This window comes from Nesterenkonia sp. K-15-9-6 (genome assembly GCF_052656005.1).
Genome location: NZ_JBQYEY010000027.1, coordinates 1 through 48,333, shown reverse-complemented (window position 1 = coordinate 48,333; position 48,333 = coordinate 1). Strand labels below are relative to the sequence as shown.

Annotated in this window: 45 protein-coding genes and 1 tRNA gene; 12 read left to right on the top strand and 34 right to left on the bottom strand. The window is 70.1% G+C overall.

Going from position 1 to position 48,333, the window contains the following annotated elements; genetic code table 11:
- Positions 1-168: 168 nt before the first annotated feature.
- Positions 169-723, bottom strand: coding sequence for a hypothetical protein (locus tag SD455_RS14110; protein WP_445508485.1), 555 nt, complete (start codon positions 721-723; stop codon positions 169-171).
- Positions 724-934: 211 nt separating this feature from the next.
- On the opposite strand from SD455_RS14110, the gene bcp reads away from it, so the two are divergent.
- Both bcp and SD455_RS14100 read left to right on the top strand, forming a co-directional pair.
- Positions 935-1,402, top strand: coding sequence for a thioredoxin-dependent thiol peroxidase (gene bcp, locus SD455_RS14105; RefSeq protein ID WP_445508484.1), 468 nt, complete (start codon positions 935-937; stop codon positions 1,400-1,402).
- Between the two features lie 106 nt (positions 1,403-1,508).
- Positions 1,509-1,589 (top strand) — tRNA-Leu (locus tag SD455_RS14100).
- Position 1,590: 1 nt separating this feature from the next.
- Here SD455_RS14100 and SD455_RS14095 read toward each other — a convergent pair.
- Entirely contained in the window at positions 1,591-2,469 is an 879-nt protein-coding gene (locus SD455_RS14095; RefSeq protein WP_445508483.1) for an EamA family transporter, read from the bottom strand.
- A gap of 71 nt (positions 2,470-2,540) precedes the next feature.
- On the opposite strand from SD455_RS14095, the gene SD455_RS14090 reads away from it, so the two are divergent.
- From SD455_RS14090 to SD455_RS14075, 4 genes are all read left to right on the top strand, one after another.
- The gene (locus SD455_RS14090; RefSeq protein ID WP_311024841.1) at positions 2,541-3,437 is read left to right on the top strand and encodes a LysR family transcriptional regulator; all 897 of its coding nucleotides are present in this window, start codon (positions 2,541-2,543) and stop codon (positions 3,435-3,437) included.
- Positions 3,438-3,593: 156 nt separating this feature from the next.
- The gene (locus SD455_RS14085) at positions 3,594-5,282 is read left to right on the top strand and encodes an ABC transporter substrate-binding protein (RefSeq protein ID WP_070160490.1); all 1,689 of its coding nucleotides are present in this window, start codon (positions 3,594-3,596) and stop codon (positions 5,280-5,282) included.
- A 171-nt stretch (positions 5,283-5,453) separates the two neighbouring features.
- The gene (locus SD455_RS14080; RefSeq protein ID WP_311024842.1) at positions 5,454-6,950 is read left to right on the top strand and encodes a malate:quinone oxidoreductase; all 1,497 of its coding nucleotides are present in this window, start codon (positions 5,454-5,456) and stop codon (positions 6,948-6,950) included.
- A gap of 60 nt (positions 6,951-7,010) precedes the next feature.
- Positions 7,011-7,808 (top strand): alpha/beta fold hydrolase, encoded by a 798-nt coding sequence (locus SD455_RS14075; RefSeq protein WP_344681803.1) that lies wholly within the window; start codon positions 7,011-7,013, stop codon positions 7,806-7,808.
- Here SD455_RS14075 and SD455_RS14070 read toward each other — a convergent pair.
- The 3 genes from SD455_RS14070 to SD455_RS14060 are packed head-to-tail and all read right to left on the bottom strand — an operon-like array spanning position 7,775 to position 13,828.
- Positions 7,775-9,256 carry a hypothetical protein gene (locus SD455_RS14070; protein ID WP_445508482.1) on the bottom strand — a complete coding sequence of 494 codons (1,482 nt, stop codon included), beginning with the start codon at positions 9,254-9,256 and terminating at the stop codon, positions 7,775-7,777. The two genes, SD455_RS14075 and SD455_RS14070, sit on opposite strands and share 34 nt — an antisense overlap.
- Entirely contained in the window at positions 9,249-12,590 is a 3,342-nt protein-coding gene (locus SD455_RS14065; RefSeq protein WP_445508481.1) for an AAA family ATPase, read from the bottom strand. Before SD455_RS14065 ends, SD455_RS14070 begins: the two co-directional genes overlap by 8 nt.
- Entirely contained in the window at positions 12,587-13,828 is a 1,242-nt protein-coding gene (locus SD455_RS14060) for an exonuclease SbcCD subunit D (RefSeq protein ID WP_070162077.1), read from the bottom strand. The genes SD455_RS14065 and SD455_RS14060 overlap by 4 nt, the downstream gene beginning before the upstream one ends.
- A gap of 139 nt (positions 13,829-13,967) precedes the next feature.
- Between SD455_RS14060 and SD455_RS14055 the strand changes: the two genes are divergently transcribed.
- Positions 13,968-14,939, top strand: a complete 972-nt coding sequence (locus SD455_RS14055) for an ADP-ribosylglycohydrolase family protein (RefSeq protein ID WP_445508480.1) — start codon at positions 13,968-13,970, stop codon at positions 14,937-14,939.
- Here the strand turns inward: SD455_RS14055 and SD455_RS14050 are convergent.
- Genes SD455_RS14050 through clpS form a run of 7 tightly spaced genes read right to left on the bottom strand, consistent with a single transcriptional unit; the run spans position 14,923 to position 20,232 of the window.
- Complete coding sequence (locus tag SD455_RS14050) at positions 14,923-15,996, bottom strand: exonuclease domain-containing protein (protein WP_311024847.1); 1,074 nt, start codon at positions 15,994-15,996, stop codon at positions 14,923-14,925. The genes SD455_RS14055 and SD455_RS14050 overlap by 17 nt on opposite strands.
- Entirely contained in the window at positions 15,993-16,649 is a 657-nt protein-coding gene (gene rdgB, locus SD455_RS14045; protein WP_445508479.1) for an RdgB/HAM1 family non-canonical purine NTP pyrophosphatase, read from the bottom strand. The genes SD455_RS14050 and rdgB overlap by 4 nt, the downstream gene beginning before the upstream one ends.
- Positions 16,646-17,386 carry a ribonuclease PH gene (rph, locus tag SD455_RS14040; protein WP_085437183.1) on the bottom strand — a complete coding sequence of 247 codons (741 nt, stop codon included), beginning with the start codon at positions 17,384-17,386 and terminating at the stop codon, positions 16,646-16,648. Before rph ends, rdgB begins: the two co-directional genes overlap by 4 nt.
- Entirely contained in the window at positions 17,383-18,234 is an 852-nt protein-coding gene (locus tag SD455_RS14035) for an MBL fold metallo-hydrolase (RefSeq protein ID WP_445508478.1), read from the bottom strand. The genes rph and SD455_RS14035 overlap by 4 nt, the downstream gene beginning before the upstream one ends.
- Before the next feature lie 16 nt (positions 18,235-18,250).
- Positions 18,251-19,198, bottom strand: a complete 948-nt coding sequence (gene murI / locus SD455_RS14030) for a glutamate racemase (RefSeq protein ID WP_070162086.1) — start codon at positions 19,196-19,198, stop codon at positions 18,251-18,253.
- Entirely contained in the window at positions 19,195-19,920 is a 726-nt protein-coding gene (locus SD455_RS14025) for a DUF2017 domain-containing protein (RefSeq protein ID WP_445508477.1), read from the bottom strand. The genes murI and SD455_RS14025 overlap by 4 nt, the downstream gene beginning before the upstream one ends.
- A 3-nt stretch (positions 19,921-19,923) precedes the next feature.
- Positions 19,924-20,232, bottom strand: coding sequence for an ATP-dependent Clp protease adapter ClpS (gene clpS, locus SD455_RS14020; RefSeq protein WP_070162090.1), 309 nt, complete (start codon positions 20,230-20,232; stop codon positions 19,924-19,926).
- Positions 20,233-20,346: 114 nt separating this feature from the next.
- Here clpS and SD455_RS14015 point away from each other — a divergent pair, with 114 nt between their 5' ends.
- Positions 20,347-21,606 carry a nicotinate phosphoribosyltransferase gene (locus tag SD455_RS14015; protein ID WP_445508487.1) on the top strand — a complete coding sequence of 420 codons (1,260 nt, stop codon included), beginning with the start codon at positions 20,347-20,349 and terminating at the stop codon, positions 21,604-21,606.
- Between the two features lie 57 nt (positions 21,607-21,663).
- Here the strand turns inward: SD455_RS14015 and SD455_RS14010 are convergent, their stop codons facing one another.
- Positions 21,664-22,224, bottom strand: a complete 561-nt coding sequence (locus SD455_RS14010; RefSeq protein ID WP_070162092.1) for a helix-turn-helix domain-containing protein — start codon at positions 22,222-22,224, stop codon at positions 21,664-21,666.
- A 109-nt stretch (positions 22,225-22,333) separates the two neighbouring features.
- Between SD455_RS14010 and SD455_RS14005 the strand changes: the two genes are divergently transcribed.
- Together SD455_RS14005 and SD455_RS14000 are read left to right on the top strand one after the other, a co-directional pair.
- Entirely contained in the window at positions 22,334-23,386 is a 1,053-nt protein-coding gene (locus tag SD455_RS14005; RefSeq protein WP_445508476.1) for an NAD(P)/FAD-dependent oxidoreductase, read from the top strand.
- Between the two features lie 73 nt (positions 23,387-23,459).
- The gene (locus tag SD455_RS14000) at positions 23,460-24,104 is read left to right on the top strand and encodes an isochorismatase family protein (protein ID WP_445508475.1); all 645 of its coding nucleotides are present in this window, start codon (positions 23,460-23,462) and stop codon (positions 24,102-24,104) included.
- A gap of 55 nt (positions 24,105-24,159) precedes the next feature.
- Here the strand turns inward: SD455_RS14000 and SD455_RS13995 are convergent, their stop codons facing one another.
- The 7 genes from SD455_RS13995 to SD455_RS13965 all read right to left on the bottom strand — a co-directional run bounded on the left by SD455_RS13995 (position 24,160) and on the right by SD455_RS13965 (position 33,279).
- Positions 24,160-25,896 (bottom strand): DEAD/DEAH box helicase, encoded by a 1,737-nt coding sequence (locus SD455_RS13995; RefSeq protein ID WP_070162150.1) that lies wholly within the window; start codon positions 25,894-25,896, stop codon positions 24,160-24,162.
- Positions 25,897-26,181: 285 nt separating this feature from the next.
- Entirely contained in the window at positions 26,182-26,589 is a 408-nt protein-coding gene (locus SD455_RS13990) for a DUF3039 domain-containing protein (protein ID WP_396954347.1), read from the bottom strand.
- Positions 26,590-26,645: 56 nt separating this feature from the next.
- Complete coding sequence (locus SD455_RS13985) at positions 26,646-27,434, bottom strand: tyrosine-protein phosphatase (protein ID WP_445508474.1); 789 nt, start codon at positions 27,432-27,434, stop codon at positions 26,646-26,648.
- Entirely contained in the window at positions 27,427-29,016 is a 1,590-nt protein-coding gene (locus tag SD455_RS13980; protein WP_445508473.1) for a transporter, read from the bottom strand. Before SD455_RS13980 ends, SD455_RS13985 begins: the two co-directional genes overlap by 8 nt.
- Positions 29,001-29,813 (bottom strand): ABC transporter ATP-binding protein, encoded by an 813-nt coding sequence (locus SD455_RS13975; RefSeq protein WP_070162096.1) that lies wholly within the window; start codon positions 29,811-29,813, stop codon positions 29,001-29,003. Before SD455_RS13975 ends, SD455_RS13980 begins: the two co-directional genes overlap by 16 nt.
- Positions 29,814-29,896: 83 nt before the next feature.
- Entirely contained in the window at positions 29,897-30,883 is a 987-nt protein-coding gene (locus tag SD455_RS13970) for a tetratricopeptide repeat protein (protein WP_445508472.1), read from the bottom strand.
- Positions 30,884-30,936: 53 nt separating this feature from the next.
- Entirely contained in the window at positions 30,937-33,279 is a 2,343-nt protein-coding gene (locus SD455_RS13965) for a hypothetical protein (protein WP_445508471.1), read from the bottom strand.
- 256 nt (positions 33,280-33,535) lie between these two features.
- Between SD455_RS13965 and SD455_RS13960 the strand changes: the two genes are divergently transcribed.
- Positions 33,536-34,990: an AI-2E family transporter gene (locus SD455_RS13960; RefSeq protein WP_445508470.1), complete on the top strand. Its 1,455-nt coding sequence runs from the start codon at positions 33,536-33,538 to the stop codon at positions 34,988-34,990.
- A 28-nt stretch (positions 34,991-35,018) separates the two neighbouring features.
- Here SD455_RS13960 and SD455_RS13955 read toward each other — a convergent pair whose 3' ends face one another.
- The gene (locus SD455_RS13955; RefSeq protein WP_070162106.1) at positions 35,019-35,342 is read right to left on the bottom strand and encodes a hypothetical protein; all 324 of its coding nucleotides are present in this window, start codon (positions 35,340-35,342) and stop codon (positions 35,019-35,021) included.
- 155 nt (positions 35,343-35,497) lie between these two features.
- On the opposite strand from SD455_RS13955, the gene nucS reads away from it, so the two are divergent.
- On the top strand, positions 35,498-36,190 hold the full coding sequence (nucS, locus tag SD455_RS13950) for an endonuclease NucS (protein ID WP_070162158.1): 693 nt from the start codon (positions 35,498-35,500) through the stop codon (positions 36,188-36,190).
- Positions 36,191-36,313: 123 nt separating this feature from the next.
- Here the strand turns inward: nucS and SD455_RS13945 are convergent, their stop codons facing one another.
- From SD455_RS13945 to prfA, 13 genes are all read right to left on the bottom strand, one after another.
- On the bottom strand, positions 36,314-36,580 hold the full coding sequence (locus tag SD455_RS13945) for a F0F1 ATP synthase subunit epsilon (RefSeq protein ID WP_070162108.1): 267 nt from the start codon (positions 36,578-36,580) through the stop codon (positions 36,314-36,316).
- Positions 36,581-36,612: 32 nt separating this feature from the next.
- Positions 36,613-38,070, bottom strand: a complete 1,458-nt coding sequence (atpD, locus tag SD455_RS13940) for a F0F1 ATP synthase subunit beta (RefSeq protein WP_070162110.1) — start codon at positions 38,068-38,070, stop codon at positions 36,613-36,615.
- A 75-nt stretch (positions 38,071-38,145) separates the two neighbouring features.
- On the bottom strand, positions 38,146-39,039 hold the full coding sequence (locus tag SD455_RS13935; RefSeq protein ID WP_311024858.1) for a F0F1 ATP synthase subunit gamma: 894 nt from the start codon (positions 39,037-39,039) through the stop codon (positions 38,146-38,148).
- Between the two features lie 112 nt (positions 39,040-39,151).
- Positions 39,152-40,783, bottom strand: a complete 1,632-nt coding sequence (atpA, locus tag SD455_RS13930; protein WP_070162112.1) for a F0F1 ATP synthase subunit alpha — start codon at positions 40,781-40,783, stop codon at positions 39,152-39,154.
- A gap of 134 nt (positions 40,784-40,917) precedes the next feature.
- Positions 40,918-41,727: a F0F1 ATP synthase subunit delta gene (locus SD455_RS13925; RefSeq protein WP_070162115.1), complete on the bottom strand. Its 810-nt coding sequence runs from the start codon at positions 41,725-41,727 to the stop codon at positions 40,918-40,920.
- Positions 41,727-42,287, bottom strand: a complete 561-nt coding sequence (locus tag SD455_RS13920) for a F0F1 ATP synthase subunit B (protein ID WP_085437205.1) — start codon at positions 42,285-42,287, stop codon at positions 41,727-41,729. Before SD455_RS13920 ends, SD455_RS13925 begins: the two co-directional genes overlap by 1 nt.
- 84 nt (positions 42,288-42,371) lie before the next feature.
- Positions 42,372-42,581 carry a F0F1 ATP synthase subunit C gene (locus tag SD455_RS13915; protein ID WP_445508486.1) on the bottom strand — a complete coding sequence of 70 codons (210 nt, stop codon included), beginning with the start codon at positions 42,579-42,581 and terminating at the stop codon, positions 42,372-42,374.
- 185 nt (positions 42,582-42,766) lie between these two features.
- Complete coding sequence (gene atpB, locus SD455_RS13910; RefSeq protein ID WP_170922575.1) at positions 42,767-43,576, bottom strand: F0F1 ATP synthase subunit A; 810 nt, start codon at positions 43,574-43,576, stop codon at positions 42,767-42,769.
- Positions 43,577-43,890: 314 nt separating this feature from the next.
- Positions 43,891-44,325 (bottom strand): hypothetical protein, encoded by a 435-nt coding sequence (locus SD455_RS13905; protein WP_311024859.1) that lies wholly within the window; start codon positions 44,323-44,325, stop codon positions 43,891-43,893.
- Positions 44,322-45,476, bottom strand: coding sequence for an MraY family glycosyltransferase (locus tag SD455_RS13900; protein ID WP_311024860.1), 1,155 nt, complete (start codon positions 45,474-45,476; stop codon positions 44,322-44,324). The genes SD455_RS13905 and SD455_RS13900 overlap by 4 nt, the downstream gene beginning before the upstream one ends.
- A 19-nt stretch (positions 45,477-45,495) precedes the next feature.
- A complete protein-coding gene (locus SD455_RS13895) occupies positions 45,496-46,188 on the bottom strand; it encodes an L-threonylcarbamoyladenylate synthase (RefSeq protein ID WP_070162119.1) in 693 nt (230 codons plus the stop codon).
- The gene (gene prmC / locus SD455_RS13890) at positions 46,185-47,114 is read right to left on the bottom strand and encodes a peptide chain release factor N(5)-glutamine methyltransferase (protein ID WP_070162121.1); all 930 of its coding nucleotides are present in this window, start codon (positions 47,112-47,114) and stop codon (positions 46,185-46,187) included. Before prmC ends, SD455_RS13895 begins: the two co-directional genes overlap by 4 nt.
- Positions 47,111-48,196, bottom strand: coding sequence for a peptide chain release factor 1 (gene prfA, locus SD455_RS13885; protein WP_070162123.1), 1,086 nt, complete (start codon positions 48,194-48,196; stop codon positions 47,111-47,113). The genes prmC and prfA overlap by 4 nt, the downstream gene beginning before the upstream one ends.
- Positions 48,197-48,333: the final 137 nt, after the last annotated feature.

Sequence of the window (48,333 nt, the reverse complement as noted above, 5' to 3'; positions counted from 1 at the left end):
CCAAAGCGACAAATCTGCAGGTTCCGGGTTCGAGTCCCGGGGGGCCCACTCTGACGAGTGCAGGTCGTCGCCTCCGCGGGAAGCCCCGTCTCCAGCTGGAGACGGGGCTTCCTGCGTCTGCGCCGGGGCCATGTCGACTCGGGCCGTCGCCGTGCGCAGGGCCCGGGCTCACACGGGATTCATGTCCTCGAGCCGGTCCAGGAAGAAGTCCACGAACTCCGTGAAGTCCCGGACGTCCCGCCGCTGGTCCAGCGTGACCTCGGGCAGCTCGTCGAAGCTCACGCGACCCCGGACGTCCAGGACCACGCGGTGACCGGTGGACAGGGCGATGGTCACAGACGCCCGCTCGGCGTCGCCCTCAGCGGCCATGCCCGCCAGGTTCGTCATGTTCACCGGCAGGGGCACCGTCGGCGTCGCGTCGTCCGCCGGATCCGCGGCCGCCCCGGTGATCCGTGGCATCGCTTCGGCGAGATCCACCGGGCACAGCACGATCTCAGTGGGCTGGCGCCGGTAGCCGACCAACAGGTGCTCGGCCATGCTCACGGCGTCCTGGACCGAGTCGGCGCTCTCCCCGGGAAGGACGGCACGAGCATCATTCGCCTCGAGATTGGCGGCGTAGAGGATGTTGTAGGAGCCGAAGTTCATCACCGAGACGTCGAAGGTACCGCGCAGGGCCGCGACCAGGCGCTGCTCCTGCTCTCCGCGGTTCGGCTGCTCCACCATGGCGGCCAGTCTACGGACCACGGCGGACCGCGCCCAGGACCCTACACACCGTTTCCCCCACCGCCGCGTCCCGCAGGCCGACGATCGACAGGCCGACGATCGATAGGCTGGGAGGTGCTCCACGGCGACCCGAGGACATCTCGAGCCCGTCCGAGGAGACGCCCGTACTGCGCCGCCGCCGGCGGCACCCCCACGTCGAAAGGTTCCCTGCATGGCACAGCGACTAGCACCTGGTGACGCAGCACCCAAGTTCACCCTGCCCGCGGTCGGCGGAGGCACCGTCAGCCTCGGCGACCTCCGCGGACAGAAGGTCATCGTCTACTTCTACCCGAAGGCCTCCACCCCGGGCTGCACCAAGGAGGCCTGCGACTTCCGTGACTCGCTGGCGTCGCTGCAGTCCTCCGGATATGCCGTGCTCGGCCTCTCCCCCGACCCGGTCTCCGCACTGGAGAAGTTCACCGCGAACGAGTCGCTGAACTTCCCGCTGCTCAGCGATGAGGACCACCAGGTCGCGGAGGCCTACGGCGCCTGGGGCGAGAAGAAGAACTACGGCCGCGTGACCGAAGGGCTGATCCGCTCGACGATCGTCGTCGACGAGGACGGCGCGGTGGAGCTCGCCCAGTACAACGTGAAGGCCACCGGCCACGTGGCACGGCTGCGCGACAAGCTCGGGGCCTGAGACGCCGCACCGCGCTGGCGTGAGCCGCCCCGCCGGCCCGGCGGGGCGGCTCTTGTAGACTGATGGGCCGCGGCCGCCACAGTCTCGACGGCGCGCCGCGGCATCGGCGGGCGTGGCGGAATTGGTAGACGCGCTGGATTTAGGTTCCAGTGTCTTTGACGTGGGGGTTCAAGTCCCCCCGCCCGCACTCACTCGGTCCGGGGGCGCCGTCGTCCGCCGACGAGCACCCCGGCCACCACCAGCACGGCCCCGACCAGCTCCAGCCCTGCCGGTCGCTCCCCCAGCAGCGCCCAGGCGGCGACGAGGCCCACCACCGGCACCAGCATCGAGTAGGGCGCCACCGTCCCGGCCGGATGCCGCCTCAGCAGCCAGACCCACACCACCGGCGCCAGCAGCGAACCGACCAGCACCGTATAGGTCAGTCCCGCCCACGCGGGGGCCGCCTGCCAGGAGATCGAAGCGGCCAGGGCGTCTCGGATCTCCTCAGGCCCTTCGACCACGAGGGACAGTCCCAGCAATGGGACAGGGGGCACCACGGCCATCCATAGCACCAGGGCCAGGGGATCCTCGGCCTGAGCCCGCCGGGAGGCCAGGGTGCCCGCAGCCCAGCCCACCGCACCGAGCAGGACGAGAAGGAACGGTGCCCACTCTCCGCCGCCACCGCCGCGCGCCCAACCGGCCAGCGCCAGGCCCCCCAGCGCCAGACCGGCACCGGCGGCGGCGCTGCCGCTCATCGGCTCGCGCAGCAGGATCACCCCGAGCACCAGGGTCAACGGGGCCGCGCAGGTGAGCACCAGCGAGGCGACGCCCGCGGGGAGTCCCGCCGCCATGCCGAGATACAGTCCCACGAACTGCACAGTGCCGGTGCCCAGCCCGAAGCCCAGCAGGTGCCGGAGCCGAACCCCCGGCCACGGGACGAAGATCACCGCGGGAAGCGCCAGCAGCAGGAAGCGCGCTCCGGCGAGGAACAACGGCGGGAAGTGCTCCAGGGAGATGTGGATGGCGATGACGTTCAGTCCCCAGCACAGCGAGGCCAGGACAGCGAGAGCACGGTGGGTCAGGGTCACGGCTCCATCCTCGAAGCCTCGACCCCTCAGGTCTACCTAATACTTCTTACGCAATCATTTAGGCTGACTGAATGGAGATCCGTCACCTGGAACTGCTGCGCGAGCTCTCCGCACGGGGCAGCCTCGCAGCCGTCGCACGCGCCACCCACCGCACCCCCGCCGCACTGTCCCAACAGCTGCGCACGGCCGAGCGAGACCTGGGGGTGAAGCTGGTCGAACCGGTCTCCCGAGGGATCCGCCTCACCTCTGCCGGTCAGCTCCTCGCCGACGGCGCCGGCGACATCCTGCACCGCCTAGCGGCCCTGCGGGCTCAGCTCGACGCCGCCACCGGGGAGCCCCGCGGCACCGTCGCCGTGCAGGCTCTCCCCAGTGCCGGCGCCGCGCTGCTTCCGGACCTCGTGCAGAGGTTCTCCGAGACCGCCATCACCGTCGAGCTCAGTGACTTCCTGTCCATGGACCGCTTCGCAGACTTCGCTCGGGACGCGGACGTCGTGGTCGGTCACCGGACTGTGCCGCAGCAGGACGACGCCTCCGACCTCATCACGACCGTGCTGGCTCGGGAGCCTCTGGACATCGCACTGCCGAGCGACCACCCCCTGGCAGCCGAGGAGCATCTGCATCCCCGCCAGCTCGTGGACCTTCCGTGGATCGGGGTGCCCACCGGCTACCCCTTCGATGCCGTCCCTGCGGCAGTCGAGCAGGCCACGGGGCGGGCGGTCCACCGAGCAGTGCGCCTGCGGGACAACCACCTCGTGGAGGCTCTGGTGGCCCGTGGAGCGGGAGTGGGCGTCCTGCCGCGGTTCTCCTCCCGCATCGGCCCGGGAGTGACTCTCCGGCCCCTGCGCGGTGTCCCGGCCGAACGGACCATCATCGCCCTGAGCCGACCGGAGAGGCATGCCCGCCAGGCGGTGCGCACCGTGCTGGCGGAGCTCGAGAGGATCGGACGACGGCTGACTCCCCCGCGCTGACTCCCCCCGCACCGACCGGCCCCTCCCGGGCGCTTCAGGCTGTGCATTTCAGGCCGTGCGCGCGGAGATGCGGCGCCTGCATCGTGCCGGCGTCCGACCGCACAGGCGGTAGCATTGTCAGGTCCGTCCGCGACTGTCACGAGGAGACCTGCCCGCATGGCCGAAGAGCTGAACCGCCGGCAGATGCTGGGAGCATCGACGGCGGCGGCCGCCGCCGGGCTGTTCCTCGGGCCGACCGCCGCCTCACCCGCGGCCTCAGCATCGTCGACGGCGCCCTCCCACGACGACGCCTCCCGGGATGAGCGTCGTGACCGCACCGCCGTCATCGCAGGGGTGTCGGCCGTCACCTCCCTGGATCCGTCGCTCGCCGTCGACACGGAGACCGAACGGGTCTGCCGGCAGGTGTACGAGGGCCTGCTGGGCGTGGACCAGGAGACCGGCGCCACCGAGCCGCTGCTGGCCCGTGACGTGGATGTCGACGAGGCCGGGCTCGTCCACCGTTTCACCCTGCGTGAGGGAGTCCTCTTCCACGACGATACGGCCCTTGACGCCGACGCCGTGGTCGCCAACGTGGAGCGGTGGGGGCGGCTTCCCGAGCTGCATGGCTCCGGCAATCTCCGCCGCACCGCAACCCTGCCGTTCGAGGCCATCTTCGGCGGCTACCTGGGAGACGAGGACTGCGTCCTGGAATCGGTCGAGGCCGAGGATCCGTCCACGGTGGTCCTCACGTTGAGCGAGCCGATCGTGTTCCTCCACCAGGCACTGACCCTGCCCGCCTTCGGGATCGTCTCTCCTGCAGTCCTCTCCGACGATGACCCGGGCCTGGTGGCCCGGTCCCCGGTGGGGACCGGAGCCTACCGCGTGATGGAGACCCATGAGGGGGACGTCACCTTGGAGGCCTTCCCCGACTACTGGAACGGCCCGGTCACGGCCTCCGCCGAGGAGACTCCGGACGGTCCGGCCCCCGAGCGCGTAGAGATCCGCGCCATCCCTCGGTCCTTCGATCGGCTGCGGGATCTGCAGCGGGGCCAGGTCGACGTCTATGACTACATCACCGCGGACAATCTGCGCCCGCTGGTGCAGTCCGGGCGCCTGATCCTGCAGCGTGATCCGTTCTCCGTGCTCTATCTGGGGTTCAACCTGGCCCATCCCGTGATGGAGGACCATCGGGTCCGCGAGGCCGCTGCGCGGGCGATCAACCGCTCCGACCTGGTGAGCGAGCACTTCCTGGAGGGGACGCGCCCGGCGCACCAGTTCACCCCGGCTGCCCTGGGCGTGCATTCCGAGACCGCGGAACGGTACGGCCGTGACCTCCAGGAGGCCCAGGATCTCCTGGACGACGCCGGCTATGACGGGGAGCCGCTGCGCTTCTACTATCCGATGACCGCGACCCGCAGCTACCTTCCCCGCCCCGAGGCCGTCTACGCCTCGCTGGCCCGCGATCTCACCCAGGCCGGCTTCGTGATCGAGCCCCGCCCCGTCCCCTGGGACGCCGGCTACCTGGAGGAGCTCCTCGAGGACGACGACCGAGCGATGCACCTGCTGGGGCGCAACGGAGGCTACCGGTCCCCGCACTCCTTCTTCGGTCCGCTGTTCCAACGCTCCTCCCGAGAGTTCGGCTATGACTCCGACGACGTCCAGGACCTGCTGCACCAGGCGCGTTCCGAGACGGACGATGAGCAGCGCGCGACGCTCTACCGCGAGGTGGCCGACGTCGTGGCCGAGGACCTTCCCGCGCTCCCGCTGGTGCATCCGATCTCCGGTCTCGCCCTGGGACGACGCGTGGCCGACTACCCCATGTCTCCGGTGCTGTTCGAGCCTTTCCGGCAGATCCGCATGAGCTGAGCTGATCCGTCCGTCACACTGCCCGCCCAGATTTCATGGCTCGAGTTCCCCGGCGGTAAAGTCTCCTCGGAGCCCGTCCGAGTTCAGCCGCCCCCGGTGCACCGGCTGACCTGCGTGGCCAGCACCCGGCTGGCCCACCCCCACCCGCCGGACAACCTCAAGGAGAGTTCTGTGGCCACGTCAACGTCGACCAGCGCGGACAAACGGTTCGATGTCATTCTCATCGGAGGTGGCATCATGTCCACCACCCTGGGGAGCATCCTCCAGGAGCTCGAGCCGAACTGGTCGATCGCCCTGTACGAGACTCTCGACCAGTCGGGTCAGGAGTCTTCGGACCCCTGGAACAACGCCGGCACCGGCCACGCCGCACTGTGCGAGCTGAACTACACCCCGCGCGACGCCGACGGCAGCATCTCCCTGACCAAGGCCCGCGGCATCAACGAGCAGTACCAGGTCTCCCGGCAGCTGTGGTCCCACTGGGTGGAGTCCGGCACGCTGGGCTCGCCACGGACCTTCATCAATGCCCTGCCGCACATCAGCTTCGTCTGGGGCGAGGACAACGCCCGCTACCTCAAGGACCGCTACGAGGCCATGAAGGCCGAGCCGCTGTTCTCAGACATCGAGCACACCGAGGACCTCGACGAGATCGCCTCCTGGGCCCCGCTGCTCGCCGAGGGCCGCGATCCCCAACAGCGCGTGGCGGCGTCGAAGATCGACTCCGGCACCGACGTCGACTTCGGCTCGCTCACCCGGCAGCTGGCCAACCACCTCAACGAGGCCGGTGCGGAGGTCCGCTACGGCCACGAGGTCACCTCCATCTCCCGCGGCTCCGACGGCCGGTGGCAGCTGAAGGTGCGCAACTCGGCCTCCGGAGAGAAGTTCACCGCCACGGCGCGGTTCGTGTTCGTGGGCGCAGGCGGCGGGGCGCTGAGCCTGCTGCAGTCCTCCGGCATCCCAGAGATCAAGGGCTTCGGCGGCTTCCCCGTCTCGGGCAAGTTCCTGCGCAGCACAGACTCCGCCGTCGCCGACCGGCACCACGCCAAGGTCTACGGGCTGGCCTCGGTGGGCGCCCCGCCGATGTCGGTGCCGCACCTGGACACCCGGTTCGTGGAGGGACGCCGCACGCTGATGTTCGGCCCCTACGCCGGGTTCTCCACCAACTTCCTGAAGAACGGCTCCATCACCGACCTTCCGTTCTCGGTGCGTCCGCACAACCTGCTGCCCATGATGCAGGTGGGCGCGGCCAACACCGATCTGGTGACCTACCTGGTGAAGGAGGTCTCCAAGTCCGCGAAGAAGAAGATCGAGACCCTGCGGGACTTCTACCCTGAGGCCGAGACGGACTCTTGGGAGCTGATCACCGCCGGCCAGCGTGTCCAGGTGATGAAGAAGAACGGTCAGGGCAAGGGTGTGCTGCAGTTCGGCACGGAGCTGGTGGCCGGCGCCGACGGCACGATCGCCGGCCTGCTGGGCGCCTCTCCAGGCGCCTCCACCGCGCCCTCCATCATGCTCAAGCTGCTCGAGCGCTGCTTCCCCGCCCAGGTGGAGTCCTGGAAGCCGCGGCTGCAGGACATGGTCCCCTCCTACGGGCGTCTCCTCAGCGAGGACCCCGCCCTGCTCTCCGAGGTCACCGCCGCGACGAACCGTTCGCTGCAGCTGGAGAACTGAGCTCGCCCGCGCGCCATCGGAGGCCGCCATGGACCGGTGTCCTGTCTGAGAGAGGCTGACGTGTCCCGACTCCTGCATCCCGCACCCGAGACCTGGCGCACCCCGTCGGGTCTCACGGCGCACCTGTGGCGTCGGCCCTTCGCCGACAGGGCACCGGTGCTTCTGGTGCACGGCTATGCGTCGAACGTGCTCTACAACTGGGTCAAGACGGGCTGGCTGGATCCGTTGGCCGCCCAGGGCCGAAGCGTGCTCGCCGTGGATCTCCCCGGGCATGGTTCCTCGGCCGACGTCGACCCGACCGGTCTGAGCGTGCAGGACCTGCTCGACGACCTCCACGGACTCAGCACCGAGATGGTGGCCGATGAACCCTCGGGCGACGCCATCGCGGTCCACGGCTATTCCCTGGGGTCACGGCTGGCCTGGCAGCTCGCGGCCGCTCACCCGGAGCTCGTGGCCTCGTTGATCGTCGGCGGCGCCCCGGCCGCCGATCGACTGGCCGGGCTCGACGCTGAGGCGGCGCGCCGGTGGGCCCGCGACGGCGTCGTCCCCCAGGATCCGCTGACGCGATCGGTGGTGACCGTCGCCGCCGCCATGCCCGACCAGAATCTTCCGCATGTGGTGGAGCTGCTCCTCGCGGTCGCCCGGACACCCTTCGACCCCGCAGCAGCCGTGCCTGCCGCACCGACCCTGGTGGTGGCCGGTGCCCGGGACGAGATCGCCGCCGGCTCGGCACGTCTGGCAGAGCTGGTGGTCGCCGCGGGGCACCCGGCACGTCTTGTCGAGGTCCCCGGTCGCGACCACGTCAACGTGCTCACCTCGCGGATCTACAAGGACGCTGTGCTCGACGCGCTCCCCTGAGAGCCGTCCGGGCGGGGCCCGGCATGGCGGCGCATGCCGCCCCGCAGCCGCTGGCCACGGCGCAGGGCCACGAGGGCTGGGGCGGCAGCACCGGCGATGACGACGACGGAGCTGAAGACCCCAGCACCTGCCTCTGCGAAAAGCCCCGCGGTGATCAGCCCGACCACCAGTCCGATGAGCAGAGAGCCGGCCACGCTGCTGAGAGTCGAGACGAGCTCAGCCGTCGGAGCCCGTCGAGCGACCACCCGGTAGACCTCCACCAGCAGGACGCCGGCAGAGGCTCCGAGCATCAGGTAGAGCCCGACCGCCGCGCTGGCCCGCAGCAGCGTCCCCACCCAGGAGCCGCCCTCGGCCGGCCCCACGGCGAGCAGCGCCGTCAGCAGCCCCGCCGTCAGCAGCAGCAGCAGCGCGAAGAGCCGGCGCCGCCGCAGGACGTCGAGGGCGCGCAGGCGCCGAGGCAGGCGCCGGGAGCTGAGCATCGCCGCTGCGGCGCACAGTCCCAGGAGGAGGCCCAGGGCCTCCGGACGGTGGGACTGGGAGGAGAGGACCAGAGCCGAGATCGCGGAGCCGCCGATCGCCACACCGAGCCCCAGGCTGACGAGGAGAGCTCCGACGACGCTGGGGCCGGCCCCTGCACGACGAGGCTGCACAGCCCGGGTCGGGTCCCCAGGCCGTTCCGGACACATCCCCCGGGCCTCGGCCACCATCTGCTGGCCGTGCTCCACCGCCGGCCATGGCACGCGCAGCGGCTCCAGAGGTCCCTCGGGGACCTCCGCCGAGCCCCCCGCCGCAGTCCTGCACGCATCCCCAGGGTCGGAGAGCGGGTCCGCCACAGGGTCCATGGCGTAGGCAGGGACTGCGAGCGCTCCCAGCAGCGCCGCCATCATGAGCCCGGCCCCTGGCCCCAGCCCGCCGCTGAGCAGCGCCGCGAGCACCGGAGCCAGCACCAGCAGCAGCTCGTCCACGGCCGCTTCGCGGCGCATCCAGGCGCCGAGCCCGACACCGAGGTCAGGGCGGTGATGATGGAGGTGCCACCCGCGGGCCCGGCTCATCGCACTGGCCGATGGGGCGGTCAGTCCGGCCCCGAGGGCGAAGATCACGGCGACGGAGATCACCAGGGAAGAGGGACCGTCCGCCGCATCCGTCGCGACCGGGGTGGACCCGGCGGCGGTCAGCTGGAGGCGAGGCAGCACCGCCAGGACGAGGACGAGCAGGATGACGTGCGCTCCAGCGGTGGCGAGCAGCACAGGCCGTTGACCGTGGCGGTCAGCGGCTGCGCCGGCGATCGGCACCGACAGGGCCAGACCGATCAGGGCGAAGCTGGTCATCAGCGCGGCCGTCATCGGAGAGCCGGTGCCCGCCGCGGCCAAGAGCATCCCGGCCGGAAGCAGGGCCGCCGGTGCCCGCGCGGCGACACCGAGCCACTCGACCGGCCCCGGACTACGCATCCATGCCTCCCAGTCTCGAGAGCACCTCCGTCCCGGCCTCAGGCCCGTCGTCCGCCGGACCTCCCACCGGGTGTTCCGGGGAGTCTATGGCACCGGGGAGCACCATCCGCGCAGTGGAGCCGGTGCGCCGCCGGATGACGCGCAGCTGGGTGGGGATCGCCCGGTGCATCTCCGTGACATGACTGACCACCCCCACCCGGCGCCCCTCTCCCTGGAGCCGGTGCAGGGCCACCATCACGTGGTCGAGGCTCTCTTCGTCCAGAGAACCGAAGCCCTCATCGATGAACAGGCTCTCGAGGCCGATCCCGCCGGCCTCCGACTGGACGACCTCGGCGAGCCCCAGCGCCATGGCCAGGGATGCCATGAAGGTCTCGCCCCCGGACAGGGAGGAGGTGGGGCGCTGGTGGTCGCTGTGCTCATCGTGGACCTTCAGCTCCAGCCCGTGGCGGCGGCCCGGCCCCTCGGCGTCGTCATGGAGGAGACGGTAACGACCTTCGGACATGGTCTGCAGGTGCCGGGTGGCAGCCGCAGCCACCTTCTCGAGGCGGGCAGCCAGGACGTAGCTGGTCAGCGTCATCCGCCGGGGGTTGTCCGGCCCGCCTCCACCGAGCGTCTCCGCCAGCTCGGCGAGACGCCGGTGCTCGATCAGCTCGGAGTCCCGTGAGGCCAGAGCCGCACGGAGCCTCTCGGCGGCCTCGGCCACGGCGTCCCGACGGTCGGCGGCCCGGTCCCGCGCCGTCCGCTCAGCGTCGCGCCGCGTCGACGCCGCCTTCGCCTCCTCGACCGCTTCGGTGACCGCATCTTCTGCGGGGGTCGTCGGCTCGCGGCGACGGACCTCCCGCGCCGCGGAGATGTCCTCGGACTCCTCGGCGAGCGCCAGACGTCCGGCCTGTCGGTCCCACTCCTCCACCTGCTGGTGGTGCTGCCGCCGCAGCGCAGGGTCCAGGATCGCGCCGTCCAGCGCCTCCCGCGTGCCCAGCCCAGAGTCCACCAGCTGTCGGTGCGCCTCGCTGTGGGCCTCCTGCGCCGTCTTCTGGGCCGATCGCCAGGCCTCGATCCCCTCGGAGGCGGACCGGCACGTCTGGTGCAGGGTGTCGAGAGCGTCCAACCGAGCGGCGACGCTGCTGTGGGAGCCGCGCAGTCGGCCGAGCATCTCATCACGGTCTGCGAGCTCCGCGGTGAGCCGTTCGACCTCCTGGGCGGCGTGCCCGACCGCGAGCCCGGCCGCTTCGTGGAGACGCCGCTGCTCGGCCAAGTCCTCCCGCAGCGCCGTCCTGGAAGCCTCGCGCCGGCGCTGATCGCGCCACGCCTGGTCCGCGGCGTCCCGCCTGCGCCGCGCGTCGGCGAAGGAGGCCTCCGCCTCATCACGACGCACGGCGGTGCCGCCCTCCCCGAGGGACTGCTCCGGTGCGGCCGCCCGGATCTCGGCCTCGGCCGCGGCCAGACGGTCCTCGATCTCCGTCATGCTCGCTTCGGCCGCCTCCAGGAGGGACTCTGAGCGGGCGCGCTCCCGGGCGGCCTCGTGCACCCGGGCGGTCGCCGCCTCCACGTCCTCCTCACTCGCCGTCTCCTCACTCGCCGTCTCCTCACTCGCCGGCTCGTCGTGGGGACCCGGCTCGGGGACGCTGTCGCCGCCCGGCTGCCCGGCCTCCGTCTCCGTGCTCGGCAGGGCGGCCGTGCGGCGCATGGCCGGCGCGGCTGCCGCGGGGTGCTCGGTGGCTCCGCAGACCAGGCACGGGACGCCGGGACGCAGATCGGCGGCCAGTCGCCGCGCCACCGCCTGGAGATGATCCGCCAGCAGCTCCCGACGCCGGGACTCCGCCATCTGCTCCGCCTGCTCCGCACGGTGGGCCGCCTCCTGCGCCTGGCGGACGGCGGCCCGCCGGCCCTCCAGCTGGTCCACCAGCTCCACCCGTCGCCGGGTGAGCTCCATGAGGTTCTCGCACGCGGCGCGATGGGAGTCCAGCTCCTCCGCATCCTGCCACTGGGCGTTCAGCGCCGTCTCCTGCTCCTGCAGCGCGGCGATCGCCTCCTCGGCGGCCTGCCGGACGGCTCTCTGCTCGTCACGCCGGCGTTCAGCGGCGGTCAGTGCAGTCGCCGTCTGACGCCGCTGGGATTCGAGACGGGCGGCGTCCTGGTCTTCCAACCCTCCCCGTAGGGCCGTCACCTCGGCGATGAGGTCCCGCAGTGCGTCGGGGGCGGGGTCGCCGGCCTCGGTGGTCAGTGTCGAGGCGGCCGTGGACGACGCGTCGACGTCGTCCTGATCGGCCAGCCGGTCCCGCAGGTCGCGGAGCTGATCCAGCGACCTGCGCCGTACGTCTTCGGTGTGCTCCGCGAGCTGCTGAGCGTGTTGGAACCACCGGCGCACTTCGGTGGCCTTCTGGTGCTGCTCCAGCTGGTCACGGATCTGGTCCACCGCCTCGCGCCGGGCCTCATGGTCGGCCTGGCGCTGCTCATGGTCGCTCAGCAGAGTCAGCAGACGACGGCGGCGCTGCAGGTCCGCAGCCCGCTCGGAGGCGCTCTCCGCGGCCGCTGAGGCCAGCTCGACGCGCTGCTCGAGATCCCGGGACATCCACGCCCCCAGCAGTCGGACGGCTTCCTCGAGGTCTTCGGGCGGCACGCTGGTGAAGCGGGCGAGTTCCGCTCCCAGCACCGGCTCGAGCATGGACTCGGCCTGTGCCCGCACGGTGTCTGCGGTCACCTCCACCCGATGCTCAGCCTCCACGATGCGTTGGCGCAGAGTCTTGGCACGATCGCTGAGCTCAGCTTCGAGACGCTGGTAGAGGTTGGTGTCGAAGAGCTTCTGCAGCAGCTTCTGCTTCTCCGTACTGGTCGCATGGAGGAAGTGTGCGAACTCTCCCTGCGGCAGCAGGATGACCTTGGTGAACTGGTGGCGGTCCAGCGGCAGGATGTCCTGGATCTCCTGGGAGGCGGCTTGGACGCCGCTGGTCACCTCGCGCCACAGAGCACCGTCGTGGACCTTCAGCACGACTGTCTGGTTCTGGGCGACGAATCCGGACTTCGCCCGGCGGCTGGGCCGTCGGTGCGGCGGGGTGCGGCGGATCAGCCACCGTCGGTCTGCCTGGGTGAACTCGAGCTCGACCGCCGGCTCGCGCTCCGGCGGCGCATGGTGGCTGTGGAGCCCATTGACGTCACGCTGGCCGGGGACGTCGCCGTAGAGGGCGAAGGTGATGGCGTCCAGCACCGTCGTCTTGCCGGATCCCGTCCGTCCGTGGAGGAGGAACAGGCCGTCGGCGCTCAACGCGTCGAAGTCGATCTCCTCGGTGCCCGGGAACGGGCCGAAGGCCGTCAGGGTCAGTCGGTGGAGCCTCATGGCTGAATCTCCTTCCCCGGTGCAGCGGTCCCGCTGCGGGCGAGCTCCCTCCGCACCGCCGCCACGGCGTCGTCGAGGATCTCCCGTTCCTGTCCATCGGCCCCGCGACCCCGCACGTGCTCCAGGAACGACTCCACCACCTGCCCCGGCGTCTCGGCCCGGTGCATCGCCTCGGCATAGGTCAGGGCCGCGCCCTGACGCTCCGGAGGCCGATGCACGAACGTCGCCAGATACGGATAGGCCTCCTGGGTCCGTTGGAAGGCGCGTTCGGGGCGCTGCGGGTCGGTGACGGTGACCTGGACGAAGTCTTCCCGATGGCGGCGGACCATCTCCTCGTCGAGGATCTCCTCCAAGGGCCCGCTCAGCTGGGCGAGTCCCCGCCCGATGGCCCAGTCCACCGCGGTGATCGCCTCCCAGTCCGCGCTGTCCCACAGCCAGGCCCCCTTGGCCTGGCGCGACTCGGAGAAGGAGTAGCGCAGCGGAGAACCGCTGTATCTGACCCGCGGGGCCAGCCTCTGGCGGCCGTGGAGGTGCCCCAGGGCCGTGTAGTCGAACTCGTCGAAGAGCTCGAGCGGCACCACGGCCAGCCCTCCGGAGCTCTCCTCGGAGTGCTCCACGGGCTCCCCGGCTGGCGCTTCCACGCCGATCACCCGTTCTGAATCCGATCCCACTCCCCGGGCGGCGAACAGGTGCGCCATGAGCACGGTCCTCACCGGCCCTGACTCCGTCAGCTCCCGTCGGCGGCGCTCGACGTCCTGACGGATACGTGCGATGACCTCGGTCATCACCGCCGTGTGGGTGGCGCGCCGCAGCTCGAGCCGGGAGCTGACGAGCTGAGGCTCCAGATACGGCACGCCGTAGACGAGCACGGTCTCGGATCCGTCCTCGAGCACCACCGGGGACCAGGCGTCGTCGAGCGCGGTGCGCAGATGCACACCTGAGGCCGCCATCAGTCCCCGGCCGAAGCCCAGCCGCTGGGCGGAGTCATGGTTGCCGGAGGTGATGATCACCGTGGTCCCGGCCTCGGCGAGACGCAGCAGGCAACGCTCCAGCATGCTGACCGCCCACTCGGGAGGCAGGGCCCGGTCGTAGACGTCGCCGGCCACGAGCAGCACGTCCACGCTGTGCTCCTCCACGGTGCGGCAGACGGTGTCCAGCATCTCCTGCTGCGCGTCGTGCAGCGAAGTGCCGTGGAATCCGCGTCCCAGGTGCCAGTCGGAGGTGTGGAGCCATCGCATGCCACCACGGTATCCGCACGGTGTGACCCGTCCGCCGCACGGCGCGCAGCAGCTCGCCGGCACAGGATCGACAGCACAGGATCGACAGCACAGGATCGACAGCACAGGATCGCCAGCACAGGGTCGATAGAGTAGGGGCGTGAGCAGTGATCAGAGCCCGTCAGCACAGAGCCCGTCAGCACAGAGCCCGTCAGCACAGAGCCCGTCCACCGCTGGTCCTGCCGCGGCAGACGCCGCACCCTCCCCCGATGCCCTGCTGATCCGCCGTCTGGGCCCGGTGCTGCGGGCGGGCCTCAGCGCCGCGCTGGCTCCCGACCGGGAGACGCACCTCCTGCACGCGGAGGCCGCCCATCAGCTGTGCCTCGCGGACGGCCTCCTGGAGCTGCTGGACTGGACGCGCCAGGGTGTCCCCGCCGACCCGTTGGCCTGCCTGTGGCTCAGCTCCCTGCGGTGGCACCGGCTGCTGACCGGGGCCTTCCCCGATGGAGCCCCTGAGCCTCCGCGACGACCGCTCGACGCCGGTCTGGCCGCTCTGCTGCAGGAACCGCATCCGCGCCTGCGCCTGCAGGCAGACACCGGTGGGGTCTCCCTGGCGGGTCTCGCCGACGGCGAGATGGCCTACCTCTCGGCGCCCTCCCAGCCCTCCGCCCGCGATGCCGCCGGACTGGTGCGTCTGGTGCCGCTGGCACTGGTGCCCTATGTGGAGGAACAGATGCTGCTCAGCTGGGCGGAGCAGGCACTGGCCCTGACCCAGGGGCATCCCGAGGTCCTCAGCTCCGCGCGCGAGCTGATCAGCCTGATCCGGAGCATCGCTCAGCGTCCGCACATGCCCGAGGCCGAGCGACAGGCGGCCGTGCGGCGGGCCGATGACCTGATGGCCGGTGCCGACGACGGCGCCCGCGCCGTCGTGCGGGCCCAGGTCGCCGCGGCAGCCGCCTCGATGCAGCAGGACAAGCCGATGGAGCAGGACAAGCCGGTGGAGCAGAACAGCCCGGAGGACAGTGCCGCCCGCGTCGGTGCCGCACCAGCTCCGGTGCTCCCTCAGGAGCTCGAGGACGTTCTGAGGACATCTCTGCTCACGGACTGGGAGCAGGTCACCGCTCCGGCGTGAGCCGCACGGCCGCCGTCGGCGGCGGCTCGGTCGCGGCGGGCCACGCGCGTCCCAGCATGCCGCGGAACTCGGACTCGTCGAGCACCCGGAGCGGCTGCCCGAGATCCCGCCGGCGCAGCGCGTCCCGGGCCTTGTTCGTGTGCAGCTGCTCCTGATCCGCGGGCCCCTGTACGGTGTACCCGTCACCGACCACGACGATCGTGGTGCCGGCGGTCACCCGGGACGTCGTCTGACCGCCGTGGGCGGCCACGAGCCGCTTCGCCTCAGGTCGGGGAATGCTGAGTCCGCCGGTGAAGACCACGTGCTGGCCGTAGAGCGGATGCCGGGGATCCGCGTCCGCGGCGGGCGGGAGGTTGCGGCCCTCGTCCTGCCAGCGCAGCAGGTCGGGCAGCGCCTCGTCCGGCACCGTGCGCAGTCGAGAGTCGAAGATCGGCCCCATGGCCCGCACCTGCGTGGTGGCACGGGAGACACGGTCCGGTGCCCCAGACCAGGCAGGAAGCCGCAGCCGCTCCAAGCCCTGGGCGAGGAAGAGCTCCTCGAGGTCCGCGGCCCCGGTCCGCGAGGCGATGTCGCAGACGATCGCCGCCGAGGCGCGAGCGTCCTCGAGCGCATGATGGTGACGGCTGAGCACATGCCCCGCTTCGGCCGCGGCGCGAGGCAAGGCGTGGGAGGGCAGGTCGTAGACCGCTCGGGACAGCTGCACGGAGCACCAGGACTCCAGACCCGGGGAGTCCATGCCGCTGACCTCCAGGGCGGCCTGGAACACCTCGACGTCGAAGGAGGCGTTGTGCGCCACCACGGTGTCATCGCCGATGAAGTCGATGACCTCGGGGAACACCTCGGAGAAGCGCGGCGCAGAGGCTACGGCCTCGGCGGTGATCCCGTGCACCGCGACGTTCTTGGGATCGAAGCGGTCGTAGCCCTCCGGCGGTCTCAGCTCGCGGTACAGTGTCTGCGCCTCGGCACCGTCGCGGATCCGCACCAGCCCCACGGAGCAGGGCGATCCCCGGAACCCGTTGGCCGTCTCGAAGTCGACCGCGGTGAAGTTCAGGCTCACCGCTGGCCGGCCCCCTGGAGGGCCGCCACGATGTGCTCACGCAGGGCGGCGAAGGCCTGCCCCCGGTGAGAGATCGCGTTCTTCTCCGCCATCGTCAGCTCCGCGCAGCTGCGGGTCTCCCCCGTCGGCTGGAGGATGGGGTCATAGCCGAAGCCGCCTTCGCCTCGCGGCGCGCCCAGCAGCGTCCCCTCGAGGCGGCCGATGCGCGTGGTCTCCTGGCCATCGGGGGTCACCAGGGCCGCCGCACAGACGAACGCCGCCCCGCGGTGTTCCGCGGTGATGTCGGCCAGCTGTTCGAGCAGCAGGTGCAGGTTCCGCGCATCGGAGGACTGCGCCCCCGCCCATCGGGCGGAGAAGATCCCCGGCGCTCCTCCCAGGACGTCGACGGCGAGCCCGGAATCATCGGCCACTGCCGGCAGGCCGGTCGCGTCGGCCACGGCCCGGGCCTTGAGCAGGGCGTTCTCCTCGAAGGTCACGCCCGTCTCCGCGACGACGGGGCAGCCGGCGGCCGCGGCGTCGAGGACGGCGGCCTCCAGGTCGAGACCCTGCAGCCCGGGGGCGTCGGCGAGCAGGGCACGCAGCTCACGGACCTTCCCGGCGTTGTGGGTGGCCAGCACGAGGCGGGCTCCATGAGGGGCGGAGATGGTGCTCACGATGCCAGCGCCTCCTGCTGCAGTCGAGTCAGCCGCGCAGTGCCGGTCAGAGCCAGGTCCAGCAGGGAGTCCAGCTCGTCCCGGCGGAACGGGGCTCCTTCAGCAGTGCCCTGGACCTCCACGAACTCTCCGTCACCCGTGGCGACCACGTTCATGTCGGTCTGCGCCGTGGAGTCCTCCGAGTAGGGCAGGTCGAGCACCGGCGTGCCGTCTGGCAGGATCCCCACCGAGATCGCGGCCACGGATCCGGTCAGGACCTCGGCGCGACGCGCCACGTGGCCCTGCTCCCGAGCCCACGCCACCGCGTCGGCGAGCGCCACATAGGCGCCGGTGATGGCGGCGGTGCGCGTGCCGCCGTCGGCCTGGAGGACGTCGCAGTCCAGGGTGATCATGTTCTCCCCCAGTGCGGCCGTGTCCACCACTGCCCGCAGGGACCGTCCGATCAGTCGCGAGATCTCGTGGGTGCGGCCGCCGATCTTCCCCTTCACGGATTCGCGGGAGGAGCGGGTGTTGGTGGCCCGCGGCAGCATCGCGTACTCGGCGGTGACCCACCCGGTGCCGCGGCCCTTGAGCCATCGAGGGACGTTCGACTCGAAGGAGGCGGTGCACAGCACGCGGGTGTCACCGAACTCGATGAGGGCGGATCCCTCGGCATGTCCGGACCAGCCTCGGGTGATGGTGATCTCACGCAGCTGGTCGGGTGCGCGGCCGTCGGCTCGCAGGAGGTTCTCAGTCACGCTGTGGTCTCACGGTCCTCTCGGGATGATGCGACGGATGTGGTGACGGCCGGGGTCGGCGCGCCCACCTGATAGGTGACGCCGCCGACTGCGACGGCGATGTCGCCGTCGTAGGTGGCGGCCGCGTGCTCCAGCAGGACCTTCTTGGAGGTCCATACGGGGATGTGGGTCAGCAGCAGGCGCCCGGCCTCGGCGGCGGAGGCCATCTCACCGGCGCGTCGGCCGTTGAGGTGGACGCCCTCGATGTGGTCGTCACGGCCGTCCTCGAAGGCCGCCTCGCACAGGAACAGGTCCGTGCCGCGCGCAGCCTCTACGAGGTTGTCGCAGGCGTCGGTGTCGCCGGAATAGGTCAGCGTCCTCAGGCGACCATCGGCTCCCGGGGCCTCGACGCGCAGGGCATAGGCCTCGTCGATGGGATGCCGCACCGGGATCGCCGTGATGCGGAAGGGCCCGATCTGCTCGACTTGCCACGGGTTCCAGCTGTGGAAGTCGAAGTCCGGGTGCATGCCAGGGTCGGGCTCCATGCCGTAGGCGTTGGCGATGCGCTGATCGGTGTTCAGCGGCCCGAACACCGGAAGGTGGGGGCCCGGCCAGCCCCCGGGGCGCCAGCGGATGGCCACGTGGAGGCCGCACAGGTCCATGTAGTGGTCCGGGTGCAGGTGGCTCAGGCACACCGCATCCAGGTCCTCCAGGGCGATGTGCTGCTGCAGCTTGCCCAGGGCGCCGTTGCCGAGGTCCAGGATGATCCGCCACGTGCGCCCGTCGTGCTCGGCGCTGAGCAGATAGCACGACGCCGGGGACTCCGGCCCGGGGAATGAGCCGCTGCATCCGATGATCGTCAGTTCCATGTCCTGCCCCGTCCCCTCAGGTCGTGTCTCCGCCGACGGTGGGCGACGCGGCCGGTGTCGATGGACCGGCCTGCGCGGCCGCACGGGCCAGCATAGCGTCGGTGACCTGCGGAATCACACCGGTCGGATACGTCTCCGTCACGTCGTCGAGCTGACGGACGTCCCCGACCTCGGGCCCCAGGAAGCGGCGGGCCAGCCGATGGAAGGACGCCGCCGACCCGGTGGAGAGGAAGACGTGCTCCCCCGCGCCGGCGGAGTCGTCTCTGAGAAGGCCGTGGCGGGTCAGCGCCCGGAACAGATCCTTAGCGGTCTCCTCCGCCGAGGAGACCAAGGTCACGGCGTCTCCCATCACATAGGACAGCACGCCGGTGAGCAGCGGGTAGTGCGTGCAGCCCAGGACGAGCGTGTCAACGTGAGCTTCGCGCAACGGTGCCGTGTAGCCCTCGGCGAGGGTGATCAGTTCGGGCGAGGCGGTGATGCCTCCTTCGACGAACTCCACGAACCGGGGGCAGGCCGCCGAGGTGATCTGCAGGTGCGGGGCCGCGGCGAAGGTGTCCTCGTAGGCCCGGGATCCGATGGTCGCTTCGGTGCCGATGACGCCGATGCGTCCGGTCCGAGTGGCGGCCACCGCCCGGCGGACCGCCGGCTGGATGACCTCCACCACCGGGATGCCGTACCGCGCGGTGTACCGTTCGCGGGCGTCCCGCAGCACCGCCGACGAGGCGGAGTTGCACGCGATGACCAGGGCTTTGACGCCGGAGTCGACGAGTTCGTCCATCACGCCCAGCGACTGCGCCCGCACCTTGGCGATGGGAAGGGGGCCATAGGGCCCGCGGGCGGTGTCGCCGATGTAGAGCACAGACTCGCCGGGCAGCTGGTCGAGCACGGCGCGCGCCACGGTGAGCCCTCCGACACCCGAGTCGAAGATGCCGATGGGAGCCTCCGGTCGCGGCGGGGCCGTCACCGTCGGTCCCCGCCGTCGGCGTCGGGGGTCCCGCCGGAGTCCTGCTCGTCCTGCTCGTCCTGCTCGTCCTGCTCATCTTCCTCGGGGAGGAGCTCGACCATGGCGGTGAAGAGCGTCTCCTGCAGCCAGGTGATGAAGGTGTAGATCTCGGCCATGAACGTCTCGGTGGTCTTGGCCCGGGAGGAGACGGCGGACTGGTGGACGGTCTCGGCGTCGGCTTCGGTGCGGATCCCGAGGCGGGTGGCCAGGGTGAGCCGGACGTCGTTGAGTGCCCGTCCGAACGGCGGGGCCTGCTCCTCGGTCACATGGACCGGGGAGGTCTCCAGCAGCATGCGGGCGGTGCGCAGGTCGGAGATCTTCGACTCCCGCAGCGAGCCCTCGGAGAGCCGGCGCAGCTGCGCGGCCTGCTCGGGGTCGCCGGAGGCGTCCGGCAGGAGTCTGGCCAGGACCTCGTCCTGGGGCGCCTCCAGGCTCTCGGAGGCGTCGAGTCCGGCCAGCTCGGCGCGGAAGTGCGCGAAGACGGAGGCCTCCTCGGTACTCTCAGCCCGCTCCTCGCTGAGCGGGGGTCCCGAACCGGCTGGATCGGAGGCGTCGGCGAGCTCGGCGGTGCGCGCCTCCAGGAGCTCGATGACGTCGGCGCACAGCGAGCTGAGCAGGCGTCGCTCATGGGCGTCCAGATCGGCGCGGTAGCCGCGGGATGAGGCGCGGAATGCGGTGGCCACGGGTCAGGACTCCTCGAGGGTGGCCTGCAGGCCGTAGTGATGCATGGCAGTGACATCCCGTTCGGCCTGCTCGCGGGTTCCGGTGGCCACCACGGCGCGCCCCTGCTCGTGGACCTGCAGCATCAGCTGGTGGGCCCGCTCTCGCGGATGGCCGAAGTAGGTGCGGAACACCCAGGCGACGTAGGACATGAGATTGACGGGGTCGTTCCAGACGACGACCTGATACGGACGCTGCACCTCAGGGAGCGACGAGAACTCGGCCTCGAGATCGGTCTCCTCACGGGTGAGCGTCGACCCTTCCACGGAGCTCATGGCGAGTATTCTACGCTGGAGGGCGTGACAGATTCATTCCGCCGCGAGGCCTCCGGCCCGTCCCCGGCCCCGAGCTCGTCCACCGCCCTGCTGACCGACCAGTACGAGCTGACCATGCTCCAGGCCGCGCTGCACTCGGGCGCGGCGCACCGGCGCTGCACCTTCGAGGTCTTCACCCGCAGCCTGCCTGCCGGGCGCCGCTACGGCATCGTCGCCGGCACGGGTCGTCTGCTCGAGGGACTGGCGGACTTCCGCTTCGGGGACGAGGAGCTGGGCTTCCTGGCGGACCATCGGATCGTCGACGATGCGACGCTGGACTTCCTGCGCGGCTACCGCTTCAGCGGCAGCATCCACGGCTACGCCGAGGGTGAGATCTTCCTGCCGCATTCGCCGGTGCTGCGCGTGGAGTCCACCTTCGCCGAGGCGACCCTGCTGGAGACCTATGTGCTCTCGGTGCTCAACCATGACTCGGCGGTGGCCTCGGCCGCGTCCCGCATGACCATGGCCGCGGGCGATCGGCCCTGTGTGGAGATGGGCTCCCGCCGCACCCAGGAGTCCTCAGCGGTCGCCGCCGCGCGCGCAGCCGTGATCACCGGATTCTCCGCGACCTCGAACCTGGAGGCCGGACGCCGGTGGCAGCTGCCCACATTGGGCACCGCGGCGCACGCCTTCACCCTGCTGCATGATTCCGAGGAGCAGGCCTTCGCCGCCCAGGTGGAGGCCTTCGGCGCGGGCACCTCGCTGCTGGTGGACACCTATGACGTCGAGGCGGCGGTGCGGCGGGCGGTGGAGATCGCCGGCCGGGAACTGGGCGCGGTCCGCCTGGACTCGGGCGACCTCGTGGAGCAGGCCCATCAGGTCCGCGCCCTGCTGGACTCGCTGGGCAACACCGAGACCCGCATCATCGTCACCTCGGATCTCGACGAGTACGCGATCGCCCGTCTGCAGTCCGCTCCGGTGGACTCCTACGGGGTGGGCACCCAGCTGGTGACCGGATCGGGGGCTCCCACCGCCTCGATGGTCTACAAGCTGGTGGAGCGCACCGACGACGACGGCGCCCCGGTTCCGGTCGCCAAGACGGCGGTGCGCAAACGCAGTGTGGGCGGCACGAAGCATCCGGTGCGGACCTATGACGGCGACGGTGTGGCCGACGCCGAGGTGATCGGCGTGGGCCACGCCCCGCGGCTGGAGACGGACTCGTTCCGCGAGCTGATGGTGCCGCTGGTCGTCGACGGCGAGATCCGCACTGAGCACACCGGCGCGCCGGGGGTCGAGCGCGCCCGCGAGCGTCACCGGGCTTCGGTGGCGGAGCTGCCACCCGCGGCCGCCCGGCTGCAGGACGGCGAGCCGGTCCTGCCCACGATCTTCTCGTGAGGCCCGGGGCTCACCGACCCGCAGCTGACCGGCCCGCAGCTGACCGACCCGGAGCCGTCACTGGTCGGCCCCGTCGGCGGCCGTGTGCGGTGCCACACCCTCTTCGCTGAAGAGGCTGATGATCTCGGCCTCTCCCGGGCCGGCCGCGCTGAGGTTGTGCGGGATGAGCGTGTCGAACTCGGCGGCCTCTCCGCGGCCGAGGATCAGCTCCTCGTCGCCGAGCTGCAGCCGCAATCGGCCGGAGGCCACATAGAACCACTCATAGCCCGGATGGGTGTGCAGCTGCTCCTGCCGGGGACGTTCCGCGTAGGTGATCCGGAACGCGTTGACCGGGGACCGCTCCTCGGACAGCGGCTGGACGACCATGTCCTCGGTGCGCCATCCGGGGCGACATACCCGTGGGTCCGGCGTCTGGAGGACCAGCAGGTCGTCGACGGCGATCCCGAGCTCACGCGTCAGAGGCAGCAGCAGCTCGAGGCTGGCCTGCCGCTTTCCGGACTCCAGCCGCGAGATCGTCGAGGCGGAGATCCCCGAGGCACGGGCCAGTCGGTCCAGAGTCCAGCCGCGTCCCGTCCGGGCGGCCCGCAGCCTGATGCCGACCTGGGCGAGTTCCTTCATCTGCGGCCATCCTCTCCGACGACACGTCCTGTCCCCTCGATCCTGCCCAGTTTTTGCCGTTTCTGCAAGATGTCTTTCTGAGAACGTGTCGCAGGAGGACCATGGAGCCATGACCACAGACACTCCTCACATCACTCCGTCCACCGACCACTCCCCCTCCACCGCCGAGGGAGAGCAGTATGACGCCCTCGTCATCGGCGGCGGCCCCGCCGGGCTCAGCGCCGCCGTCGCCCTGGGACGCTCCCTGCGGCGGGTGCTGATCATCGACGCCGGAGCCCCGCGCAATCGCTTCGCCTCCCATATGCACACGGTGCTCGGCCACGAAGGGATCGATCCCGCCGAGCTGCTGCGTCGCGGCCGCCAGGAGGCGCTGAGCTACGGGGCCGACATCATCTCCGGGCGCGTCACCCGGCTGGCCGAGGCCACCGGTGCCGGCCCCGCGTCCATGGTCGCCGCCCTGGAGGACGGCCGGACCGTCTTCGGCCGCGTCGTCATCGCCGCCGCAGGCCTGGCCGACCAGCTCCCGGAGATTCCCGGCCTGGCCGAGCGCTGGGGCCGTTCCGTGCTCCACTGCCCCTACTGCCACGGCTGGGAGGTCCGGGGACAGCGCATCGGCGTGCTGGCCACAAGCCCGTTCGCCCTCCACCACGCCGAGCTGCTGCGCCAGTGGACCGACCGGATCACCTTTTTCAGCGCCGGCGCCGGAGAGCTCTCCGAGGAGACCGCCGCCCGCCTGAGCGCACGGGGCGTGAGGATCGAGCCTGTCGAGGTCACGGAGGTCGAGGGGGCAGGTGATGCGCTCTCCGGGGTGATCCTGGCCGACGGGCGCCACGTGCCGGTGGACGCGCTGTTCACCCTCGGGGCGCTGCGCCCCCATGACGGCTTCCTCGCCGGCTTCGAGCTGGACCGAACCCCGAGCCCCATGGGTGACGTCCTCGCCGTCGACGCCACCGGCCGCACCAGCCACCCACGCATCTGGGCCGCCGGGAACGTGGCCAGCCCGGCAGCCAATGTGGTGGTGTCGATGAGCGGGGGCACCATGGCCGGCGCCGGGGCCAACATGGCGCTGGTGACCGAAGACTTCGACCTCGCCCAGCAGACCGCCCAGCAGCAGGACGCCGCGCTCGACGGCACGCCAGGAGCCCTCGCATCGCGCACGTGACCCCTCCCTCGGCGGTGCAGTAGCGTGGTCACCACGTGGACGATCCCACGCCCACCGTCGAAGGAGGAGTTCCATGGCCGACGCTCTGATCATCGTCGACGTCCAGCAAGATTTCTGTGAAGGCGGCGCGCTCGCCGTGCAGGGCGGCGCCCAGGTGGCCGGCGAGATCAGCGAGCACCTGGAAGTCGCCCACGCGGACTATGACGCCGTGGCCACCACTCAGGACTGGCACATCGACCCGGGCGGCCACTTCTCCGCCGACCCGGACTTCCGGACCAGCTGGCCGGTCCACTGTGTGGCGGGCGAGCGCGGAGCCGAGCTGCACGACGACCTGGACACCGAGCACGTCGGGGCCCGCTTCCTCAAGGGGCTGTACTCCGACGGCTACTCGGGCTTCGAAGGGATGTTGGGAGACCCGGAGCGGGTCGGCACCCTGGAGGGCGAGAAGGGCGTCAAGGTCACCCCGGGCGACGCCGTGGCCGAGGACGCGCCGGACCTGCACGCCTGGCTGACGGAGCAGGAGATCGACACCGTCACCGTGGTGGGGCTGGCCACCGACCACTGTGTGCGCGCCACGGTCCTGGACGCCGTGGAGAACGGGTATCAGGTCCGGGTGATCCGGGAGCTGACCGCAGGGGTGGACCCGGACAGGACCGCAGAGACCTGGGAGGAGTTCGCCGAGGCGGACGTGGAGATCCTCAGCCTCGACGACCTGTGAGCCCCGCACGGCCGGCCCTGCCGGCACCGGCGGGATGCACGGTGCCGCAGTCTGCTCATCTCCGGCCGACGAACCAGTTCTGCAGCTTCTTCAGCCGAGCCTCCAGCTGCGCCTGGGTGGCCTGGCCCACCTGAGGCCCGCCGCAGGCCTCCCGGAGCTTGTTGTGCACCGTGCCCTGGTGCATGCCCGTCTTGGCCGAGTAGGCCGAGACCGAGGAGTTGAGCTGGCTGCGCAGCTTCTTGAGCTGCCGGTGGTCCACCACGTCGGCCGGCCGCTCCCGGGCCGCCTCCGGTCGGCGCTTGAGCTGCTGGGCCTGGTGCTGCTTCAGCAGGGTGGAGACCTGCTCCGGCTCGAGAAGCCCGGGGATGCCCAGGAAGTCCATCTCCTCCTCGGAGCCCACGGCCCCTCCGAGGCCGAACTCGTCACCGTCGAAGAGGACCTTGTCGAAGGCGGCGTTCGAGTGGAGCGCGGCGAACTTCCCCTTGGTCAGCTCCTCGGAGGCGCGGTCCTCCTTCTCCGCCTCGTCCAGGAGGTCCTGCTCCGGGATCTCGCCCTCCTCATCGTGGGCCTGCGGCACCTCCAGGGCGTGGTCCCGCTCCTCCTCCATCTCGTTGGCCAGCTCGGTGAGCACCGGCACGGAGGGCAGGAAGACGCTGGCGACCTCGTTGGCCTGGCGGCGACGCACGAAGCGACCGATCGCCTGGGCGAAGAACAGCGGCGTCGACGTCGAGGTCGCATAGACTCCCACGCACAGCCGAGGCACGTCCACGCCTTCGGAGACCATCCGGACCGCGACCATCCACATCCGCGAGCCGTCCGCGGAGAAGTCCTCGATGCGTTGCGAGGCCTCCTTGTCATCCGAGAGGACGATCGTCGTCTTCTGACCGGTGAGCTGGTCCAACTGGGCGGCATAGGCACGTGCCGTCTCGTGGTCGGTCGCGATGACCAGCCCCCCAGCATCCTCCACCTTCTCCCGCACGTTCAGCAGCCGCCGATGGGCGGCCGAGAGCACAGCGGGGATCCACTCACCCTCGGGATTCAGCGCCGTGCGCCAGGCGTGATTGGTGATGTCCTTGGTGGCGGCCGCCCCGAGCTGGGCCTCCATCTCCTCACCGGCGGAGGTGCGCCAGCGCATGTTGCCCGAGTAGGCCATGAAGACCACGGGCCGCACGACCTTGTCCTTCAGCGCAGGTCCGTAGCCGTACGAGTAGTCCGCCTTCGAGCGTCGCACACCATCGGCATCCTCCACGTAGTCGACGAACGGGATGGGTGAGGTGTCCGAGCGGAACGGTGTGCCGGTCAGGGCGAGCCGGCGCCTGGCGGGGATGAAGGCCTCGCGGATGCCGTCGCCCCAGGAGAGTGCGTCCCCGGCATGGTGGATCTCGTCCAGGATCACCAGGGTGCGTCCTGCTTCGGTCTTGTTCCGATGCAGGGCCGGCTTGTTCGCCACCTGGGCATACGTCACCGCGACTCCGATGTACTGCCGGCCGTGACGGCCGTCGGAGTTCTTGAAGTTCGGGTCGATGGCCAGGCCGATGCGGGAGGCAGCATCGGCCCACTGATGCTTGAGGTGCTCGGTGGGCGCCACCACACAGATGCGATTGATCTCCCCGGAGTCCACCAGCAGCTTCGCCACACGCAGAGCGAAGGTCGTCTTGCCGGCCCCGGGCGTGGCGACCGCCATGAAGTCCTGCGGAGACTTCTGGATGTAGAGGTCGAGGGCCTCCTGCTGCCATTGGCGCAGCTTCGGCGCGGTGCCGCGGGCGGCACGGTGCGGATAGACCGGCGGCATCGAGGCCCCGACGTCGGTGCCGACGTCGAACAGCGACTCGGTCTGAACGCCTGAGGAATCAGTCACGGCTGTACTTGCACCCTTGATGGTCGAGTTCCGGTGATGACGAGAGGCGGCTGGGACGGCCGCAGGCGCGGGTCTGCGCCGCGAAGGATCTGCTCATGGCGCCGGCGCACTGCGCACCCGGCGGCCCGGTGGAGGGCACACGCTGACGATGCCCCGACAGGCACGCACACCGGGGCGAGATCGGATCAGTGCACCAGGAGCCGCGATGATGGGGCAGGCTCAGCGATTCCGGCCGAAGCCGAAGAAGCCGCCGCCTCGACGACCGCCGGACTCACCGTCGCCGTCGCCGCCGCCCTGAAGTCCTTCGTAGATCTCCTGGCACTCGGGGCAGACCGGGAACTTCTTGGGGTCCCGGGACGGAACCCACACCTTCCCACAGAGGGCCACGACGGCGCCGCCCTCCAGGGCGGACTCCATGATCCGGTCCTTCTTCACGTAGTGGGAGAAGCGCTCGTGGTCGCCCGGCTCGGACAGCTGCTCCTGGTGCTCCCGCTCGATCGTCGCCGCGCCGCCGGGCGACGGAGCCGAGGACGGGTCCGCAGTGTGCATGCCGAAGGGGACCCGGGCCGCGGCAGCGGCGAGGTCCTCCTCACGGGACGGGCGGAGGCTGTGCTGGTGAACCATCATGGCCGCCATTCTACCGGTCCACCCTGACAGAGGGGAGCAGGCGACGTCGGCGTCGCTCACCCCGGATCCACAAGGTGGGCGCGCAGTCGCCGGTGCAGGGCGGCGTCGAGGCCGGCGCGTTCCAGTCGGTCACGCAGTCCCTCCGGGCCGCCCAGCTGCTCCAGCATCGCCTGCATCGTGGCCGCCGGGGCCCGCAGCATCGCGTGGTTCCGGTCGACGTCCCGCATGCGCCCGTCAGGGGCCGCGACATGGCCTGCCGACCTCAGCCGGGTCAGCACGGCGGGAACTCTGGCATCGGTGGCGGTGTAGTCGGCGACGATGTCCTCGGTCCGGGCCCCCAGAGCTGCCAGCACGGCGGCCACCACCACACCGGTGCGGTCCTTGCCCGCCGCGCAGTGAACCAGGGCGCCTCCCGGATGCTCCGCGACGTGCCGCACCGCCTGCACCAGATCGGCGGCCCGTCCGTCCACCAGCGAGGCGTACCAGCGGCCGGCGCCCTCAGGGCTCGTCGTCTGCTCGAACACCGCCGCCATCACCTCGGGGTCGGCCACCTCCTGGGTCAGCGGAAGATGATGCCTGCGCATGCCATAGTCGGCCGCCAGACCCGGGCCCGTGGCCCGCAGCTCCTGGTCCGAGCGCAGGTCGATGATCCTCCGCAGACCAGTGGCGGCCAGCTCTGCCAGCTGGTCCGCCGAGGCGAGGGCGACGTCGTCGGCGCGCCACAGCCGCGCCGGACGCAGTCTCCCTCCGCGGACGGGCAGCCCCCCGAGGTCCCGCAGGTTCTCGAGCCGGGACAGCCGCAGACGGGGCCGGGAGCCCGACTGCGCGGGTGAGGACTCAGGCATGGGCCTGCACCTGCTGGAACAGCTCCGGCTGGCTGCGGTCGAAGACCCGTGCGCCCAGGAGGAGTCCCGCCCCCAGGATGCCAGCTCCCTTGAGCACGGCGACCGTCGCCGTCACCGCGCCCACCCAGCCGATGCCGGTGAACGTCCAGACGATCCAGCCCACCAGCTCCGGGGCCATGAGCAGTCCGATGGCCGCCATGGAGAGGAGCTGGATCACCATGACCCGCCCCAGCGCGCCCTGCGGCTGTTTGAACGGGCTGTCCCCCGGCTTGGGCACCGGGTAGGTGAAGCGCGCCGCGACCAGGGAGGAGACGCCCACAGCGGTCAGCAGCATCCCGACGCTGACCGTCGTCGTCAGCACCATCGGCATCAGCCCACCGGCGATCCAGGAAGGGACCATCGCGGCGAGCAGCGTCGCCGGAAGGGCGAAGGTCAGCAGGGCGACAGCCCGACCCGCGCGATCGTCGATGCCGCGGATCCCGGCGGTCACATGCAGGCTGAAGGCCGTGTGGTCATAGGAGACGTCCGCGGAGATCGCATAGCCGAGGGTGAAGGCGAGGAACGGTCCAAGGCCGTAGAGGAAGACCGTCTGGCCGGTCTGCAGATGCAGGAAGATCGCCAGGATCACCAGCCCGGGGACCACCACCAGCGATCCCCCATACCGCGGGTCCTTGAGCCAGTACGTCAGCGACCGGGCCGCGACTGCGCCCCACGGGCGGTCGGGGAAGATCGTGAAGAGACCCAGCCTGCCCTGCTGAGCGGATCGTCGTCGTGTCTTCGGTGCCGGCGGTCGTTCGGTGAGCGTGACGAGACCGGCCCGGACCACCAGCAGGGCCGCCGCGATCGTTGCAGCGAGCACCAACAGGTGCAGCGCGAGGGCTCCCCAGCGACCGGCGGCGACGTCCCCGGGCAGCGCAGCCCCCGCGCCGAGCGGGGTGTAGGACACCACGCCGGCGATCGTCGGCATCGCCTCGGCGAGACCTCCGGCGGTGTTCTGCACCATGGTGATCGCCGGCCAGATGAGCATGGCGAGCCCCAGGCCCAGGATCGCCATGAGGTCCCGGAACCGGCGCCCGTCGAGCCAGGCGCTGGCCGCCGTCACCGCGGCCTGGCTGACCAGGGAGAACGTCAGCAGCAGCACGGGCGCGCTGACGAACGCGACGACCAGCGCGGCAGGCTCCGCCCGCCAGTAGAGGATGTAGCCGATCAGCCACAGCAGCGTCAGGACCGACCCGATCGAGACCAGCCCGCACAGCAGCAGACCCACCACCAGGGTGCGCCGCGGCAGCCCGTAGGTCACCAGCTGCTTCGGATCCATCACCGTGTCTCCGCCGGTCAGGAAGAGCGGGACCAGCAGCCAGAGGAGCATCACGCCCGCACCGAGCAGCACCGAGTACGTCTGGCGCAGCTCCGGCTCCAGGCCCACCAGAGGTGACCCGCCGGCCACCATCCCGGCGACGACCAGTCCCGTGATGCCCACCCCGTAGAGCAGGGCGAAGAGGGTGCCGACCACCTGCCAGGCGGATCGCTTGAAGCTGTTGGCGGACAGCGTGAGCTTGAGCCGGATCAGAGTCGCAACCATGACAGCTCCTGTTCGCCGCCTTCGAGCCCGACGAGCTCCACGAAGCGGCTCTCCAGGTCCTGGCCGTCGCGGACCTGCTCGACCGTGCCGGAGGCCAGGAGCCGTCCCTCGGTGATGACGCCCACATGCGTGCACATGCGCTCGACCAGGTCCATCACGTGGCTGGAGAGGATCACGGTGCCGCCGGAGGCCACATAGCTGTCGAGCAGCCCGCGAATGGTGCGGGCCGAGACCGGGTCGACCGCTTCGAACGGTTCGTCGAGCACCAGAAGCTCCGGGGCGTGGATCATCGCGGAGGCCAGGGCGATCTTCTTGGTCATGCCTGCCGAGTAGTCGGCGACCAGCGTGTCCGCGGCGTCGGCGAGGCCCAGCACGCGCAGCAGGTCAGCGGAGCGCTGAGCCACGGTCTCCCGATCCATGCCGCGCAGCAGCCCCGCATAGGTCACCAGCTGCTCACCGGTGAGCCGATTGAACAGCACGACGCCGTCGGCCAGCACGCCCATGCGCCTCTTGGCCGCCAGAGGCCGCTCCCAGACGTCGATGCCGCCGACCTCCGCCGCGCCCTGGTCCGGGCGCAGCAGCCCGGTCGCCATGGAGAGCGACGTCGTTTTGCCGGCGCCGTTGGGACCCACGAAGCCGTAGAAGGATCCGCGGGGGACCTCCAGGTCCAGGCCGGCCACCGCGAGCTTCTCGCCGAAACGCTTGGTGAGGCCTCGCAGCCGCAGGGCCGCGACGCCGGCGTCCTGGCGGGGCGAGCCGGCCGGAGCGGGGAACGGTGTCTCAGCGATGTCTGCCATGGGCCACAGGCTACTGGCCCGATCGGATGTCGAGCATCCACCCTCGGGATGATCCAGGAGGTCGGTGTCCGCCGGCGACGGGCTCAGAAGAGAGCGCGGGCGAGCTGCTGGCGGGACCTGTTCACCCGCGGATCGGTGTCTCCGACGATCGAGTAGAGCTCGACCAGATGCGCTCGGGCCTTCTCTCGGTCATCACCGGTGTGCGCCCGGATGAAGCCGATGAGCCGTGCGAAGGCGTCCTCCACATGGCCGCCCAGGACGTCCACGTCGGCCACGGCGATCTGCGCGTCGACGTCGTCGGGGTTCTCGGCGGCCCCAGTGCGCGTCTGCTGCACGTCCAGGTCCTGGGTGCGCCGCATGAGCTTCACCTGGGCCAGTCCCAGCGAAGCCTGGGAGTCATCGGGCTTCTCCCGCAGCGCCTTCTCATAGGCGGCCACAGCGGCCTCGAGGTCCCCACGCTCCAGGGCGTCGTGAGCCTCCTGATGCAGGGGCGGCAGCTCGGGCCCCTCGCCGGCAGTTCCCGCACGGCGGCTCTGCGGGGGCAGCTTCTGTGTCATGCCGTTCTGGGTGGCCAGCTGGACCATCTGGGTCACGACCTCGCCGAGCTGATCCGCCGGCACGGTGGAGTCGAACTCTCCCACCGGGCGTCCGCCGATGAAGGCGGTGGCCACCGGGATCTGGTCTGCACCCTGGGCCTGGGCGAGCTCAGGGCTGGTCGAGGCGTCCACCTCGGCCAGCAGCACGCGGCCCTGCTGAGCATCCACATGGTCGGCGAGCGTCTTGCGCATCGTCGCCGAGGCCTCGTCCGCACCATGGATGAGGACGAGGACCGGGGCCTGTGCGGAGAGCTGGACGATCTGCTGCAGCTGCTCGGGCCGGATCGGCACGACCCAGCTGTCGGCGCCGGCCGCGTGCTCGCCGCCGGGCTGGCCGGGATCGGGCTGCGGTCCGCCGCCGCCCAGCTGGGAGAGGTCGACGGCGCCGCGCGTGTTCACCGACGCGTGCGCCTCGGTCTGGGATTCGGGTCCTGGCTGGGTCACAGCGCTCACTCCTCCATCAGTGCTGCTCATCGGTTGCTGCTCCTCATGACCGGAGCCCGGCCGTGCGCGGGCCCGCGGCCGCCTCAGTCGAGGATGTGCACGTCATTCACGATATCGTGCACGCCCAGCAGGACGACCGGGTCCTCGTCCTCGGCGGGGATGTGGAGGATCATCGATTCCCGGCTGACGACGTCGGCGTCGGCGGTGGTGGAGCTCGTGCCAGCGAGCTCGGCGAGCGTCTCGTCCTCGAAGATGATCTGGTCCCCCGGCTCGTGCGGGCGCAGCTGCATCGTCGAGTCGAAGGACCCGACGGCCAGCACGGAGCCGTCCGGGAGCCGGAGAGCCGTGGTGCCCTCCTCGGCCAGGGGCCGGGTGTAGGAGATGTCGATGTCTGCCGCGGACTCCTGCACCTCTTCCTGGTAGGACTGCAGGTCTTCGATGTAGGGGTTGTCCTCGACGTGCATGCCGAAGTAGTAGTCCCGGTTGTTCAGGAACACCGCCGTGCGCACCATGGCGAAGTCGGGGGCGAACCGCGCCACCTCCGCATCGGGGTCCACCGGCACCACACCGCCCTCCTCAGCGGAGATCGCCGGGAACTCCGTGCCAGGCATCATCATCACCGCCTGGGTCAGGCGGTAGTTGTCCCGCGCGGACTCCTGTTCGATGACCAGCACCTGCGGGATCTCCGAATCCTCGTGCCGGGTGATCACGACTGCCTGACGCGGGAACTCACCGGAGGAGGTCACGGCGGCGGCCAGCACCTCGGAGCCGACGGGCTCCGGCGCTGAGCCGTCAGCGATCTCCTGGTTCCGGTAGGTCAGCTCACGGACTTCGAAGGCATTGCCCGCCACGCGCTCCTGCAGGACGTCGACGTCCTGCTCCTCGTCGCCGGCCTCGACCACCTCCGCGATGTCGTCGACGATGCGCTGCAGCTGACTCTCGAGCAGCACGGAGTACTCCCCGGCCTCCGGCAGGTCGCCGGCCTCTCCGGTGCCGGAGGTGCCGCCCTCCTCGGCGTCCTCATCGGCGTCCTCCTCGGCAGCCTCGCCGTCGTCAGCGCCGTCAGAGTCGTCAGCGTCCTCATCGTCAGCGGCCGCATCCTCTGCGGCCTCGTCCTCCGCCTGCTCCTCCTCCGGCGCGGCCTGCAGATCAGCGGCGATGTCGACCCCCGGCACCGCCGGGACGGCGACGGCGGCCAGCAGGGCGACCGACGAGCTGCGCCACCAGAAGGATCGCCGGCGGGGCTCCGGGGACTCAGCGGTGGGCTCGGTCACCTGGACCTCCTCGTCGTCCTCATCGCCCTCAGGGTGCGCGTCGGCTGGTTCGTCGGTCTCGGTCTCCGAAGGCTCGTCGGCAGACGTGGCGCCTTCAGCGTCGGCACCCTCGTCCGTTTCCCGGGGCGAAGGATCGACCTCGGCGTCCGCCAGGGCGGGATCGGTCTCTGCGGCGGTGTCTGCGGCGGTGTCTGCGGCCTCGTCGTCGGCGACGTCGGTGGAGGGCGCCTCCACGGCCGGCACCACGGTGGTGGGCTCCTCGGCCCCGGGTTCATCAACGCCGGGTTCATCAACGCCGGGCTCATCGGCCTCGGGCTCATCGACCTCAGTGGCTTCGCCCTCGGACGCGTTGCCCTCGGGAGCTGAGCCCTCGGGTGCCGTGTCTTCGGGCGCCGTGCCCTCGGGCGCCTCGTCATCGAGCGCCTCCGCAGAGGCCGTCGTCTCGGTCTCGGCGGCGGAATCGGTGCCCGCCGCGACAGGCACGTCGTCGTCGGCCACGACTTCCCCGTCATAGGCGGCGGCGAGCACATCCCGCTCCTTCCGCCGAGCCGCCAACGCCCGGTAGAACAGCACCAGCGCCAGAAGGATCAGCAGTCCGCCGACGATGATCAGGGCGATCCCCCACGTGCTGTCCACGGGCTGCTCGACCTCCACGGCGACGGCCGACGGGGCGGGCTCCTCGCCGTCACGGAAGATCATCAGTGCCCAGTCGCCGCTGTCATCCGGGGCCACCCAGCGGTAGACCAGCGGCCCCTCAGCGGTCTCGGTGGCCACCCACAGGTCCGAATCGGAGGGGTCCGGCACCTCGGACTCACCCGCGACGTGCTCCGCCACGACCTGCGCGTCCTGCTCGGGAGACGGCTCGTCGACGCCTGAGATCTGCACATGGGCGGCGTCGTCCACCCACGCCTCGATGTCGTCCAGACGTGCCAGGGCGATCGTGTACTCCCCCTCGGCCTCGAGGGTGAACTCCTCGCGGCCGTCGTCCAGGTCGACGACCCCGTCGGTGATCACGGTCAGCGGGGCGTCCTCGAGCTCAGGAGAGTGCGCCGTCACGGTCTCCTGAGGCGCCCAGACGGTCAGCTGGCCGATGCCGATCGCCAGAGCGGCCAGTCCGAGCAGGAAGGCGAGGAGCGAAGACAGGAAGCGCACAGGCGGAGTGTCCTTTGAGGCGGGGGCACGATGACGGGCAGGCCGACGACAGACGGCCCGACTCTCTAGATTAGCCCACGATAACGATACGGTCACGCCGCGAGGCGTCACGCACCAACCGGCATTCCGGATCGTCCTCCGCCTGCCCCGGGCGACCCGGCGTCCCCTGACTCACCCCCGATCCGGCCCCGCCAGCCTCATGTGGAGCGTCTCCAGCCTCACGCGCAGATCATCAGGTCGCCGCTAGGGTGGTCATGTGAGCTTCCTGCAGCGCCGCCTGAGACGGCTGGCCTCCCGTGGTCGAGGCCGTGGAGTGTCCGATCCGCGCCGCAGCATGCCGGGTCCCCAGGACGCGGGCCCCACCGAGGGAGGAGCTCCGTCCGCGTCAGAGCCAGCGCCCCGTCGTCGACGGTTCTCCGGTCTGCGCCGGGCCCTGCAGCCCATCATCGTCGACCCCGACGAGCCGGTCCTCCGCTATGACGCCTACGGGCTTCCGCCCGAATCCGGCCCGGAGACGAGACCGCCCCAGGACCCGCAGGAGCCCAGGACGGACGAGGCCGCGGCCGACGTCGGCGGGCCCGGGCCCACATCCGCCGCAGGGGACAAGGAGGGCGCGTCCCGCGAGACGGCACACTTCCAGGAGCCGACGCCGTCCCGTACGCTGCAGCAGGTCACCCAGATCACCCGACCGGTGTACACGGGCTTCATGTTCACCGTCGGCGTCGGCCTGGCGCTGCTGATCTTCTACATCGGCCAGACCAACACGCAGCTGCTGATCTGGATCGGTGCCGCGCTGTTCATCGCCCTCGGTCTCGACCCCGTCGTCCGGGCGCTCGAGCGGTTGGGCCTGCCCCGGCCCGCCGGCGTGCTGGCCACCATGCTGGCCTTCGTCACGACCGTGTCCACCTTCATCGCCTGGCTCGCCCCAGCCGTCACGCAGCAGATGTCGAACTTCGTGACGTCGATCCCGCAGATCGTCTACGACATCTCCCGTTCCCCCTGGTTCCGACGGCTCGACGAGGACTTCCAGGTCCAGGACATCATCGACAACGAGGTTGCCCGCTTCGTCGCCGATCCGTCGAACATCACCAACGCGCTGGGCGGCCTCTTCGGCGTCGGGGCCGCCGTGCTCACCACCGGCTTCGGGATGCTCGTGGTGGCGGTGCTCGCGCTCTACTTCCTCGCCTCCCTGCCCACGATGAAGGCCTGGGGCTACCGGCTGGTCCCCCGCTCCCGACGGCCCAGGATCCAGCATCTGGGCGATCGCATCCTCAACGGGGTCGGCTACTACGTCATCGGTCAGGCCTGTGTGGCCTTCCTCAACGGGGTGGTCGCCTACATCGCGATCACCATCGCCGGCGTGCCCTTCGGGGCGCTGTTCGCCGTCGTCGTCGGGGTGCTGGCCTTCATCCCGCTGGTCGGTCCGGTCACCGGCGGCTCTCTGGTGACGCTCATGGCGCTCACCGTCGACTGGCAGACCGCCGTGACGTTCGCGGCCATCTACTTCGTCTATCTGCAGATCGAGGCCTATCTGGTGTCCCCGCGCATCATGGCTCGCGCCGTGAGGATCCCCGCCGCGGTGGCCGTGATCTCTGTCATCGCGGGTGGCACGCTGCTGGGCGTCCTCGGAGCGCTCATGGCCATTCCGACGGCGGCCGCCCTCATGCTTCTCATCCGGGAAGTGCTCATCACGCACCAGGACAGTCGCTGAACCCTCGCGCCGGGTCCGACCGTCGACCTCAGCCGATGCGCCAGCAGTGGCTGTGCCAGTGGCGACGCTCCGCGGCGGCACGCTCGTCGCCGAAGATCGAGTCCGCCCGCCAGGCCACCACATGGGGAGTTCCCGGTTCGATGCGATGGTGGCATCCGGGGCAGACATAGGACTTCGTCGCTCCGGCCGCGGTGATGCGGCGGACGTGATATTCGCCGTCCCGCTTGGCGACTCGGCCTGCGGCGAAGCCTCCCGGCGAGAGCAGGCTCTCGTCCAGAGGGCGGGGCTCCTGCTGCCATTTGGAGGGTCCCCGCCGGCCGCCGCGCCGTGAACCCCGAGACCCCTTGCCCATAGCTCCCATTCTTCCAGAGGCTCAGCAGGTCTCGAGCATCGGGGACCTCATCGGACGGGCGGCCTGGCCGTTCCGGCCCCGGCGAGGCGACGGATCCGTGATCGCCGCATGGCGCAGTGCGCGACGCAGGCGGGGAGACGGTAGGATCGACCACCGTGCGATTGGTGATTGCGACCTGCTCCGTGACGTACTCCGGACGACTCAACGCCCACCTGGCCCAGGCGACGCGCCTGCTGATGGTCAAGGCCGACGGGGCGGTGCTGGTGCACTCCGACGGCGGCTCCTACAAGCCGCTGAACTGGATGTCCCCGCCGGCCACCCTGCGGGTCTCCGCGCCCGACGCCGAGGAGGCCGAGGCCGGCATCACCGAGATATGGACCGTGAAGGCGGACAAGAGCGACGACACCTTGCGCATCTCCCTCTCCGAGATCCACCACGACTCCAGTCATGACCTCGGTACGGACCCCGGCCTGGTGAAGGACGGCGTCGAGTCCGATCTGCAGCGCCTGCTCTCCGAACAGATCGATCGGCTCGGAGAAGGACACCGCCTCATCCGGCGGGAGTACCCCACACCGATCGGCCCGGTGGACATCCTGGCCAAGGGACCTGACGGCACGGTCGCCGTGGAGCTGAAGCGCCGCGGCGACATCGACGGCGTGGAGCAGCTCACCCGCTATCTGGACCTGCTGAACCGGGACCCGCTGCTCGCACCGGTCGAAGGCGTCTTCGCCGCGCAGCAGATCAAGCCCCAGGCCCGCACTCTGGCAGAGGACCGTGGTATCCGCTGCGTGGTGCTGGACTACGACGAGATGCGCGGCCTCGACGACGCGGAGTCCCGCCTCTTCTGACCACGCCGGCACCCGGACAGGACCCCGTGCCCCCGCGCTTCTCCAGACACGCCGAAGGCCGCCGCCGAGTCCCCTGACGGGGACCTCGACGGCGGCCTCAGCTGTGTGAAGTGAGAGTGCCGGTCAGTCGGTGACCAGCTGGGCGTCGTCGGCGACGATCGTCACCCGGTCGGAGTCGACCGAGAAGAAGCCGCCGCTGACGTTCGCCCGGACCGGAGACCCGTCCACGGGCTCGATGAGCAGCTCACCGGAGGCCAGCAGTGCGAGCACCGGGGTGTGACCGGGCAGGATGCCCATGTCGCCCTCGATGGTGCGGCCCCGGACCGCCTTCGCGGGCCCGGACCACACCGCGTGGTCCTGAGAGACCACCTGGACGTCGAGTTCAGCCATGATCTGTTCCTTCCCTGCCTGAGTCGACAGACTCAGGAGTTCTTCTGGATCTCGGCGTACTTCTGCTCGACGTCGTCCAGGCCGCCGACGTTGTAGAACGCCTGCTCCGGGATGTGGTCGAGGTCGCCGTTGCAGATCGCGTTGAAGCCCTCGATGGTGTCCTTGATCGGCACCGTCGACCCCTCCACACCGGTGAACTGCACCGCGGTGTAGGTGTTCTGGGACAGGAACTGCTCGATGCGGCGGGCACGCGAGACGACGATCTTGTCCTCTTCGGAGAGCTCGTCGACACCGAGGATCGCGATGATGTCCTGCAGCTCCTTGTTCTTCTGCAGGATCTGCTTCACACGCGTCGCGGTGTCATAGTGCTCCCGGCCGATGTACTGCGGGTCCAGGATGCGGGAGGTCGACGTCAGCGGGTCCACCGCCGGGTACAGACCACGCGAGGCGATCGCACGCGAGAGCTCGGTGGTCGCGTCCAGGTGGGCGAACACGTTCGCCGGCGCCGGGTCGGTGTAGTCGTCGGCGGGGACGTAGACGGCCTGCATCGAGGTGATGGAGTGGCCGCGGGTCGAGGTGATGCGCTCCTGGAGCACACCCATCTCGTCGGCCAGGTTCGGCTGGTAGCCCACGGCGGAGGGCATGCGGCCCAGCAGGGTGGAGACCTCCATGCCGGCCTGGGAGAAGCGGAAGATGTTGTCGATGAAGAGCAGCACGTCCTGGTTCTTCACGTCACGGAAGTACTCCGCCATCGTCAGCGCCGACAGGGCCACGCGCAGACGCGTGCCCGGCGGCTCGTCCATCTGGCCGAACACCAGGGCGGTGTCCTTGAGCACTCCGGCCTCTTCCATCTCCACCCAGAGGTCGTTGCCCTCACGGGTGCGCTCGCCGACGCCGGCGAACACGGAGGTGCCGCCGAAGTTGCGGGCCACACGGGTGATCATCTCCTGGATGAGGACCGTCTTGCCCACGCCGGCACCGCCGAAGAGGCCGATCTTGCCGCCCTGGATGTAGGGGGTCAGCAGGTCGATCACCTTGATGCCGGTCTCCAGCATCTCGGTGGAGCCTTCCAGCGCCGCGAAGTTCGGGGCCTGGCGGTGGATCGGCCAGCGGTCCTCCACCTCGAGCTCGGAGGTCGGCATGTCCAGGGTCTCCCCCAGGACGTTGAAGATGTGGCCCTTGACGGAATCGCCGACCGGCACGGAGATCGCGGCGCCGGTGTCCTGCACCGGGAGGCCGCGGACCAGGCCGTCAGCACCCTGCATGGAGATGGCGCGCACGAGGTTGTCCCCGAGGTGCTGGGCGGTCTCGAAGGTGATCTTCTTCGTCTCGCCGCCGAGGGTCACCTCGGTGGTCAGCGCGTTGTAGATCTCCGGCATGCCGTCCGCCGGGAACTCGATGTCGACGACCGGGCCGATGACCCGGGCGATACGACCGATCGCACCCGACGGAACGGCCACGGCGGACTGTTCTGCAGTACTGGCAGTCATCTCTCTCACTTCACTTGATGTTGGATGATGTCAAAGCGGTCTGTTCAGGAGGCCGTCGCGGCCGTCCCGTGGCGGTCAGCTCGCGGACAGAGCGTCGGCACCGGCGATGAGCTCGGTGAGCTCCTGGGTGATCTCGGCCTGGCGGGCATTGTTGCGCAGCAGCGTGTACTTGCGGATCAGCTCGTCGGCGTTGTCCGCAGCGGACTTCATCGCCCGCTGACGGGCCGCCAGCTCGGAGGCCGCGGCCTCGAGCATGGCCGAGTAGATGCGCGATTCGACGTAACGCGGCAGCAGGGCGTCCAGCACCTCGGCCGGGTTCGGCTCGAACTCGTAGAGCGGCAGCATCTCGTCCTCGGACTCGACCTCCTTCTCCACGACGGCCAGCGGCAGCATGCGGTGGACCACCGGCTCCTGGCTGATCATCGACTTGAACTCGGTGTAGACCAGGTACAGCTCGTCGACCCCGCCGTCGGCGGAGTCCTGGACGAACCGTTCGATCAGCGCGTCGCCGATCTCCCGGGCCGTCTCCACGGACGGAGAGTCAGTTCCGCCGGTCCAGACCTGGTCGTACTCCCGCTCACGGAAGTCGTAGTACGCCTGAGCCTTGCGGCCGTAGAGGTACGGACGCACCTCCTTGCCCTCCTCACGGAGGTAGGCGACGAGCGACTCCGCGCGCTTGAGCACATTGGTGGAGTAGGCGCCGGCGAGGCCGCGGTCAGAGGTCATGATGAGCACGGCCGCGCGGGTCGGGTTCTCCGACTTCTGCGTGAGCACGTGCTCGATGTCGTCCTGCGAGGCCACGGCCGAGACTGCTCGGGTGATGGCCTCCGAATACGGCAGCGAGGCCTGCACACGCTGGCGGGCCTTGCCGATCCGCGAGGTCGCGATCAGCTCCATCGCCTTGAAGATCTTCTTCATCGACGACGTCGATGCGATCTTCTGACGGTAGACCCGGATCTGGGCTCCCATGCTTGTCCTTCCCTGAAGTGGTCGGCTCCAGCGCCGACGTCGCTGAGCGGTGGGTCGTTGTCGGGCCCGGAGGCTCGGCGACGTCGGCGGCTGGGGTCGGAGTCAGCTCGACTCAGCGGTCCTGAGCGACGATCTCTTCCTGAGCGATATCGTCCGCGGACAGCGCCTCGGCCTGCTCGTTGCCGACGATCGACTGCGGCCCCTCCGCGTGGAAAGAACGCTTGAAGTCGACGATCGCCTCTTCCAGCGCGGCGACGGTGTCGTCCTCGAGCTTGCCGGAGGCCGCGATGTTGGTCAGCACGGAGGTCTTGCGGCGCAGGTGCTCGATCCAGTCCTGCTCGAAGCGCCCGACGTCGTTGATCTCGACGTCGTCCAGGTGGCCCTTCGAACCGGCCCAGATGGAGACGACCTGCTCCTCGACCGGGTACGGGGTGTACTGCGGCTGCTTGAGCAGCTCCATCTGACGCTCACCGCGGACCAGCTGCTGACGCGTGGCCGGGTCCAGGTCCGAGGCGAACATCGCGAAGGCCTGCATGTCGCGGTACTGGGCCAGGTCCAGCTTCAGCGTGCCGGCCACCTTCTTCATCGCCTTGACCTGCGCGGCACCACCGACGCGGGACACCGAGATGCCGACGTCGACCGCGGGGCGCTGGTTGGCGTTGAAGAGGTCCGACTGCAGGAAGATCTGACCGTCGGTGATGGAGATGACGTTGGTCGGGATGTAGGCGGAGACGTCGTTCGCCTTGGTCTCGACGATCGGCAGGCCCGTCATGGAGCCCGCGCCCATCTCGTCGGAGAGCTTGGCGCAGCGCTCCAGCAGGCGGGAGTGCAGGTAGAACACGTCGCCCGGGAAAGCCTCGCGTCCCGGCGGGCGGCGCAGCAGCAGCGAGACAGCACGGTAGGCCTCGGCCTGCTTGGAGAGGTCGTCGAAGACGATGAGCACGTGCTTGCCGCCGTACATCCAGTGCTGGCCGATGGCCGAGCCGGCGAAGGGCGCCAGATACTTGAAGCCCGCCGGGTCCGAGGCCGGGGAGGCCACGATGGTGGTGTACTCCAGAGCGCCCTGCTCCTCAAGGGTCTGGCGCACCGCCGCAATGGTCGAGGCCTTCTGTCCGACGGCCACGTAGATGCAACGCACCTGCTTGTCGACGTCGCCGGACTCCCAGTTGGCCTTCTGGTTCAGGATCGCGTCGATCGCGATGGCCGTCTTGCCCGTCTGGCGGTCGCCGATGATCAGCTGACGCTGGCCGCGGCCGATCGGGATCATGGCGTCGATGCCCTTGATGCCGGTCTGCAGCGGCTCATGCACCGACTTGCGCTGCACCACCGACGGCGCCTGGAGCTCCAGGGCACGGCGGCCTTCGGGCTCGATGGCGCCGAGGTCGTCGATCGGCTGGCCCAGCGGGTCGACGACGCGACCCAGGAAGTTGTCGCCCACCGGCACCGAGAGGACCTCGCCGGTGCGGTGCACCTCCTGACCCTCCTCGATCCCGGAGAACTCGCCGAGGATGACGACACCGATCTCACGGGTGTCCAGGTTCTGGGCCAGGCCCAGGGTCCCGTCCTCGAAGCGGAGAAGTTCGTTCGCCATGGTCGAGGGAAGTCCCTCGACGCGGGCGATGCCGTCGGCCGCCGAGATCACCCGTCCGACCTCGACGCGCTCGGTGCGCCCCGGGTCGTAGGACGCTGCGAACTCGTTCAAAGCATTGCGGACGTCGTCGGCGTTGATGGTCAAGTCGGCCATCTGCAGTCCCTGCTCTCCTGTGTCGTGGCCGCAGCTGCGGCCGTCTGGTTCAAAGATTCACGTGTATGTCAGCGCCATCAGCGCTGGATGTCAACGGCGCTGCGAGACGCGTGCGCTGCTCCGGGTCGCCCGGATCAGCCGGCGAGCCTCCGGTGGAGGTCGTTGAGTCGGGTGGCGACCGTGGAGTCCACCACCTCGTCACCGACCTGCACCCGGATCCCACCGACAACGGAGGGGTCGACGACGACGTCGAGCCTGAGCTCTCGGCCGAAGTACCGGTCGAGGCTGGCGCTCAGACGCTGCCGGTGGGCGGCGTCGAGCTCCTTGGCGACGGTGACCTGGGCGATCCAACGCTGCTGACGTGCCGCGATGCGCTCGGCGAAACGCTCGACGAGCGCCTCCGGCCGGAGTCCGCGAGGAGTCGAGACCGCGCGGTCGATGAGCAGGCGGGCCTCGGCGCCGGCCTCCGGTGAGAGGCGCGCCGCCAGCTTCTGCTTCGACTCGGCCGGAGCCTGGCTGTCCGTCAGCGCCCGCTGGACCTCGTGGGAGGACAGCACCGCCCGGCGGAACGCCAGCAGCTCCGACTCCAGCGACTCGAGGCCCCGCAGCCCGTCCTTCTCGGCCTGCGCGGCCACGACGGCCACCGCCAGGCGCTCCACCGCGTCGCCGAGGTCACGCTCCCGGCTCCAGCGCTGCGAGGCGATCGCCTCGAGGACCGTCACTGTGGCCGGACGCGCCTTGGCTCCGAAGAGGCCGCGCACGACGCCTGCCCGCTCCTGCGCCTCACGGGCAGGGTCGGTCAGGCTGCGGCGCAGACCCGCCGAAGAGTCCAACACGTCGAGCGCGCCGAACAGCTCGTCCGCCACGGGAAGTTCGCTGGCCGCGAGAGTCTCCGACAGCTGTTCCTGCAGGGTGGCGAGGGATTCACCGGTCACCGCAGCCATTACTGTGCCGCTCCTGTCCTGTTCGACTGCTCAGCGTCGAGGTCGGCCAGGAAGCGGTCGACCACGCGCTGCGAACGGGCGTCGTCCTCCAGCGCCTCGCCGACGATCCGGCTCGCGAGCTGTGTGGCCAGCGTGCCGACGTCCTGGCGCAGCGTCACCGCGGCCTGCTGGCGCTCGGCGGCGATCTGCTGCTGAGCCTGCTCGGTGATGCGTGCCGCCTCGGCGGCCGCCTTCTCCTTGTGCTCAGCGACGATCTGGGCACCCTCGGCGCGGGCCTCCTCGCGGATGCGACTGGCCTCGGCGCGGGAGTCCGCCAGGTTCTGCTCGTACTCGGCCTTCATCGCCTCGGCCTCGGCCTTGGCCTCCTCGGCCTGGCTCAGGCCGCCCTCGATCGCGTTGCGGCGATCCTGGTAGGCCTTCTCGAAGGCCGGAGCGATGAACTTCACCACGACGAACAGCAGCACCAGGAAGCCCAGGATGACGACGAGCGTCTCCCACAGGTTGGGCACCAGAGGGTTGGCGTCCTCGGCGGCTGCCTGGATCAGTGAAGTGCTGATCATGTGTTCACCCATTTTCACTAGTCAGACGGTCTGGAGGGGGCCCAGCGCCGCTGCGCCCCGTTCACGGATTGCCTCTGACCCGCCTCAGAGCACGAAGGCGAAGACGATGGCGAGGACGAAGACCGCCTCTGCCAGGGCGAAGCCGAGGATGGCGATCGGCTGCAGCACGCGCTGCGCCTCGGGCTGGCGGGCCACACCGTTGATGTAGGCGGCGAAGACCAGACCGATGGCGATGGCAGCACCGAGGCCGGCGATGCCCATGCCGAGCATGTTCAGGGATCCATCCATGGAGATTCTCTCTTTCTGTCTCGATCCCGGTGCGTCTCACCGGGACTGTCTCTGTGTGTCCGCCCGTCCGGCGCAGCCGGTCGGACGTTCGTTCTCTTCGGCGGACGCTCGCGGCGCCCGGTGTGTGAAGTTGTCTGTAGCCTTCCCGGTCGCCTCGGCGCAAGACCGGAGCGCTCGGGAAGGGCCTCCGCTCAGTGGGCGTCGGCCTCGATGGAGCCTTGGATGTAGATGGCGGTCAGCAGCGCGAAGACGAAGGCCTGCAGGACCATCATGATGATCTCGAGGAAGTAGAGCGGAATGGAGCCCAGCAGGATCAGGACGCCGAGGCTGGCATTGCCGATGCCCTCCTGCTGCGCGATGAGGAACTCCGCACCTGAACCGGCGAGCATCACGATGATGTGGCCGGCGAGCATGACGGCCATGATTCGCAGCGAATGCGTCAGCGGGCGGATGAGGAAGTTGGAGAGGAACTCGATCGGGATGAGCAGCGGAAGCAGCCACTTCGGCACGCCCGAGGGCACCGTCATCAGCTTGAGGAAGCGGCCTCCGTGGAGCTTGAAGCCCATGAAGATCCAGGTGACCCAGATGATCGCCGCGATCGCGTAGGCCGACCCCGCGTGGGAGAAGGTCGGCATCTGCAGGAACGGAATGGCTCCGAACAGGTTGTTGAACAGGACGAAGAAGAACACCGTGAACAGGAACGGGACCCAGGGCTTGAAGTGCTTCTCGCCGAGGATGTCCCGTCCGAGGGTGTTCCTCGCGAAGGCATAGCCGCCTTCGGCGACGAACTGCAGTCGTGACGGCACGAGCGCCTGCTTGCGGATGGCGAAGGAGAAGAACCACCAGATGGCCAGCACGGCCAGGACGACCATCAGCATGTTCTTGCCGAAGCCGCTCCCCCATTCCGCCATCCACGGGAAGATCTCGGGGAGGTGGGTCTCACTGATGGTGGGCGGGGCGAAACCACCCTCGTCGTCGGCTGCGAGCGCAAGCGAATGCAACGCTGGTCCTCTCTGCGGTGTCCGTCATCGGGCACAAGGGGCCAGAAGCCCCGGGCATGGATCGAGCCGGAGGGTCTCCGTCTCTACGTCGTTCTAGGCGCAATCGGCGGATTCTCTCCGGTGACAAGCACACAGAGACATCCCTCAACCTCAGAGCAAGGTCAAGCTGTGGAGCGGTGGATGGACAGAATCCATCACCGTGATGCGGCCCTTGGCAAGCTTATCAAAGACCGACGTGACTCACGGCATGCCTCTCACACCGGAGTCCACTGTACTACGCCGTGTAGAAAACTGCTCGTCGATGACGTCAGACGTCAGCCGGAGCCGTTCCTGCCACTCTCCGGGTCGATCGGCGTGCGCAGGCGCAGGAAGGCGGCGATCTCGCCGGACTGCCAGGCGATGACGACGGCGGCCGCCGCCCCCACGGTCCACCCCGGCAGCACCCACCCAGGGGCCGTCACCGAGGAGAGGACCACGGCGAGCACCGCCAGCTTCAGGGCGAAGCCGAGCATGAAGGCTGTGATGGCCTGGCTGGGCATGACCCGCTCGGCCACGTCGACCAGCACGAGGCTCACCGCCGAGAGGACCAGCACCATCGAACCGCCCAGTGCGGCGCTCATCCCGGCGTCGACGCCGGCCACCGCCAACGCCAGCAGGACGGCGGCCACCGTCATCGCCCCGCCGGTGGTCAGGGCGAGCCACAGCACGCGGCGCCAGCCGGTGGCACGGGGGAAGATCCGCCCGCTCATGCCGAGCCCTCGCGTCGGGCGCGCAGTGCGCGTTCGGCCGCCTGACGATTCAGCCGCCGGGCCCGGCGGCGCAGGGACGGCCACAGCGTCAACGCTGTGGCTCCCCCGAGGGAGACGAACATGCTCAGGCTCACGAACCACCAGGGCAGGAAGCTGAAGGAGACGGCGCCGAAGGCGAAGAGACCGGACCACAGGTACAGCAGCAGCACCGCCTGGGGATGGGAGTAGCCGCCGTCGACCAGCTTGTGGTGCAGATGGCCCCGGTCCGGGCTGAACGGCGAGGCTCCTCGGGCGGTGCGCCGGATCACCGCCAGGGCCAGATCCAGCAGCGGCAGCAGGGTCACCGCCAGAGGCAGCAGCACGGGCATGTAGGCGGGCACGTTCCGGAAGCGCCAGCCTTCGGTGAGCTGGCCGACGTCGGAGGTGACCGCGACCGCACCGGCGGCCATGACCAGCCCCAGCAGCATGGCCCCGGTGTCCCCCATGATGATGCGGGCCGGATGGAAGTTGTGCGGCAGGAAGCCCAGGCATGCGCCGACCATCACCGCCATGAGCAGGGTCACCAGGTTGGAGGCGTCGAAGGCGTTGATCGACAGCGTCAGCAGGTAGCTGTAGATGAAGAAGGCGCTGCCGCCGATCGCAGCCACGCCGGCGGCCAGCCCGTCCAGCCCGTCGATGAAGTTGAAGGCGTTGATGGTCAGCACCACGAGGAACACTGTGAGCGCCGACTGCACGGGGACGTCCCCCACGCCCAGCCAGCCCACGGGCATGACCTCGAGCCGCACGCCGTGCACGACGAGCAGCACGCCGGCACCGATCTGCCCGAGGAGCTTCAAGAACCAGTGGATGTCCCAGGCATCATCCGCCATGCCCACGATGAGGATCAGCACCATAGCGGCGAAGACTCCGCGCACCGGGGTCAGATCCGCGAAGATCCCGCTGAGGTACGGGACCGCTGCGGCCGTCGCCAGGCCCACCACCATGCCGACGAACATCCCTGCCCCGCCCCAGCGGGGCAGGGTCTGACGGTGCATGTCCCGCGCGCGGACAGGGGTGTACACCCCGAGGGTCAGCGCCACGTGGCGGACCAGGGGCGTGATCGCGTAGGTCACCACCGCTGAGATGGTGAGCACGATGAGGAAATAGATCATGGGGCAGTCAGTCGGCCGTTCAGCCCTCGTCCACGGCGTCGCCCGCAGCGTCGCCAGCCACGTCCGACGCCACATCCGGCACGACGGCCTGCAGCTCGGCGAGGCTGATCGCCCCGTCCCGGACCACTCGAGGCGGCTCCACGGTGCAGTCCACGATCGTGGACGGGCTGGTGGTGTCCCGGACGCCGTCGTCGAGATACACGCTGACGGCCTCACCGAGCATCTCGCGGGCCTGGGCGACCTCCGTGGCGGCGGGCAGTCCGGTGCGGTTGGCCGAGGAGACCGCCATCGGGCCGGTCTGGTTCAGCAGCTCCAGGGCGAGGTCGTCGGCAGGCATGCGCAGCGCCACAGTTCCCCGCGTCTCCCCCAGGTCCCAGGCGAGGGACGGCTGGGCCTGCAGGATCAGTGTCAGCGCGCCGGGCCAGAACGCCTCTGCCAGGCTGCGGGCGGCCTCCGGCACCTCATCGGCGAGGGCGTCCATGACCGCCTGTCGCCCGATCAGCACCGGGGGCGGCATCGTCCTGTTGCGGCCCTTGGCCGCCAGCAGGATGCTCACCGCCTGCGGGGAGAAGGCATCCACACCGATCCCATAGACCGTGTCGGTGGGGATGACCACGCACTCTCCGCGCCGCACGGCCTCCGTGGCCGCGGCGATCCCTGCGGAACGGGCATCGAGTTCATGACAGTCGACAATCTGGGTCACGCGCGTCATTCTCCCATGTCTATGGCGTCGAACGGACTCTGGCGAGCAGCTGTGTCCGTGCGCACAGCACTTGTGGCGCGGTCCCGTCCGGTCAGGTCCTGGTGGGTGCGCACCTGGGCGAACCGTGGATCCTCGGCCAACCGCGCCGCGATCGTCGCAGCCTGCACTTCGGCATGCTCCATGATCATCCAGCCGCCGGCGGACAGCAGAGCCGCGGCACTGTCCACCACCGCCCACGGCACCTGCAGGCCGTCGGGGCCCCCGCCGTAGAGGGCCAGCTCCGGATCATGCTCCCGCACCTCCACCTCCGTGGGCACCATCCCCGGCGGGATGTAGGGCGGGTTGGAGACCACGACGTCGAAGGTGGCCTCCCATTCTGCCGGCACCTCGCGCAGGTCCTGCCGATGCAGGGTGACCCCGTGCGGCTCGAGGTTCACCCGCGCCCAGGCCGCCGCCTGCTCGCTGAGCTCCACCGCGTGGACCTCTGCAGCGGGATGCTCGGCCGCGATGGCGGCCGCCAGCGCCCCCGAGCCGGTGCCCAGGTCGATGACCCGGGGCCGGGAGACCCTGACGCACTGCAGACGGTCCAACGCCGCCTGGGCGACCTGTTCGGTCTCCGGACGGGGGATGAAGACGCCAGGGCCGATCCGCAGCTCCAGTCCGCGGAAGGGAGCGAGGCCGGTGAGATGCTGCAGAGGGACCCGCCGGGCGCGTTCGTCCACCAGGGACCGCAGCCGTTCTGCCGTCTCGGGATCCGCCCGACGCCCGGCCAGCGCCAGGGCGGCGGCGCGGCCACGGCTCTCGCCGAGCACATGGGCCAGCAGGATCTCGGCGTCCACTCGGGCAGACGGCACCCCAGCGTCGCGGAGCCGCCCCACGGCGTCCCGCAGGAGGTCCTCCAGGGACACCTGCGTCGGAGAGACCTCGGCGGTCATGCCCCGTGACCCTCCGCCAGTGCGGACAGGCGCTCCTGTTCATCGAGCTGGATGCAGGACTGGACGACGGCCTCGAGGTCGCCGTCCATGACCGCGTCGAGGTTGTACGCCTTATATCCGGTGCGGTGATCGGCGACGCGGTTCTCCGGGTAGTTGTAGGTCCGGATGCGTTCCGACCGGTCCATCGTCCTGACCTGGGACTTCCGCGCCTGCGCGTTCTCGGCGTCGATCTGCTCCTGCTGGTGGGCGAGCAGCCGCGACCGGAGGACCCGCATGGCGGCGTCCTTGTTCTGCAGCTGCGACTTCTCGTTCTGCATCGCCACGACGATTCCCGTGGGCAGATGGGTGATGCGGACCGCCGAGTCGGTGGTGTTGACGCTCTGTCCGCCGGGCCCCGACGACCGATAGACGTCGATCTTGAGATCGTTCTGGTGGATCTCGATCTCTTCGGGCTCGTCCACCTCGGGCAGCACCAGGACCCCGGCGGCCGAGGTGTGGATGCGACCCTGGGACTCGGTCTCGGGGACGCGCTGGACGCGGTGCACCCCGCCCTCGAACTTCAGGTGCGCATAGACCCCCTGGGCCGGGTCGGTCGCACCGGCACGGACGGACATCTGGACGTCCTTGTATCCGCCCAGGTCGGAGGGCGTCGAGGAGATGATCTCGGTCTTCCACCCCTTCGACTCGGCGTAGCGGGTGTACATCCGCAGCAGATCCCCTGCGAAGAGCGCCGCCTCGTCGCCGCCGGCGCCGCCCTTGACCTCGATGATCACGTCTCGGGCGTCGTTCTCGTCTCGTGGGATGAGCATGCGCAGCAGACGGTCCGCCGCGGCGTCGAGCTGGAGGCGCAGCTGCTCCGCCTCCTCCGCGAAGTCCGAGTCCTCCTCCGCCAGCTCCCGGGCGGCGTCGAGGTCCTCGGTGAGTCTGGACCAGCGTCGATGGGCCTCGACGACGCCGTTGAGCCGGGCGTAGCGACGGCCCAGCCGCCGCGCCAGCGCCTGATCGGCGTGCACGTCAGGGTCCGAGAGCCGCGTCTGCAACTCGACATGCTCCGCCAACAGGGTGTCGACGGAGTCGAACATGCGCTTCTCGAGAGAGGGGTCTGGGGCTGCCATGGGGTGAAGGCCTTCTGCTGCGGGTCGACAGGAACGTGGGACAAGAACAAGAAGGACTAGCGTCCCGACGTCGAACGACGGCGCCGGGAGAGGGCGCGCAGCCC

What these genes read in the sequence shown, in the direction of transcription:
- SD455_RS13945 (WP_070162108.1), bottom strand. Translation starts at nt 36,580, where the DNA reads ATGGCTGAACTCGACGTCCAGGTGGTCTCTCAGGACCACGCGGTGTGG.
- SD455_RS13925 (WP_070162115.1), bottom strand. Translation starts at nt 41,727, where the DNA reads ATGGCTGCGGTGACCGGTGAATCCCTCGCCACCCTGCAGGAACAGCTG.
- SD455_RS14090 (WP_311024841.1), top strand. Translation starts at nt 2,541, where the DNA reads ATGGAGATCCGTCACCTGGAACTGCTGCGCGAGCTCTCCGCACGGGGC.
- bcp (WP_445508484.1), top strand. Translation starts at nt 935, where the DNA reads ATGGCACAGCGACTAGCACCTGGTGACGCAGCACCCAAGTTCACCCTG.
- SD455_RS13895 (WP_070162119.1), bottom strand. Translation starts at nt 46,188, where the DNA reads ATGACGCGCGTGACCCAGATTGTCGACTGTCATGAACTCGATGCCCGT.
- SD455_RS14060 (WP_070162077.1), bottom strand. Translation starts at nt 13,828, where the DNA reads ATGCGATGGCTCCACACCTCCGACTGGCACCTGGGACGCGGATTCCAC.
- SD455_RS13955 (WP_070162106.1), bottom strand. Translation starts at nt 35,342, where the DNA reads ATGGGCAAGGGGTCTCGGGGTTCACGGCGCGGCGGCCGGCGGGGACCC.
- SD455_RS13935 (WP_311024858.1), bottom strand. Translation starts at nt 39,039, where the DNA reads ATGGGAGCCCAGATCCGGGTCTACCGTCAGAAGATCGCATCGACGTCG.
- SD455_RS14010 (WP_070162092.1), bottom strand. Translation starts at nt 22,224, where the DNA reads ATGAAGGAACTCGCCCAGGTCGGCATCAGGCTGCGGGCCGCCCGGACG.
- SD455_RS14035 (WP_445508478.1), bottom strand. Translation starts at nt 18,234, where the DNA reads ATGGAACTGACGATCATCGGATGCAGCGGCTCATTCCCCGGGCCGGAG.
- SD455_RS14070 (WP_445508482.1), bottom strand. Translation starts at nt 9,256, where the DNA reads ATGCGTAGTCCGGGGCCGGTCGAGTGGCTCGGTGTCGCCGCGCGGGCA.
- SD455_RS13995 (WP_070162150.1), bottom strand. Translation starts at nt 25,896, where the DNA reads ATGCCGCCGGTCTATCCGCACCGTGCCGCCCGCGGCACCGCGCCGAAG.
- prfA (WP_070162123.1), bottom strand. Translation starts at nt 48,196, where the DNA reads ATGTTCGACTCCGTCGACACCCTGTTGGCGGAGCATGTCGAGTTGCAG.
- SD455_RS14005 (WP_445508476.1), top strand. Translation starts at nt 22,334, where the DNA reads ATGACCACAGACACTCCTCACATCACTCCGTCCACCGACCACTCCCCC.
- atpD (WP_070162110.1), bottom strand. Translation starts at nt 38,070, where the DNA reads ATGACTGCCAGTACTGCAGAACAGTCCGCCGTGGCCGTTCCGTCGGGT.
- SD455_RS13900 (WP_311024860.1), bottom strand. Translation starts at nt 45,476, where the DNA reads ATGATCTATTTCCTCATCGTGCTCACCATCTCAGCGGTGGTGACCTAC.
- SD455_RS14110 (WP_445508485.1), bottom strand. Translation starts at nt 723, where the DNA reads ATGGTGGAGCAGCCGAACCGCGGAGAGCAGGAGCAGCGCCTGGTCGCG.
- SD455_RS13970 (WP_445508472.1), bottom strand. Translation starts at nt 30,883, where the DNA reads ATGAGCAGCACTGATGGAGGAGTGAGCGCTGTGACCCAGCCAGGACCC.
- SD455_RS14015 (WP_445508487.1), top strand. Translation starts at nt 20,347, where the DNA reads ATGCTCCAGGCCGCGCTGCACTCGGGCGCGGCGCACCGGCGCTGCACC.
- clpS (WP_070162090.1), bottom strand. Translation starts at nt 20,232, where the DNA reads ATGAGCTCCGTGGAAGGGTCGACGCTCACCCGTGAGGAGACCGATCTC.
- SD455_RS14065 (WP_445508481.1), bottom strand. Translation starts at nt 12,590, where the DNA reads ATGAGGCTCCACCGACTGACCCTGACGGCCTTCGGCCCGTTCCCGGGC.
- atpA (WP_070162112.1), bottom strand. Translation starts at nt 40,783, where the DNA reads ATGGCCGACTTGACCATCAACGCCGACGACGTCCGCAATGCTTTGAAC.
- SD455_RS14000 (WP_445508475.1), top strand. Translation starts at nt 23,460, where the DNA reads ATGGCCGACGCTCTGATCATCGTCGACGTCCAGCAAGATTTCTGTGAA.
- SD455_RS13975 (WP_070162096.1), bottom strand. Translation starts at nt 29,813, where the DNA reads ATGGCAGACATCGCTGAGACACCGTTCCCCGCTCCGGCCGGCTCGCCC.
- SD455_RS13985 (WP_445508474.1), bottom strand. Translation starts at nt 27,434, where the DNA reads ATGCCTGAGTCCTCACCCGCGCAGTCGGGCTCCCGGCCCCGTCTGCGG.
- SD455_RS13920 (WP_085437205.1), bottom strand. Translation starts at nt 42,287, where the DNA reads ATGATCAGCACTTCACTGATCCAGGCAGCCGCCGAGGACGCCAACCCT.
- SD455_RS14085 (WP_070160490.1), top strand. Translation starts at nt 3,594, where the DNA reads ATGGCCGAAGAGCTGAACCGCCGGCAGATGCTGGGAGCATCGACGGCG.
- SD455_RS13980 (WP_445508473.1), bottom strand. Translation starts at nt 29,016, where the DNA reads ATGGTTGCGACTCTGATCCGGCTCAAGCTCACGCTGTCCGCCAACAGC.
- SD455_RS13990 (WP_396954347.1), bottom strand. Translation starts at nt 26,589, where the DNA reads ATGATGGTTCACCAGCACAGCCTCCGCCCGTCCCGTGAGGAGGACCTC.
- SD455_RS13905 (WP_311024859.1), bottom strand. Translation starts at nt 44,325, where the DNA reads ATGAGCGGGCGGATCTTCCCCCGTGCCACCGGCTGGCGCCGCGTGCTG.
- prmC (WP_070162121.1), bottom strand. Translation starts at nt 47,114, where the DNA reads ATGACCGCCGAGGTCTCTCCGACGCAGGTGTCCCTGGAGGACCTCCTG.